The sequence below is a fragment of the Sulfitobacter marinus genome (assembly GCF_900116285.1).
GTDB lineage: Bacteria > Pseudomonadota > Alphaproteobacteria > Rhodobacterales > Rhodobacteraceae > Sulfitobacter > Sulfitobacter marinus.
In genome coordinates this window covers 115,343-166,777 of the sequence record NZ_FPAJ01000006.1, presented here as the reverse complement: position 1 = coordinate 166,777, position 51,435 = coordinate 115,343, and the positions used below count along the sequence as shown (strand labels likewise).

Below are 51,435 nucleotides of genomic sequence, written 5' to 3'. Positions count from 1 at the left end.
GGTGGTCATGCCATTCAGCACGCCGTTGAACGCGCTGGTGTTGACCCCGACCAAATCAGCGATTGCGTGTTTGGCGCAGCGTTGCAGCAGGGACATTCTGCCGGCAACATCGCCCGTCAGGTTGCCATGCGCGCCGGTTTGCCTGTTACCGTTGGTGGCATGTCCCTGGACCGTCAATGTGCGTCTGGCATGATGGCAATCGCCACAGCAGCCAAGCAGGTTGTGATGGATGGCATGGACATCGTGATCGGCGGCGGCGTTGAGAGTATTTCAATGGTGCAAACCCCGGAAATGCGCGTCAAAGCGGATCCTTACCTTAAGGAAAACATGCCTGACCTGTACGTTACCATGCTTGAGACAGCAGAAAACGTTGCATCGCGTTATGGCATCAGCCGCGAAGCGCAAGACGAATACGCCGCGCGCAGCCAAGAGCTGACCCACCAAGCGCAGCAGGCTGGCAAATTCGACGACGAGATCGTTGCCATGACCACCACAATGATGACCCAAGACCGAGAGACCAAAGAAATCTCGTCGCACGAGGTCACGTTGGCCAAGGACGAAGGCAACCGCCCCGGCACATCCAAGGAAAGCCTTGGTGGTTTGCAGCCCGTGTTCAAAGACGGCTTGGTCGTTAAAGAAGGTAAATTCATCACCGCCGGTAACGCATCGCAGCTGTCCGATGGCTCCTCTGCCTCGGTGATCATGGAAGCCAAGCTGGCCGAACAGCAGGGCCTGAACCCGCTGGGTCGTTATGTTGGTGTGATGGCCGCTGGCTGTGAACCTGACGAAATGGGCATTGGTCCGGTTTTCGCTGTGCCAAAGCTGCTTGAAGCACATGGCCTTAAGATGAGCGACATTGGCCTGTGGGAACTGAACGAAGCCTTCGCATCGCAGGTTCTGTATTGCCGTGACAAGCTGGGCATCCCTGACGAATTGCTGAACGTAAACGGCGGCGCGATTTCCATCGGCCACCCTTATGGCATGTCGGGCGCACGCATGGTTGGCCACGCGCTGATCGAAGGCAAGCGTCGCGGTGCCAAATACGTTGTCTGCACCATGTGTGTTGGCGGCGGCATGGGTGCTGCTGGCCTGTTCGAGGTTCTGTAAACCGGAATGGGAGAGTTTTTGGTCATCCGCCACGGACAGGCGTCATTCGGGGCTGACAACTATGACAAGTTGTCGGACCTCGGGCACCAGCAATCTGCGGCAGTTGGTCAGGCTCTTCGAGATATGGGCTGGGTGCCGGATCGGACGATTACCGGCACCCTGACCCGCCAGAAAGAAACCCTTGCCTCGATGGGTTTTGAGGCGGGCGAAGAACACGCAGGGTTCAATGAATATGATTTTCAGGACCTGCTGAGCGCGCGCTATAAAGGCGACGTACCGGATCTGGTCAAAGGCGACCGTAAAGTTCATTTTCGCACCCTGCGCGAAACTGTATTTCAATGGCAGGCCGATGAAATCGAGAATCCAGCCGAAAGCTGGGGCACATTTACCGGTCGAGTCGAATCAGCACGTCTTGCCGCCTGTGCCACCGGGGCCGATCGCGTGTTGGCTGTCAGCTCGGGCGGGGTGATCGGGCAGTTGACGGCGGCGTCACTGGGTGCGCCGGATAAGATGATGATGACGCTGAACCTACAGATCAAGAACACGTCGATCACCAAATTTGTTTTCACCAATTCCGCGTTTTTTCTGCATGAATTCAACGCGACACCGCATATGATGTCTGGCGAGGCCGCTGGCATGTTGACCTATAGTTAAGGAATGAACCAATGAGTACCGATACACAAACGCTCGATATTCCAAAGGTCACTGCCTATCTGGAAAAGCATCTTGAAGGCTTTGAAGGCCCGCTTGAGGTGTCAAAGTTTCAGGCTGGCCAGTCCAACCCGACGTTTCTTTTGAAAACACCCAGCCGCAACTTTGTGCTGCGTCGCAAGCCGCCCGGGGTTTTGCTGAAATCCGCACACGCGGTTGACCGCGAATTCCGTGTGCAAAAAGCATTGCAAGATACGGATGTACCGGTGTCGAAAATGCATCTGCTCTGCGAAGATGATGATGTGATCGGGTCGGCATTCTATATCATGGACCACGTCAACGGGCGCAATTTCATGGACCCGCGGATGCTGGACGAGACCAATGAAGTGCGCGCCGGGATCATGGACGAAATGAACCGCGTTCTGGCGGCGCTGCATGATGTCGACATCAATGCTGTCGGGCTGGCGGATTACGGCCCCCCCGGGAACTATTACGAGCGCCAGATCGCCCGATGGACCAAGCAATACCGCGCCTCGGAAACCGAAGATCAGCCCGCGATGAACGAGTTGATCGAACGTCTGACAGCCAACATTCCCGCAGATGACGGCCAGCGTACATTGGTGCACGGCGATTACCGCATCGACAATATGATGTTCGAGAAAGACGGCACCAAATGCCTAGCCGTTTTGGATTGGGAGCTTTCCACCATCGGCCACCCCTATGCCGATCTGGCCGCTGTGATCATGCAATGGCAGATGCCCGCAGGGACCGAAGGGCGCGGCTTTGGGGGTGCTGATCGCGGCGCGCTTGGCCTGCCAACGGATGAGGAATTTATCGCCAAATATTGCGAACGTCGGGGTTTGGACGGGATCGATAACTTTGGCTTTTACGTCGCCTTTTGCTTTTTCCGCATGGCCGGGATCATTCAGGGCGTGTTGAAACGAGCGCTGGATGGCAACGCGTCAAACCCGGAACGCGCAATGAAGGTCGGTGCCTATGTGCCGGTTTTTGCCGCTAATGGCTTGAAAGCGTTGGAAAGATAATAAGATGGCAAACCACGAGTTCGCAACCGATCCGTCGGAGGCAAAGGATAGAAATTTTGTCACGGCCCTGGCGCGTGGGCTCGATGTTTTGCGCTGCTTTCGCCAGAATGAATCCGCGCTGACGAACACCGACTTTTCCGAACGCACCGGATTGCCCAAGGCGACGGTTTCCAGATTGACCCACACCCTGTGCGAGCTTGATTATCTGGTCGCCGATCCGCGCACGGGCACCTACCGGTTGGGTGCTGGGGTGCTGCAACTGGGATTTGGCGTGCTGACCAGCATGGAGATCGGAGACCGTGCAGCCGAAGAAATGAAGGCGCTGCGAGACGGGCCAAACTCTTATATCACCGTCGCGATAGGCGAACCGTACCGCCTGGATGTGGTGTATGTCTGCACCAAACGATCCCGCGAAGACGTGGCGTTGCAGATCCGCGTCGGCTCACGCCTGCCGTTGTTCGATTCCGCGATTGGCCGCGCCATTATGGTGGGTATGGACGACACCATGCGCGAAAGGGCCTTTGAGATCGCGGCACAAACAGATGCTGCACTAGAGGCCCATGGACGCGAACGCTACGCGGCGGCGGTGACTGAATTTTCGGAGAAGGGCTTCTGCTCAAGCTATGGCGATTGGCGCCCTGATGTGAACGGGATCGCTGTGCCTGTCTTTTCGCCCAACGGGTCTTTGGTCTACGGCCTTAACATCGGCGGGCCTGCGTTCCATGTCAAAAAGAAGCAGCTTGAAACCGTCTATGCAAAACGCCTGATCAAGGCAGCAGAGGCGATCAGCATCCGGATTTAACCCGAGCTGAAAAGTAGGTTTCCCACCAGAATCAAGTGAAATTTCAGATGTGAATTCGCGTTCTCCGCGAAAATTATGCCCTGTTGCGAGTAAGATAGCGGTTTTGGCGGCGGTCAGTTAGCATCGGTTAAAAAAAGTGACGTAAGGGAAAAAAAATCGGCTTCATCGTCTGGCGGACGTTTGTCAGGAAGTCGTCCAATTTGTTGGCAACGCCCCAAATATTGAACGATCGGGAAACGATATAAATAACAATTGCTTAACGGCGTCACTGCTCGAATGATCAGCGGTTGGGGCAAATGTGATGAGATATTGTGCAAAAATTTGATGACGCAACATATGACATAACGTGCCCCGTATCACCGCAACTTTTGAACGGAGGCGCTTGACAATGTAAGTCATTGTGCAAGGCTTCGACCAAGGCTTGGCATTCTATAAAAAACGCATCAAAGCGCCGGGCCGTCCTTGGGAGGATTAAAATGAAAAATATCACTAAACTGGGCGCTGTTTCTGCGCTTTCTTTGGTTTTAGGCGCCAGCGCTGCCTTTGCCGAAAACATCAAAGTTGCATTCATTGACCCCCTGTCTGGTCCCTTTGCCAGCACAGGTACAAACGGCCTGCATCAGTTTGAATTCGCAGCCGACTATATGGTCAACGAAAAGGGCGGTTTGCTGGATGGCCAGATGATGGAAGTCATCGGTTTTGACAATAAAATCAGCCCCAAGGAATCGCTCATCCAGCTTCAGGTCGCCATCGACCAAGGTGTTCGTTTCATCGTTCAGGGTAACTCCTCGGGTGTTGCAAACGCGCTGACCGAAGCCGTTGACAAGCATAACCGCCGTAACCCCGACAGCCGCGTTCTGTTCTTGAACTACGCCGCTGTTGACCCTGCATTGACCAACGACAAGTGTAACTTCTGGCACTTCCGTTTTGACGCCAACGCCGACATCAAAATGGACGCGCTGACCGATGTGATCGCCGAAAACGACAGCATCAACAAAGTCTACATCATCGGCCAGGACTATTCCTTTGGTAAGTCGGTTTCCGCCGCCGCGAACAAAATGCTTGGCGAAAAACGCGCTGACATCGAGATAGTTGGTGACGAGCTGCACCCAATCGGCAAGGTAAAAGACTTTACCCCATATGCCCGCAAAATCGTTGCTTCGGGTGCGGATGCGGTCATCACCGGTAACTGGGGCGCAGACATGCTTGGCCTTGGTAAGTCCATCATCGAAAACGGCTTTACCGGCCCGATCTACACCTACTATGCGGCAGGTTCCGGTATCACAGCGGCATTTGGTGAATCCGGTAAGGGTATCATCCGTTTGGTGGGCGAAGGCCAAATCAACCCGCCAGCCAGCCAAGAAGCGTCTGACTACTACAACGCGTACAAAGCAAAATATCCGGACGGCAACATCGACCAGTCGCGTATCTCGAACACAATCGGGATGCTGGCCAAGGCGATTTCAGAAGCAGGCACTGCTGATGATGTAGTCGCAATTGCCAATGCGCTTGAGGGCATGGAATACGAAACCATGTGGGGCGGCAAAGTCTTTATGCGTCCGCAAGATCACCAAGCGATTCAGGATATGCACATCAACGCGCATACCAACGAAGGTGTGACATTCACCTATGATAACTCGGACTACGGTGTTGTCACCGAATCCACAGTTGTTATGGCGTCGATGGACAGCCCAACCACCTGCGAAATGAAGCGCCCATAATCAGCGTTTCTCCGGCCCGTCTGGTACATCCTGACGGGCCAATTTTCTCTCGTTTTTGCCACCACTCACCTGGAGGGGCCTAATGGACCTCATTCTCGTCAATCTGATCGACGGGCTGGTAACTGGATTGCTGTTGTTCATGCTATCCGCCGGTCTGACCCTAATTTTCTCGATGATGGGTGTTCTAAACTTTGCCCACGCCAGCTTTTACATGCTTGGTGCTTACTTCGCCTATCAAATCAGTATTGCCGTTGGCTTCTGGATGGGGCTTTTGATCGCGCCGCTGATTGTCGGTGTTTTGGGGGCAGGGGTCGAACGCTATGGCCTGCGCCGCGTTCACCAATACGGCCACGTGCCGGAACTGATCTTTACCTTTGGTTTGGCCCTGCTGATCGAAGAGCTGGTGCAATTCATCTGGGGCAAGAACCAGATGCCCTATTCGGTGCCAGAGGTGTTGAATTTCACTGCTTTCGCGATATCGGGCAACTCTATCCCCGCGTATAAGATCTTTATGATCTTTATCTCGATCGCGATCTTTATTGGCCTGCTTTATGTCCTGACCAAGACACGCGTTGGCATGATCATTCAGGCCGCCCTTAGCTATCCCCGCACGGTCGAGGCCTTGGGCCACAACGTGCCGTTGATCTTTATGGGTGTGTTTGGTGTCGGGACGGCACTTGCCGGTCTGGCAGGCGTTATCGCCGGCCCCGTTCTGGGTACCTTCCCGGGTATGGCATTCGTGCTTGGCTCTATCGTGTTTGTGACAATCGTCATCGGCGGGCTCGGGTCCCTTTGGGGGGCATTGGTCGCATCCTTGCTGATCGGTTGGATCACAACCTTTGCCAAATCATACAATATCGAAATGGAAGACTTGCTGAACGCGATAGGTATCTCAACGCCTGAAAATCTAAGCGATAGCGTCTTTCGCGACTTCTGGAGCCTGACAAGCCCGCAAATCGCTGACATTCTACCCTATATCCTGATGGTGCTGATCCTCATCTTCCGCCCAGCAGGTCTTTTCGGAAAGCGCCAGTCATGACAGTTTCAGACCCTAAACACGACGTTCCAGAAGGCGCGCGCGAGCAAGATCAAATTACGACTGATCCTGCAAAAGCGTCCGAGAGAATGCGCGCAGGTTCCATGACGCTGACGCTGGCCCCTTGGGTGATTGCGACTGTTGTTTTGGTTTTCTTGCCGATGTTTTTCACAAACAACTCGGCGCTGACGATCATGAACCAGATGTCGATCACCATCGTGTTCGCGCTGGCCTATAACATGCTGTTGGGGCAGGGGGGCATGCTGTCCTTTGGCCACGCGGTTTATGCGGGTGTGGGCGGGTTCGCCTGTATGCACATCATGAACATGTCGGATTTCTTTGAGACAATCCCGCTGGTTATCCTGCCTGTCTTTGGCGGATTGTTCGGCATGGGCCTTGCGATGATTGTCGGATCGTTTTCGACACGGTCGGCTGGCACTGTATTTGCCATGATCTCGCTCGGCGTGGGTGAATTGATCGCGGCGTGCTCTGTGATCATCGTGGCCTTTTTTGGCGGCGAAGAAGGGATCAGCGGCGACCGCACCTATGCGCAACCGTTCTTTGGTGTCGAATTCCTTCAGCAGATCGAGGTCTACTACCTGACGATTGCGTGGCTCGTGATTTCCGCAGCACTTATGTACCTGTGGAGCCGTACACCCGTTGGCCGCATGGCAAACGCGGTCCGCGACAACCCGGAACGCGCACAGTTCTTGGGATACTCGGCACGCTGGGTCCGCTACTACAGCTTTATCGCATCGGGCTTTTTCGCAGGCGTTGCGGGCGGTCTTTTCGCCATCAACTACGAAATCCTGACCGAAGAAAACCTCAATACCGCATCCTCAGGTGTGATCTTGCTGGTGACCTTCTTAGGCGGCGTTGGTTTCTTCTTTGGGCCGATCATCGGGGCGATTGCCTTTACCCTGCTGCAAACCGTTCTCAGCCTTTCGACAGAACTGTGGGCGTTTTACGCAGGTACGCTTTTTGTGGCGACGGTGATGTTCTTTCCGGGCGGTTTGGCCGGATTAATCATGATGCATGTGCCCGCGTTCAAACTGGGCAAGGCCAGCGGCCTTGTAATGCCCTATATCAAGACGTTGCTACCGGCGGCGATTGGGTTGTTGGGGCTGGCGGCATTGGTCGAAATGACATTCCATTTCCGCCACGCAGCCACAGGAGACGTCGAAATGACGCTGTTCTGGACGACCTTTAACAGCCATGAAATTCTCCCGTGGATCATCGCAGGGGCCGTGACGGTCATCGGGCTTGGCATCGCCAAAACCACAGCGCCGGCCCTGAAAGAAGCGTGGAACGAAGCAAACACAGCAGGAGGCGCATCATGAGCACACCAGCCCTTGAACTGACTGGCCTCAAGAAAAGCTTTGGCAAAGCCGAGATTATTCGCGGCATTGATCTAAGCATCGGAAAAGCCGAACGTCACGCGATCATCGGCCCGAACGGGGCCGGTAAATCGACACTGTTCAACCTGATTACCGCGCGGTTCGCACCGACGGCAGGCACGGTGAAACTGCATGGCGAAAATCTGGCGGGGCTAGAGCCGTTCCAGATCAACCGCAAAGGCCTAAGCCGGTCTTTTCAGATCACCAACATCTTTCCGGCGATGACCGTGTTTGAAAATGTACGCTGCGCTTTGCTTTGGGCGCAGGGATACAAGTACAGCTTTTGGCACTTGGTCAACAGCAAGCGTGACCTGACCGAAGGGGCCGAGGCCATTCTGGACCAGATCAACCTACTGGAACGGCGCAACCTGCCGGCTGGCACGTTGTCCTATGCCGAACAGCGCGCGCTTGAGATCGGGATTACCATCGCCGGTGGTGCCGATGTGATCATGCTTGATGAACCCACAGCGGGGATGAGCAACACGGAAACCGATTACATCACTGATCTGATCCTCAAGGTTACGGCAGGCAAAACACTGATCATGGTTGAACATGACATGAGCGTTGTCTTTGGCCTAGCTGACCGTATTTCGGTGCTGGTTTACGGCGAAATCATCGCCACCGGGGCACCCGCAGACGTGCGCGCAGACGCACGCGTTCAAGAAGCCTACTTAGGCGCCGCATTGGAGGCAGAACACTAATGATGCTCGAAGTCACCGATATGCATGCCTATTATGGCAAATCTCACATTCTTCAGGGTGTGAACCTAAATATAAAAGAGGGCGAGATTGTTGCCCTTTTGGGTCGCAACGGCGTTGGCCGTTCCACCACCTGCAAAGCCATCATGGGCGAGGTCGAACCCCACGGTTCGGTCAAGTTCCAAGGTCAGGAAATCTCTGGTAAAAAGGCGTTCCAGATCGCGAATATGGGCATCGGTTATGTGCCGGAAAACCGCGATATCTTTCCCGGTCTGACCACACGCCAAAACCTGACGCTGGGTCTGAAACCCGGCCAAAAGGACGGCGCAGGACGTTGGTCGATGCAGGCCATGTTCGAGATGTTTGAAAACCTTGACCGCCGCGCTGACGTCGAAGCGTCGGTTCTGTCAGGGGGCGAACAGCAGATGTTGACCATGTGTCGCACGCTGATGGGCGACCCTGATCTGGTGATGATTGACGAACCGACCGAGGGGCTTTCCCCGCAGATGGTTCAAAAGGTCGCCGAGGTGCTCAAAGAGATCGCAAACCGCGGTATTTCAACATTGCTGGTCGAACAAAAGCTTTCGATTGCCATGGATATCGCCGATCGTGTCTATGTTATGGGCCACGGTCAGGTCGTGTTCGAAGGCACGCCAGCGGATCTCAAAGCCCGCGATGATGTGCGTAAGGAATGGCTCGAGGTGTGATCCTCGGGGCCGTTCAGGCAGGTTAAAAACGTCGCTATTGGCGGCCTCATCCTCCTGAGGCGCTGATGCGTCACAGGAGGATTTTTTATGAGTTTTGACTGCAATAGATTAGACCGCATTGGCGGCTGGATGGACAGCTATGTCGCGCGGAACCGCTTTGCCGGGTGTTCCGTCCTGGTCGCGCAAGCGGGCAAGGAGGTCTATTTTAACGCGACAGGTCTGCGTGACGTAGAAACCGGCAAACCGTTTGAACGTGACACGGTTGCGCGGATCTATTCGATGACCAAACCGATCACGTCCGTCGCGATTATGATGCTGGCGGAACGCGGGCTGTTTCACCTAGATGCGCCGTTGTCGGAGTTTATCCCTGCCTTTGGTGATATGCGCTGCCTTGTGCAGGGGGCAACCAGTATCGATCAGACCGAAGCCTGTCAGGCGCCAACCCTGCATCATCTGCTGACTCATACATCAGGCCTAAGCTATCCGTTCAATCCCGGCGTGCTGCCCAAAGCGATGGAAGATCACGATATTCTGTTCCGTGCGGATCAAGGATCATTGGCCAAAATGACCGACCGCTTGGCCGCATTACCGCTAGCGTTTCAACCAGGCAGTCGCTGGGAATATTCGGTCAGCATCGATGTACTGGGTCGCGTGGTCGAGGTGGTATCGGGCAAGACGCTTGAACAGTTCTTCATCGACGAAATCCTAGGGCCATTGGGCATGGATGAGACCCGGTTTTCTGTGCCGGACGGCACGCAGGAACGTTTTGCCGCGCTCTACACACCGCTTGCGGGCAGTGCCTATGCGATGAACGAAGCGAAACCGGCAGAACCCACACTGCGCTGCGTTGACCGACCTGGAAAATCGCCCTTCCTAAATGCGCAAATGCATTCTGGTGGCGGCGGGCTGGTCGGAACAATCGACGATTACCTCAAGTTCACCGAAATGCTGCGCACCGGCGGGGCGGGGCTGATTTCGCCCAAAACCCTCGACTTTATGATGCGCAACCATTTGCCGGGTGACATCGCGTCGATGGGTCCAGCCAGCTTTGCCGAGCAGCCGATGGAAGGGATGGGCTTTGGCCTTGGCGGTGCCGTTGTCCTGAACCCCGGCCGTGTGCGCGTGCCCTCCAGCGTCGGTGATTTCAGCTGGGGCGGTATGGCTTCAACCTTCTTTTGGGTCGATCCGGTGCTGGATCTGTCGGTCGTTTTCTTCACGCAACTGGCACCGTCCAGTTCTTACCCCGCGCGCCCCGAGCTCAAGACGCTGATCCACGGAGCGATGACATGAACGAAATCCTGTGGAAGCCGGCACCTGACCGCTATGACGCATCAACCATGGCCGCGTTTGAGAGGTTCTTGAAAGATACCAAGGGGCTGACGTTCGAAGATTACAACGCCATGTGGCGGTGGAGCGTCGATGATCTGGAGGCGTTTTGGGGTGCTATCTGGGAATTCTTGGATGTTCAGGCCAGCGCGCCCTACAGCAAAGTGATGGCAAAACGTCAGATGCCGGGTGCGCAATGGTGCCCCGGCGCGATGCTGAACTTTACTGACCAAATCATGAAACATGTGGACAGCCAGCTAGATGGTGATGCGCTGATCGTGCAGTCGGAAACCTTTGGCCGCAAGGTGTTGTCATGGTCCGAGTTGCGCGCGCAGGTGGCTAGTGTGGCCGCACGTCTGCGCGGCATGGGCGTTGAGAAAGGCGACCGTGTTGTTGCCGTTCTCCCCAATACCGAAACCGCGATGATCGCCTTTCTGGCGACCGCCAGCATCGGGGCGATTTGGTCGCTGTGCGCGCCGGATATGGGCCACGTTGCCATTCTGGACCGTTTCAAGCAGATCGAACCCAAGGTGCTGATCGCGCAAGATGGCTATGTCCATGCCGGAAAAACCATCGACCGGCGCGAGATTTTGGCGGGGATCGAAACAGAGCTGCCCAGCCTGATCCAATGCGTCACAGTGCCATTTGTCGGCGACCTGCCAGCGGGGCATATCGAATGGGATGATTTACTGCATGACAAGGTCGATTATACCTCGACCCAAGTCCCGTTCGATCATCCGCTATGGATCGTTTATTCATCCGGCACCACGGGCAATCCCAAGCCTATCGTGCATGGGCATGGGGGCATCATTCTGGAATCGGCCAAACAATCGCTGCACCATGATTTCAAACGCGGCGGGCGCTACTGCTGGCTCACGTCCTCGGGCTGGATCATGTGGAATTCGCAGTTCACCGCCCTTGGCCAGGGCACGACTGTCGCAATGTTTGACGGGGCACCGAACCATCCTGATATGGGGGTGATCTGGCGGTTCGTCGCGGATGAGAGACTTGATTTCTTTGGTGCTGGTGCCGCGTTTTTCAGCGGTTGCATGAAGGCCGGGATTACCCCGCGGGAAGAGGTAGATTTAAGCGCGCTGAAATCACTGGGGGCTACGGGTTCGCCGCTCAGCTCTGACGCCTATGATTGGATATACAGGGACGTCAAACAGGATGTCTGGCTCGCACCTATTTCAGGCGGGACCGATCTGGCAGGCGCGTTCGTTCTGGGCCATCCGGGGATGCCCGTGCGGGCAGGTGAAATGCAATGTCGCGCCCTTGGCAATGCGGTGCGGGCCTATGACGAAGACGGCAATGAACTGACCGACGTCGTGGGCGAACTGGTATGCACCGAACCGTTACCATCCATGCCGCTGTTTTTCTGGGGCGACGACGATGGCAGCCGTCTGCACGATAGCTATTTTGATACCTACCCCGGGATTTGGCGCCACGGCGACTGGATCGAGATTAACGCCGAAGGCGGATCGGTGATCTATGGCCGGTCCGACGCCACCATCAACCGCAAAGGTTTGCGCCTTGGCAGCGCTGAGATTTATCAAGCGGTTGAAGGTCTGGACGAGGTGGTGGACAGCCTTGTCGTTGACCTCGAATTTCTGGGCCGCGAAAGCTTTATGCCGTTGTTCGTTGTACCTGCCCAAGGCGTGGCAGTCGATGATGCGCTTAAGAACAAGATCAACGCGGCCATTCGCAAGAACGTCTCGGCCCGTTTCATTCCGAACGAAATCATCGAGGTCGCGGAAATACCCCGTACCCTTTCGGGCAAAAAGCTTGAGGTTCCGGTGAAAAAACTGTTGCTTGGGCAAGATCCCGAAAAGGTTGTGAACCGCGATTCAATGGCCAATCCGGACAGCTTTGACTTCTACATCGCCTATGCCGCAAAACGGGCGACCCAAAAGGAATAACCCATGACAGACGTCGCCCGCCAACTGCTTGAACTGCTCGACATTGAACAGCTTGAGGTCGACCTGTTCCGTGGCATCGGGTCGGGCGGGGAAACCACCACGCGTATCTTTGGCGGGCATGTTATCGCGCAGGCATTGATGGCCGCCTATCGCACGGTGCCCGACAGGATGTGCCATTCGCTGCACGCCTATTTCATTCGCCCCGGTGATCCATCTATTCCTGTGATCTATCAGGTTGACCGCGCCCGCGACGGTGGGAGCTTTACCACCCGCAGGGTCGTTGCGATCCAGCACGGTAAACAGATTTTCAACCTGTCTGCCTCCTTTCATGTGGAAGAAGAGGGCTGGGATTACCAGCACGCCATGCCCGATGTGAAAGGCCCCGAACACTGGTTGGATAGGCCCGACCTGCGCGAGCCCTATATCCAGAAAATCCCCGAAAAACACCGCGATGATTTTCTGCGAGAGCGCCCGATCGAAATCCGCGAGGTCGATCCGCGTGACCTTTTCGAACCTGAAAAAACCTCGGATAAAAACTATCTTTGGTTCCGTATGGAAGCGGCCAAAGGCCAATCGCCGATCATGCAGCAATGCTTGCTGGCCTATGCGTCGGATATGAACCTGTTGGGATCATCGCTGCGCCCGCATGGGCTGACGTGGTTTCAGGGCAAGGTGATGACCGCCAGCCTTGACCACGCCATGTGGTTTCACGCCCCCATCGATTTTTCCGACTGGCATCTTTACGAACTGGACGCGCCGTTCACAGGTGGCGCGCGCGGGTTTAACCGCGGGTTGATTTACAACCAAAATGGCCAGCTGGCGGCCACCACAGCCCAAGAAGGTCTGATGCGCCCCTATAAAAAGAGAGACCCTTCCGCATGACCGAGACCGGTGGCCGCTATCCGGGATGGCGCCCCGGTATTGAACTGCGTGACGATTGGCTAGGCTTGGTGGATGAAGAGATCATCGACCCCACCCGCGAAATCGTCGATCCGCATCATCATCTTTGGCGACACGGCACAGCCGAAAACCCCGCAGTCTACGAGATGGACGCGCTGTGGCGTGACACGGGATCAGGGCACAACGTCGTTCAGACCATGTATATCGAGTGTCGATCCTACTGGGATTTGGACGCGCCCGCACATCTGCAATCTGTCGCCGAAACGCGTGAAGTCGTGCGGATGGCAGCGACCGCCAGCGCGGGACAGGCCAAGATTGCAGGCATCATCGGGCAGGCCGAACTCGTGCTCGACCCCGCGCTACTACACGAAGCACTGGATGCCCACACCGAAGCGGGACAGGGCCTATTCAAAGGCATTCGAAATTCCGGTGCGCGTGACCCTGAACCTGCAACCCTAGCCATTCCGGGGCGCGGTGTGCCGAACCAATATGGCGACCCTGATTTCAGACGCGGTGCGGCGATCTTGGGTGAACGCGGCCTTACGTTGGACAGCTGGCATTATCACCATCAGCATCAGGAATTCCTTGATCTGGCCCGTGCGGTTCCCGGCACGACGCTAATCCTTGACCATTTTGGCACGCCTTTGGGTGTTGGCCGGTTCAAGGGCAAACATGACGAGATTTTCGAGGTATGGAAGGATCACATGGCCGAGCTGGCCGAATGCCCCAACGTGATGGCCAAGCTGGGCGGGCTTTGCATGCCCGACAATGGGTATGGCTTTATGCACCGCGATCTGCCGCCATCCTCAGACGAGATCGCCGAGGTGCAGGGCAAGTGGTATGCGCATATGTTAGAGGTGTTCGGGCCAAGCCGTTGCATGTTCGAAAGCAACTTTCCCGTAGACCGTACTGCTGTCAGCTATCCGGTGATCTGGAATGCGTTCAAGAAGATGTCGGCCCATCTAACCGAAGCCGAGAAGACCGCGCTGTTTTCTGGAACTGCGCGCAGGGTCTATAATCTGCCGCCCGCGTGATGCGGACGGCAGTTGGTTCGCCTTACGCAAACTTGAAAAAGCAGATTTTATTGCCGTCATGGTCGCGGACATATGCACCGTAAAAACGGTCCGGCACCCGCTGTCCCGGAGGGCCGTCACAGGTTGCCCCCAGTTCAATCGCGCGCGCATAGATTTCGTCAACCTCGGGCTTGGTCTCTGCGGTAAAGGCGACCATCACACCGTTGCCGGGGCTAGGGGCCTCTTTGTTATATGGTTCACAAACGGCGATCATCGGTGTACCGCGACCGGTACCAACCATCGCGATGCGGCCGGCATCCACCAGCACCTTGGCACCCTTTCTCTCAAACAGATCGCAATAGAACTTTTTGGCGCGTTCCATGTCGGTTGTGCCGACGGTTGTATACCCAATCATGACGATGCTTTCTTGGGATTGCGGATGTCACCAAACTGACGGTTCAGTTTGCGCATGCCACCAATCCAGCGATCATAGTTGTCGGTTTTCTTGCGCATGTAATCCAACACCTGCGGGTGCGGCAGGACAAGGAACGTTTCATTCCTGATCGTCTCGACGCAGGCTTCTGCAACAGGTTCAGGCTCTAACATACCGTCCAGTGCCGCCACAGATTCCTCGTGACCGCGGGTCATTTCACTGCGTACGGCCTGTGGGCACAATACCGAAACCTTGATCCCGTCATCACCATGGGTCATCGCCAGCCATTCGGCCAAAGCAACAGCCGCGTGTTTGGTCACACCATATGGCGCGCAACCGACTTGGTTCAGCAGGCCCGCCGCCGACGCGGTGTTCAGCAGATAACCACCGCCCCGTTCGGTCATACGTGGCACCAGATGACGCGCGGCCCAGACATGGGACATCACGTTGATATCCCAAATACGCTGCCAATCATCGTTGGAAACTTCCATGCCGCCAGCCGTCAAAATGCCCGCGTTAGAGCAGAACAAATCAATCGGGCCGATATCAGCCTCGACGGCTTCGATCATGTCAACGATCTCTTGCTCGACGCCGACGTTGACGCCAAATGCCACGCCACCGATGCTGTCTGCCACCTCTTTCGCGCCGTCTTTGTTCAGATCAACGCAAACAACCTTTTTGGCACCTTCAGCGGCGAAACGAATGGCCATGGCCTTTCCGATACCACTTGCGGCACCGGTGACGACGACAATTTTATCCTTCAGTTCCATATCAGCCCCTCACGTCCACATGTTTGACCCGCCACACACGGTCAGCGCCTGACCGGTCATGTAGCGGCTGGCATCAGAGGCCAGGAAAACAGCAAGACCCGCGAAATCCTCGGCCTCGCCTAGGCGGCGCAGCGGGATCTCGTTTTTGATGCGGTTCTCGACCTCGGGGTTGTCCCACAGTTCGCGCGCGAATTCGGTTTTGATCAACCCGGGACAGATCGCATTAAAACGAATACCTTTGGGGCCAAATTCCGCTGCGAGGTTCCGCACAAGGCCAATCAACGCCAGTTTGGACATGCCATAGGTGCCCAACATCACAGACGGTTTGAACGCACCGATAGACGATGTGAACGCCATGGAGCCTGCGCCTTTTTCGATCATGTCGGGGGCGACCATCTGCGCTAACCACAGGTTCGACTGAACATTTGCGTTCATGGTTTTCTGGTAGGCATCATCAGGAATTTCCGACGTCGGACCGTAATACGGGTTCACCCCCGCATTGCCGATCACGATGTCGATTTTGCCAGCCAGCTCATGGGTTTTATCGACCAACGCTTGCAGCTGATCCTTGTAGCCGACGTTGCAGGCCACGCCATAGGCCTTGCCTTTGCCAAGCGCATTAATCTCGGCCGCAGCTGCATCAAGCTGATCCTGCTTGCGTGCGGAAATCACCACGGTCGCGCCATGTTCGGCAAGGGCCGTGGCCATCGCCAGCCCCATGCCTTTGGAGGCACCCGTTAACAGCGCCACCTTTCCGGTGAGATCAAACAGGGTCATACGCCACCCCGTGTCCGGCCAGTCGCGATTTCCTCGCGGGCGCGGGATGTGCGCAGGTTGGATTCCTGGTAATCCTTGACCTCGGCGCGGGCGATAACGTGGTGGTGCACCTCATCAGGGCCATCCGCATAGCGCAGGGTGCGCTGCGACGTGTACATGCCAGACAGCGGCGACCATTGCGAAATACCGGTGGCGCCATGCACTTGCATGGCTTGGTCGATGATGTTGCAGACTTTTTCTGGCACCATCGCCTTGATCATGCTGACCCAGATGCGGGCTTCTTTGTTACCTAGAACGTCCATCGCCTTGGCGGCCTTAAGAACCATCAAACGCATGGCTTCGATCTCGATCTTGGCACGTGAAATGGTTTCCATGTTCTTACCCAGGTCGATGATCTTTTTACCAAAAGCTTCACGGCTCAGACCGCGTTCGATCATCAGATCCAACGCCTTTTCCGCCGCCCCGATAGAGCGCATGCAGTGGTGAATACGGCCAGGTCCAAGACGGACTTGAGAGATTTCAAAACCTTTGCCCTCGCCCCACAGGATGTTGCTTTCTGGTACGCGCACGTTGGTGAATTTGATGTGCATGTGGCCGTGTGGCGCGTCGTCGTGACCAAACACGTGCATGGGGCCAATGATTTCGACACCGGGGGTGTCGATGGGCACCAGAATTTGCGACTGCTGACGGAATGGTTCAGCGTCGGGCGATGTTTTCACCATAGTAATCATGATCTTGCAACGTGGATCGCCGGCACCCGAGATATAATATTTCTCGCCGTTGATGACCCATTCGCCGTTTTCAAGCACTGCCGAGGTTGAGATGTTTTTCGCATCCGAGGACGCCATATCAGGTTCGGTCATCGCAAACGCCGACCGGATTTCACCGGCAAGTAGCGGCTTGAGCCACGTGTCTTTCTGTTCTTGCGTACCAATGCGTTCCAACACTTCCATGTTGCCGGTATCAGGCGCGGAGCAGTTCAGCGTTTCAGACGCCAGCGGGCTTTTGCCAAGCTCGGCCGCGATGTAAGCGTAATCAAGGTTCGACAGACCTTCGCCAGTTTCTGCATTGGGCAAAAAGAAGTTCCACAGCCCGTTTTCACGCGCTTTCTTTTTGGCCGTTTCCAACAGCTCCAACTGGCCCGGCGCATGGGACCAGCGATCGGCGCGACCTTCACCAAGGCGGAAATATTCATCTGTAATGGGATCGACGTTTTCGCGGATATGTTTGATCACGGCAGCCAAAAGTGGCTTGGCTTTCTCGGACATTTCCAGATTGTTCATTCCGGCCATTGCTTCGTTATGTGACATTCGGTGCCTCCCGGCTGTTAATTTCGGCTATTATTTATTGACCCAGTTGGGTTTGCGTTTCTCGACAAAGGCTTGCACACCTTCTTTAAAGTCTTCCGTTTGGGCCAGATCGCCCTGAACGACGCGGCTGTATTCCAGGCTTTCGGGCAGGCCTTCGGCCACATTCATGCTGTTCAGAATACGCTTGGTCGCTTTGACGGACGACGGCGAGACAGAGCATAGCTGCTCCGCCAGCTCCATCGCGCGGGTCATCAGCTGATCTGCTGGGAGCACTTCGTTGCAGCAACCAAGTTTGAGCGCTTCGGCGGCATCAATCGTGCGGCCCGTCAGCATCAGTTCCTGCGCGGCAAGGCGCCCGATATAGCGCGACAAACGCTGCACGCCCGAGGCCGAGGCGAAAAAGCCAACTTTAACTTCGGGCAGGGCGAATTTCGCGGTATCAGCGGCTAGGATAATGTCGCAGGACAGCGCAGTTTCAAAACCACCGCCCATGGCGAACCCGTTTACAGCCGCGATGATCGGCTTTTCCAGATCAAAGCGCGAGGACAGGCCGGCAAACCCAGTAGGGGCCAAAGTCTTTTTGGACCCGCCCGATGCCGTCGCCTTGAGGTCATTGCCCGCAGTGAACGCTTTGTCGCCCGCACCTGTCAGCACGGCGACCCAAAGATCTTGATCGGCGGCGAATGCATCCCAGCAATCGCTCATTTCCTGATGCATTTCAGCGTGAACGGCGTTGTACACTTCGGGCCGGTTCATGGTGACGATCAGGATATGACCCTTTTTCTCGGTCTTGATGAATTCATAGCTCATGTTTTCAGCCCTCCGGTATCAATCTCGGTAAATTTTCCGCCGTTTTTCGCCAGATCACGCAGCAGTTGCGCGGGGGCAAAGGCCGGGTCTTCTGCGCCCAAACGTTCCATCACGTCCAGCACGGCCTGCGCGCCAACCATGTCGCCATAGAACATCGGGCCGCCCTTGTCTGCGGGCCAGCCATAGCCGTTCAGCCAGACCACATCGATGTCCGACGGGCGCTGCGCCTTGTTTTCCTCGAGGATTTTGACGGCCTCGTTGATCATCGGATAAATGCAGATTTCGATGATTTCATCCGCGGACATCGAAGATGCCTCGGCACCGGTGATGTCTTTGATTACGTCTGCAACCACATCCGATGGGATCGGGCGGCGAGCTTCGTCATAGTCATAAAAACCGGCTTTGGTTTTCTGGCCACGACGGTCCATCTCGCACAGCGCATCCCGGATCGGGTTTTCGGTTTTGGCCCCTTTGGACCAACCGATATCCAAACCGGCAAGGTCGGACATCTGGAACGGACCCATTTTGAATCCGAACGCATTCAGCGCAGCATCGACATCCCAAGGCATCAGCCCCTTGGCCAGCAGTTTGTTCGCCTGAATTTGGCGAGCAAACAGGATGCGGTTGCCAACGAAGCCGGGGCAGACGCCAACCAGTGCCGCTATCTTGTTGATCTTCTTCGCAAGGTCCATCGATGTCGCGACAACGTCATCAGCGGTATGTTTCGCACGGACGATTTCCAGCAGCTTCATCACGTTGGCGGGAGAGAAGAAGTGCAGACCGATCACGTCTTCGGGGCGTTTGGTCATTGCGGCGATTTCGTCGATGTTCAGCGCCGATGTGTTGGTCGCCAGAATGGCACCCGGCTTCATCACGCGGTCAAGCTCGGTGAAAATCTTGCGTTTCAGCTCCATGTTTTCGAACACCGCTTCGATCACCAGATCGCAATCAGCAAGGGCAGAAATCTCAAGCTGACCGTTAAAACGACCCATCCGCGCTTCGACTTCGTCTTGGGGGAAACGCCCCTTGTCACTGCTGCGCTGATAATTGCCGCGCACGACCTTGAGCCCGCGATCCAGCGCCTCTTGGGTTGTTTCAACGATGGTCACAGGAATGCCAGCTGTGGCAAAGTTCATCGCGATGCCGCCCCCCATCGTGCCAGCGCCAATGATACCGACGGATTTAATCTCGCGCAGTTTGGTGCCCGCAGATAGGTCCGGAACCTCCCATGCGGCTTTACCGGCAGCGCCGATATAGGCACCGATTTCTTCGTCTGTGGGGTGGTTCATCTGTCTTCCTTTCAGCAAAGGCCCTAGGGTCCTAAAGTTCCAGACACGCGGCGCGGATCGCACGGCGGTCAATTTTGTCGGTGGCACCACGGGTTAACGGCCCGTCTTGGCACCACAATTGTTCGGGGATTTTGAATTTCGCAATATGGCCATCCAAATGTGCGGCCATCTCAGCGGGGGTAAAAGCCTTACCGCTGCGGGTCTGTACTGCGGCACCTACAACTTCGCCCAGACGTTCATCTGGTATGGAAAAGGCGCAGGCTTCGATCACGTCGGGATGCGTGTGCAGCGCCCCTTCTACATCCAGACAAGCAATGTTTTCGCCGCCGCGAATGATGATGTTCTTCTTGCGATCCAGAATGGTGATGAACCCATCTTCGTCGATCACGCCCAGATCACCGGTGCGCAGCCAACCGTCTTGCATTGTCTCGGCGGTCGCTTCGGGCTTGTTCAGATAACACCGCATGTTGGCAGGGCTTTTGACGGTAATTTCGCCCAATTGGCCTATGGGCACGTCATTGCCGTTATCGTCCAAAAACCGCACGTCTTGCAGCGGGGGATGCAGCTTGCCGGCAGCATTGGGACGATTGTTATACTCCTCACCGACCATGCCGATGCCTAGCGCGTTGGTTTCGGTCATCCCCCAGCCGGTGGCAATCTCGGCCGCAGGGAATTGGCCCTGCAACTGCGCGACTTGCGCGGCGGGGCGTTTTGCGCCACCTGCACCCAGCCATGTCAGCGTGGGCAAGGTTTCCCCCATCCGTTTCGCAGCCTCAAGCAGATCAGCGGATTGGGTCGGAACCCCCAGAAACCGCGTGACTTTTTCGCGGTTGATCACGCGCACCGCCTCCTCGGCATCCCATTTATGCAGAAGCGATATTTTGGCCCCCGCAGGTAAGCTAAGCAGGAACAAGGGATGCGTCGCAGTGACGTGAAACAGCGGTGTGACCACCAACCCCGAAGGGCGCGGCGGTTCAGGATCGCCGGGCTGTGGTGGATTAACCAATGGGGCCGCGACCGCCTGAATAAGCCAGCTGAACACCGCGCTCACGGCACCGCGATGGGTCTGCACGACACCCTTGGGTTTACCGGTACTGCCCGAGGAATACATGACCGCAAAGTCATCATCGGTATCAAGTGTAATACCTTCGACTGGCGCGTCGGGCATATCAGCCGCAAGAGCGGCCAGCGCGTGGTCGGTCATCCCCTCGCCATCCCGCACGCCGATCAGACGCAGGCCAAGACGGTCTTGCAGTGGCAGCATACGCTCAAATCGTGGGCCATCGGCAAAGATCGTTTTCGCGCCGCTGTCTTGCAGGGCATAATCCAGCTCTTCGGTGGTCCACCACGCGTTGACGAACACCACCACCGCGCCCGCGGATGCGGCGGCCAGCGTTAGCATCAAAAGCTCGGGGTAATTGCGCATGGCAATGCCAACACGGTCGCCTTTTTGAATGCCTAGTTTGTCGCGCATTGCGTGGGATATGCGGTGCACCTGCGCGCAGAATTCATCATAGGTCCAGCGTTCATCCTGATAGACCAGAAATTCGGCGGCACCATTGTCGTGTTGTGCGCGGCTGGCGGGGATCAGTGCCGCAACAGTGCCCGGAATATTCTTGAAGGTGCGATATGTGACACCCCCCACATCTGCCTCTGCAACCTCAAAAGTAGGGTTGGTGGCAACGACATGGCGAATGGCTTCTTCCATCGTCATGCCCGTCATAAACGGCCACCCCGCATTGGCAGTCCTTCCGATCTCTCGGCCATATATTCCCCTCCCTGAACAAGCCTTGCGCACACTCCTCCACGATTGTGCGCGACTCTGATTTGCGTAGCCTAAGCCTTAAAATCCAATCTGCCAATACCGCATAACGGAACGAAGTTCCGCAAACTGACATTTGACAGGGTTTGACGTGTCTTCCCCTGTGCCACGGCTTGATCTGCGCAATACTTGCGAAAACTGAACATGCCTGCCCCCAGAAAGAAAGTCCTTCATTACGTCACGAGGGGAATTTCACCTTGCACTGTTAATCAATGGCACACAGCGATATTTACACCAGCCGGTTTAGCCGGGCATCATTGCCCTCAAGCAGGGCGCGACAGTGTATATATCAGGCACCCGCATCAGCCTTGCAAAAAATCATTGGTTGAGACTACTGTTCGGTGTCAGAACATAATGGGGCACATAATGACCAAACCAGCGCAGACGCCGACAGGCACGGCTCAAGACGGCCCTGTCTCCAGCCCCATCAGTAACAGTGCGCTGCCTGATTTTACCGGCTATCTGATCAAACGCAGCTGGGTCACCATCCAACGGGATCTGCGCGACGTACTGCTGGGATTCGACCTAAGCCAGCGCAGCATGTCGGTGCTGTCCGTGGTCATTGGCAACCCCGACATAAACCAAAGTGATGTGGCCGCCGCCCTATCGATCGAACGGTCTGGAATGGTGGTTATCGTGGACGAATTGGAAGGGCTTGATTTGATCCGCCGCACGCGTGCGGCAACAGATCGCCGGGCCTATGCATTGCGCGCGACCTTGAAAGGGCATCAGTTGCATGAACGGGTGCGCGCGGCAATTATAGCCCATGAAGACCGCATATTCGCCAATATCAGCCCGGCTGAACGCGCAAGTCTACATACGATATTGTTAAAACTGGTCGAAGGCTGATCCGCATTCTGCCAGTCTGCTAGCGAAACTTAGGGGCCCGCTTTTCCAAGAACGCGCGCAAGCCTTCGTCAGCGTCGGGACCTGACTGCGATACCGCCGCGCTCAGGCTTTCGACATACAGCCCATCTGCCTTTGACATATCGTCGATCCGGCTGATCGAGTTGATCATCATGTAATTAGACATCGGCGCATTGCGCGCGATTTTGCCAGCCAATTCCATGGCCAGCGCCAATGCTCCACCTTCGCCCACTGCGTAATGTGCCAGCCCCAGCTGCACGCCCTCTTCGGCGTTGAACTTGCGGCCGGTTAGCATCATTTCGGTCATCCGGTCGGAACCAAGGATACGGCCCACACGAACGGTGGCACCACCCCCCACAAATATCCCGCGACGCCCTTCGGGAAGCTGAAAGATCGTAGACGGCTCGGCGATGCGCACATGGGTGGATGTCGCAAGTTCCAGCCCGCCGCCAATGGCCGCGCCAAAGATCGCCGACACCACCGGCAAACCGCCAAACTGGATCATGTCCATCACCGCATGCCAGCTTCGCGAATGATACAGCGTTTCCTCGGTGGATCGTTTGACATGTTCGCTAAGGTCCAGCCCGGAACAATAATGCCCGGCGGTTCCGGTCAGCACGACGGCGCGGGCATCCTTAGGCGGATCCATGAAAAAGGCCTTGAGCGCGCCAAGCAAGTCATCGTTCATCGCATTGCGCTTGTCCGGGCGCGTCATGGTCAGCACCGCGATATTACCTTGCATGTCAACATTCAGAACATCGGGATTGGCAGCGGCTTTGGTCATGGGGGCATTATCCTTGGGACATTCAATTTAGGTGAATAGAACAATTGTTCTATTGAATAGCAATATATTTTGTACCAAAGTTGCGCAAAGCCTAAGCAGGGAGCGACCTTAATGATCGACTTTGACAAAATTCGTGCCATCGATTTTCACACGCACGCCGAAGAACCCTGTGGTTGTCACTCTGACGATGGCTATGACGATTTGCAGTCAACCATGGCCAGTTACTTCGGTGCCCCTTGGAAGCATCCGCCCACGGTTCAGGAAACCGCTGCCCATTACCGCGAACAAAACATCGCGGCAGTGATCTTTCCCGTCGATGCAGAGCGTGAAACCGGATACCGCCGCTATAAGAACGAAGAGGTCGCAGCGATTGCCGCTGAAAACGACGATGTCCTGATCCCCTTTGCGTCGATCGACCCATGGAAGGGCAAGATGGGCGTCCGCGAGGCACGGCGCCTGATCAAAGAGTTCGGCATCAAAGGATTCAAATTTCACCCCACGATGCAGGGGTTTTTCCCCAATGACCGCATCGCATACCCATTGTACGAGGCCATCGCCGAAGAGGGTGGCATCGCGCTGTTTCACACCGGACAAACCGGCGTCGGATCAGGCATGCCGGGCGGTAACGGTATGCGGCTGAAATATTCCAACCCGATGTATATGGACGATGTTGCGGTTGATTTCCCCGACCTGAAAATCATTCTCGCGCATCCCAGCTTTCCTTGGCAGGAAGAGGCGCTGTCGGTCGCGCAGCACAAACCCAACGTTTATATCGACATGTCCGGTTGGTCGCCGAAATATTTCCCCGACATTCTGGTGCGCTATGCCAATTCGATCCTCAAGAAAAAGATGCTGTTCGGGTCGGACTGGCCGATGATCTCCCCCGAACGCTGGCTGAATGATTTCGAGAAAATCGCAATCAAGGACGAGGTACGCCCGCTGATCCTTAAGGAAAATGCGATGCGGTTGTTGGGGGCCAGCTAAGGGCGGTTAGGCCCCAACGGCTCCTTTCACCAACTCGGGCAAACGGGTTGCCGGCGGGGTGTTCCGGCTGCGCATGCTGCGCACGACACCGTCAATCACGGTCATCCCGACGCCTGGCAGGTTTCCCAATTGCACCGATTCCAGCAGGTTCTTACCCGGCGCGTGCTGCGCCTGATCCATCACGACGAAATCCGCGCATTTGCCAACCTCGATCAAGCCGGTATCTAATTTCCGTTGCCGCGCCGTGTTGCCACTGCCAAAGCAGAACGCAATTTCAGCAGGCACGTCGCCCAGTGACGACAGCAACGCAACCATCCGCATGATGCCAAGCGGCTGCACGCCAGAGCCTGCAGGACCGTCCGTGCCTAATATCAGCTGATCCAGCTTGCCCAATTCGCGCGCCGTATTCAGCGTCAGCAATGCCGCACGTTCGTTACCGTTATGCACAATCTCAAGCGCGGCTTGGCAGCCTTCGCAGATGCAAATGATCTGGTCATCGGGCAGGGCGGTATGTCCGCCATTGATATGGCCCACCACATCGGTCCCGGTTTCCAGCACCATATCCGCATCGATCAAACCCGAACCGGGGATCGACGGACCGCCCGTGTGTATCGTGCTTTGCATCCCGTATTTGCGTGCCCAGCCGACCATTTCATTGGCCGTCTTGCCATCTTTGACCGTACCTAGGCCAACCTCTCCGATCAGCGTCACACCCGCTTCGCCCATTTGTTTGAAATGCTGCTCCTCTAACCCTTGTTGCAACAAGGGTGCCCCAGCGTGCACCTTGACGCCGGACGGGCGGAAATTTTCGTACCAGCGCTGCGCGGCAATCGCCATCGCGACGGTGCCAACAGGATCGTTGGGCCGCCCGGGCATGTGGACTTCGCCCGCCGAAATCAGCGTCGTCACACCACCGTGCAAGGTCGAATCAATCCATCCAAGCTGTTGCTGACGCGGGGTATAATCGCCGACAACCGGATGCACATGGCTGTCGATCAAGCCGGGGGCAAGCGTGGCACCATGAGCGTCGACCTCGGTCGTGGCCCCCTCGCAATCCAAATCCTTTTCCTTGCCACACGCGGTGATTTTGCCATCAATCGCGATCAGACAATCGCCGTCCAAAATAGGCTCCTCCATCTTGCCAGACAGGATCATGCCGATGTTGCGGATCACAAGCTTTGCGGGGGTGTCTGACATGGGATCGCCTTTCAAGCAGCTACGTTTCATTTGAACGCTAACAGAAAAATCAGACCGATCAAGACGAAAGGCTTGACAGATATTTATATGTATACAAACAATATGAGGAAAGGTGACAAGGATGACCCGATGGAGATTTCAGCAACACTCGACACCCCGTTCCCGATACCTGCGGGTGTCTATGCCCAGACCGTAACACAGGTGGAACATTATACAGACAGCCTGTTCCGTTTTCGTATTACGCGCCCGGATAGCTTTCGTTTTCGGTCGGGTGAGTTTGTGATGATCGGCCTGCCCAATGCGGAAAAGCCGGTATTCAGGGCCTATTCCATCGCATCCCCCTCGTGGGACGACGAGGTCGAGTTTTATTCAATCAAGGTACCCGACGGCCCGCTGACCGAACACCTGCAGAAACTACAGGTGGGCGATACGGTTCTAATGCGGCGCAAGCCTACGGGAACATTGGTGAACGACGCGCTCTTGCCAGGCAAGCGGCTGTGGATGTTCGCCACGGGCACAGGGGTCGCGCCTTTCGCATCGATCATTCGCGATCCGGAAACATACGAAAAATTCGATGACCTGATTTTGTGCCACACCTGCCGGACCGCGGGCGAGTTAACCTATTCGCGCGAACTGGTCGAAAGCCTTAAGGCGAACCCGTTAATTGGCGAGTTTGCCCAACAGCTGACCCTATACGACACGCTGACGCGTGAGGATTGGCCGCGTATGGGACGGCAGACTGATCTGATGGCCTCGGGCAAAATTTTCACCGACTTGGGCGTGCCACCCATCAACCCCGAAACTGACCGCGGGATGATCTGCGGGTCGATGGAAATGCTTGCCGATACAAAGCCTGCGCTCGAAGGGTTCGGCCTTGAAGAGGGCGCAAACAACCGCCCCGCCACTTTTGTGGTCGAAAAGGCATTTGTGAGCTGACGCGCAGGCGAATTAATTTGACAGAATCCGCTGCATCGAATTCTTATTAGTACACCAACAAGTTTTTTGGCAGATAGGAGCACGCCCCCATGAGCTATATCACCGCAACCACGCTTGAGGATGCGCTGACGGCTTTGGCGGCAGGGCCTGCGTCGGTGATTGCGGGCGGCACTGATTGGTTCCCTTCCCAAGGTGACCGCCCCTTTGATGGTACGCTCATTGACATCTCTCGGCTGGTCGATCTGCACGGCGTGACCCAAACAGATCGCGGTTGGCGCATCGGCGCAGCAACCACATGGACCGATATCATTAATGCCAATTTGCCCCCTGCCTTTGACGGGCTGAAACTGGCCGCGCGCGAGGTTGGATCAATCCAGATCCAAAACACCGGCACAATTGCGGGCAATCTGTGCAACGCGTCCCCCGCTGCCGATGGTGTGCCGCCCTTGCTGACATTGAACGCCTCGGTCGAGCTGACCTCGGGCCAAGGCGTGCGCGAGATTGCGTTATGTGATTTCCTGCAAGGGGTACGCAAAACCGACCGTGCCGCAGATGAAATCCTGACGGCCATTCATATTCCCGACCTGCCAGACGGGTCAAAGGGCGCTTTTGTCAAACTGGGTGCGCGCAAATATCTGGTCATCTCGATCTGCATGGTGGCCGTGCTGCTGCAGGTTAAGGATGATACCCTCACTGACATCCGCATCGCCATCGGCGCAGCGTCCCCCGTGGCGCAACGATTGACCGCGCTGGAAACTGCATTGCGAGGCCTGCCAACTAAGGGACTGACCAATGCGATCACCGATGATTTGATCACTGGCCTTGCGCCGATTTCCGACGTGCGCGCCACTGCTGAGTATCGGCAAACAGCGGCAACACAGGTCATTCAACGCGCTGTTACCCTCGCCTTAGAGGGGGATGCATAATGGATAAGTCCGCAGCCACGATGGCCACGTCATTCACATTGAACGGTGAAATCGTCCAAGTTGATCCGACCGCCGGCGAACGGCTTTCCCATTCGTTACGCGAACGGCTGGACCGCAAAGATGTCAAGATCGGGTGCAATGCGGGCGATTGCGGGGCCTGCACGGTATTGGTAGATGGCGCACCGGTTTGCGCCTGCTTGATGGCCACACAACAGGCGACGGGGCGCAAAGTCGAAACCCTTGCCGGGCTGGTCAAAGCCGATCCAGATGCTCAAGCGTTAATCGAAAGCTTTCAACACCACCAAGCCGCCCAATGCGGGATTTGCACGCCGGGCATGATGGTGTCTGCCGTAGCTTTGCTTCGCAACGCGCCGCGCCCCGATGCAGCCCAGGTCCAAGATGCGCTTGGCGGTGTCTTGTGTCGCTGCACGGGCTATCGCAAGATTATTGATGCCGTCGTGGGGGCCCATGCCGCCGATCAGCTGGTTCTAGCGCCCATCGAGCTTGGTCATAATGCGCGCCGTTTTGATGGGCTGGCCAAGGTGACCGGCACCGAGCGTTTCGGCGATGATGTTGCCCCCGCTGGTGCGCTGCTCGCCCGTGTGATCCGATCGCCCTATCCTTCGGCCAGCTTTACCCTTGGCGATATTGCGGGATGGCAGGCCAATCACCCTGGTATAGAGGCTATTCTTACCGCAAAAGACGTGCCCGGCCTGAACGCTTTTGGCGTTATTCCCGGATTTATCGATCAACCCGTCTTTGCCGTGAACCACGTTCGTTTCCGCGGCGAGGCGATTGCATGTGTTGTGGGTGATGCGGATGCGATGGCGACGCTGGACTTGGGGGGCTTTCCGGTCGAATGGACCCCGCAAACCACACTGTCCGACATTGAGGACGCCATCGCCCCCGATGCCCCGCTGCTATTTGAGGACCGCAAAGGCAACATCATGTGCGGCGGTTTCGTGCAATGCGGCGATGCGGATTCGGCGCTCGGGGCGGCGGATGTCACCATCGAAGCGTCCTATAAAACCAGCTTTGTCGAACATGGCTATATCGAACCCGAGGCAGGGTTTGCAGAGATGGTTGATGGCCGCCTGCATGTCCACGCCTGCACCCAAGCACCGGGGATGGACCGTGATACGCTGGCCGCGGTACTGGACATGCCGATGGCCGATATCCGTATCGTTCCTACAGCGGTTGGGGGCGGGTTCGGTTCCAAGATTGACGTGTCCTTGCAGCCCTTTATCGCCTTGGCCACGCTGAAAACCGGCAGGCCCGTGCGCATGACCTATTCCCGGAACGAGACGATGCAATCGACCACCAAACGCCACCCCGCAGAGATTAATATCACGCTTGGTGCCAAGGCCGATGGTACCTTGTCCGGCATGCGGTTTGATGGCGATTTCAACACCGGTGCCTATGCTAGTTGGGGTCCGACCGTCGCGAACCGTGTGCCGGTTCATGCATCTGGCCCGTACCACATTGCCGATTACCGCGCGCGCAGCCGGGCTGTGCACACCCACTGCCCACCGTCCGGCGCGTTTCGCGGGTTTGGCGTCCCGCAATCGGCGATTGCACAGGAAACCGCCTTTGATCTGCTCGCTGAAAAGCTGGGGATGGATCCGCTGGACTTCCGCCTGAAAAATGCGCTGGAGGACAATATACCAACGGTCTGCGGACAAGTGTTCGATCAGGGTGTGGGTATCAAACCCTGCCTTGAGGCGCTACGTCCCGCATGGGAACTGGCCAAAGCGGAGTGTGCTGAATTCAATGCGACGCAAAGCGCGTTTAAACGCGGCGTCGGCATTGCCTGCGCGTGGTACGGATGCGGGAATACGTCGCTTCCGAACCCCTCGACGATTAAGGCTGGTGTGCGGGCTGACGGCACGGTCGTCCTGCACCAAGGCGCGATGGACATTGGCCAAGGGTCCAACACAGTGATCCCGCAGATATTTGCCAAGGCGCTTGGCGTTTCGATTGACGGGGTGACGGTGCTGGGTGCCGATACTGATATTACCCCTGACGCGGGCAAAACCTCCGCATCGCGGCAAACCTTTGTATCAGGCAACGCCGCCCTGAAAGCGGGCGAGGCTTTGCGGCGCGCGATATTGCAGCAAGCCAATGTGGGACCTGATGCAGAAATCACTCTTGAAGGCGGCAAAGTGACTGTGACCGATACGGGTCAGGCGCAAACCCTTGATCTGTCACGGCTTGAACCGAACGCAGATGGCTATGTGTTGATGGCACAGGAAACCTATGATCCGCCCATTAAACCGCTGGATGAAAACGGGCAGGGCATCCCCTATGCGCAATTTGGCTATGCCGCGCATCTGGTGGTGGTCGAAGTCGATATCGCCCTTGGCTTGTGCAAACCGTTACACTTTATTGCCGCTCATGATGTGGGCCGCGCGATCAACCCCCTGCTGGTCGAAGGACAGGTGCACGGTGGCATCGCCCAAGGTCTGGGCATGGCGCTGATGGAGGAATATATCCCCGGCCGTACCGAGAACCTGCACGATTATCTTATCCCCACAATTGGCGATATTCCCCCGATTGAGACCCTGGTATTGGAAATCGCAGACGCACACGGCCCTTATGGTGCCAAAGGCTTGGGCGAACATGTCTTGATCCCCACGGCCCCTGCGATATTCAACGCCATCTACCACGCGACGGGCGCAAAAGTGACCCACGCACCCGCGACCCCCACGCGCCTGCGTGCTGCCCTACAGGAGGCCGGACATGCCTGATGATCTGCGCGACGCGAAACCCGCCAAAATTCGCTGCGACGCCTGTCCGGTGATGTGTTTCATCGCCGACGGAAAATCCGGTGCCTGTGACCGCTATGCCAATCATGCGGGCGAATTGGTGCGTCTTGATCCGCTGACGGTGATCCAATCGGGGGCCAAGGCCGTCGCGTTTCTGGATCAGGGCAACAACGCGCAAGACTGGGATGGCGATGTTATCCAAGGTGGGCGCGATTTTGTGACCGCCGTCGGCGCGGGCACGACCTATCCCGATTATAAACCAGCCCCCTTTATTGTCAGCCAAGAGGTCGAAGGCGTGGATATGGTCACCGTTGTGACCGAGGGGATATTTTCCTATTGCGGGGTCAAGGTAAAGATCGACACCGACCGCCACATTGGCGACGAACGCGCCGTGGTGCGGGTCGATGGTGAGGCTATCGGCCACGTCATGACCTCTGAATACGGGTCGAAAATGCTGTCCTTGGGCGGTGTCGAACACCTGACCGGCGGATCCAAGAAAGAAGGCCGCGTGACCTGCGATGCGTTGCTGCGTCTGTGCAATCGTGACGCGGTTGAGATGACGATTGATGGTGGCGTGACCATGGTGGTCGAGGCAGGCAAACCCCCGATCATCAACGGCACACCCGAAAAACTGATGCGCGTTGGCTGTGGATCAGCGACCATAGGGATGTTCGCAAAGCAGTGGCATGGCCACGTGGACGAAGTCGTTGTTGTCGACGACCACATCACCGGCGTGCTCAGCGAGCATGAGGCGGGCAAGGGCCTGGATATGACCCCCTCGGGCATCCGCATTAACGGGCGCCGATCCACACCGGGGCGCTATTTTCAGGTCGCTGATCCGGGCACGGGCTGGGGCGGTACAGATGTCGAAGACCCCCTTACAATTCTGCGCCCCGCTGATCCCAAGCGCGCATGGCCCGGGCTGCGGCTCCTCATGATCTCGACCACGGGGGAGCAATGGGCTTATTTCATACTCGACGATGGTCTTGAGCCGCAACCGGCAGACATTACGCCTGAACTGCTTACCATTGCGGAACGGATCGCTGAGAACTGCGAACCGTCGCTGTGTTCGGTGCTGTTTATGGGCGGTGCCGGCGGCAGTCTGCGCGCGGGCGTCACGGAAAACCCGGTGCGGTTGACACGGTCCGTCAAGGAATCGCTGACCCATGTATCTTGCGGTGGGGCCGGTGCCTATGTCTGGCCCGGCGGGGGGATCACCGTCATGGTAGATGTGATGGATATGCCCACGAATTCATTTGGTTATGTGCCCACACCCGCATTGGTCGCCCCCATTGAATTCACCCTGCGCCGCGAGGATTACGGCACGCTTGGCGGGCATATGGAACATATCCAACCCGTCGGCGATGTTGTCACCACGGATGTGCGCCGCGTGGCGCAGCAGGCGCTGCAATCCGATCCGAATGCCCGCGAAAACTATGGCTGGGCAAAGGACGACAGATGAACGCCCAAGCCGCCATTTTGCCCGGAGACAGATTGCATCTGTCACATGGCCCAATTGATCTGATCATCGGTGCAGATGGCGCGCGCGACGCTGCCTATCGCGCGGCTTACACGCGGTTCGAAACTGTTCTGACAGAGCTGATGGCAGAACTTCCCCTGTTGCGCCAACCCGTCAGCACCAAACCAAAAGGCAAAATCGCACGCCGTATGTACCGCGCAGCGCTAGCGCACGCGGATGGGCTGACCACGCCAATGATCTGTGTTGCTGGTGCCGTGGCCGAGGAAATACTGGCAGCCATGGTCGACGCAACTGACCTGACCCGCGCCTATATCAACAACGGCGGCGACATCGCCCTGCACCTGACGGATGGTGCCACGTTTAAGGTCGCAGTTGCGTCGCCTGACGGGCAAAACCTTGGCGCGGTTGCGATCACCAGCACCGATCCTATTCGCGGGATCGCCACAAGTGGGCAACGCGGGCGCAGCCTTAGCCTCGGGATAGCCGATGCGGTCACTGTGCTTGCTCGATCCGCCAGCATGGCCGATGCAGCGGCGACCCGTCTGGGCAATGCCGTTGACCTGCCCGATCACCCCGCCATCAAACGCGGCCCCGCAAACAGCCTCCGCGACGATACCGATTTAGGTGCCGCCTCCGTTGTTACCCATGTTGGCACGCTTTCCCAAACAGATGTTGCGAGGGCGCTTGAACGGGGTGAAACTGCGGCCAGCGGGATGAGCGCAGCACGTCTGATCCACGGTGCTGCACTGTTCCTACAAGGCCAAAGCCGGACGGTTGGCCTGCCCGAGAGAATGAAACACCTAACGAAAGACCCGCACCCATGCCCGACGTCATAATCCGCAAGATGGTCACCAGTATCGAGGAAATCTTTCACGAAGGTGGGCCGCGCGCCAACACCCCGCTGAAACGTGGCTATGTGATGGCTGTGATCCAAAACCCCTATGCAGGGTCTTATGTTGAGGACATCCAACCCTTTATGGAAGACCTTAAGCCGCTGGGTGTCGAGATGGCACAAAAGCTGCTCGCCTCACTTGGGGTCGAGGCACAACAGGTCGAAGGCTATGGCAAAGGGTCCATCGTCGGCACTGGCGGAGAGTTAGAGCATGGCGCGCTGTGGCACGCGCCCGGCGGCTATGCGATGCGCGATGTATTGGGCGGGGCCAAAGCAATTGTACCGTCCACCAAAAAAGTCGGCGCGGCTGGCGTGCGGCTGGATGTACCCGTCACCCATGTCGACGCGTCTTATGTCCGCAGCCATTTCGATTCCATCGAAGTTGGCTTGAACGACAGCCCGCGCGCGAACGAGATGGCCGTGATCCTGGTCATGACCACAGGGGCACGGGTGCATAACCGGGCAGGGGGCCTGGACGCCCAAGACATCAAAGGGGAGGATGGATTAAGATGAGCGCCGAAATTCGCAAAATCGCCGTTTGGGTCGAAGAAACACATCGCGAGATCGGGCAGGTCATTTCGCCCGCAACCCGCAAGGCCATGGCCGTCGCAGTGATCAAAAACCCCTTTGCAGGCTCCTATACCGAAGACCTGACCCCCTTGATGGATATCGGTACCGAATTGGGCGGGTTGCTGGGCGACAAATGCGTGGCCGCCCTTGGGATCGAGCCAGCACAGGCCGAAAGCTATGGCAAAGCCGCCATGGTCGGCGAGGGCGGAGAGCTGGAGCATGCCGCTGCCATTCTGCATCCCAAATTAGGCGCGCCCTTGCGGGTGGCCGTCGAAAAAGGGGCGGCCCTTGTGCCGTCATCGAAAAAGATGGGCGGGCCGGGGCAGGTGCTGGACGTGCCACTAGGCCACAAAGATGCAGCGTATGTGCGCAGTCATTTCGACGGGATCGAGGTGCGTTTGAACGATGCGCCCCGCGCCGATGAGATCATGGTCGCCGTCGCCGTGACGGACAGTGGGCGGCCTTTGCCGCGTGTCGGCGGGCTGACCCATACCGACGCCGAAGGCAAAGATGGCCTGCGATAGGGTCTAAAGTTTGTCCAACAACGTCAGCAACCGCTCAACCTCGCGCGGGGTCAGGTTGCCAACAGTTTCAGCCGAGATATCAAGCGCGGTCTCAACCGCATCGGTCGCAAAGGCGACACCCGCATCGGTCAATGAAATCTCAAGCCGGCGCATATCGGTCGCAGAGGGGCTGCTTTGCACCAGTCCCTTTTTGCGCAGGCGGTCCACTACACCTTTGGTCGTGGCGGCATCCATACCCACAAGGCGACCCAGCTGGTTCTGGCTGATCTTGACCTCGTCGCGCAGCTTGGCCAGCACCGCAAATTGGGTCGGCGTGATGTCCGGCATACGGCGATTGAAAATCTCAAGATGGCGCTGGTTGGCCAACCGCAGCTTGAAACCCACTTGATCCTCAAGCTGGTAGGGGGCCGTTTGGGTTTGTAGTTCCGCCAGGTTGGTCAATGTATCGTCCAGTATTTTACTGCAATCGCGTATTTGTTGTGCATTATCATCCCATGGTTTTTATCTGGGGTCCACAACAGAACCGATCATAAATATTGTTTGACAGCTAACAAGTTTTTGGTCCTTCATGAAGACAGTTAATACAAGGAGTCGCATGTGTCCTTTGTCAGAAACGCCTGGTATGTCGCCGGATGGTCCTCGGATTTTGACCACGATCTTGTGCCGCTGACACTGCTTGCGCAGAACCTTGTGATGTTTCGGTGCAGCGACGGAAACCTTGCCGCTTTAGAGGACCGCTGCCCGCATCGCTTGTTGCCGCTGTCTAAGGGTAAACGTATCGGCGACACCATTCAATGCGGCTATCACGGGATGACATTCGGGGCGGATGGCAAATGCGTGCGCGTGCCGGGGCAGTCGAATTTGCCTGCATCCGCCTATGTCGACAGTTACCCCGTGCTCGAGCGTCACGGCATTGTTTTTGTCTGGATGGGCGATAGCGACAAAGCAGACCCCGCGCTGGCCTTTGATATGCCGGAGCTGTCGCAAGACGGCTGGCATCTTCACCACGGGGACAAGCTGCATATCAAAGCGAATTACCTGAACGTCGCTGAAAATCTGGTGGACCCCGCGCATGTCAGCTTTGTTCACCCGACGACCTTGGGGAATGCCGCCTCGGAAAACGTGCCGGTGCATGTGAAAACCGCGGATGAGGTCATCGTCGCGTGGCGCTGGATCAGGGATGCTGAACCCATTGGTTTTTTTAAGGAATTCGGCGGTTTTGACGGCAACGTAGACCGCTGGCATTATTACTATCTGCACATGCCATCGACTGCTGTGATTGACTTTGGATCCGCCGATGCTGCGCTTGAACTTCCCGAGGAACAACGCAACAAGGGCGTGCGCATTTTTGCGCTGCATTTCGTCACCCCCGTGACCGAGGATTATACGATCGACCACTGGATGCATCTGCGCAATACCGCCATTGGTGATGATGCCGCGTCTGACAAGATGGATGCGATGTTCCGGATTGCCTTTGCCGAAGACAAAGCGATCCTCGAGGCCGTACACGAGGAAGAACAGCGCCCGCAAAAGCGCAAACCGATCCGCATCGCCATCGACAAAGCGCCGAATGTGTATCGCAAGCGCATTCGCGACCGGGTCGAAGCCGAAGCGACGGATGATCTGGGCGATCCCGTCTCGCCGGTCTTTGTCCAACACGATTAATAAAATAAAAATGCCGCAAAAGACGGCACCCACACACCAGAGAGGACACCAAATGAAGAGAAGTACATTCCTAAAAACCCTCGTCGGGGCCGCGGCCCTTAGCATGACGGGCATTGCCGCTTTGGCCCAATCGGGCGAACCGATCAAGGTTGGCGAAATCAACCACTACAAGCGTCTGGCCGCCTTTGCTGAACCTTATAAAAAGGGGATCGAACTGGGCCTTGAAGAGATCAACGCCGCAGGCGGTGTGCTGGATCGCCCGCTTGAGTTTATCTTTCGCGACGACCAAGGCGACCCCGGCGAGGCAATCAAAATCGCCGAGGAACTGATGACCAGCGAAGGGGCCGTGATGCTGACTGGCACGATCCTGTCGAATGTGGGCCTGGCCATTTCATCTGTCGCCGCTGAAAAGCAGTGGGTGTATCTCGCCGCTGAACCGCTTGCTGACGCGCTGACTTGGTCACAAGGCAACCCGTGGACATTCCGTCTGCGCACCTCGACCTATATGCAGGCCGCGATGCTGGCCGAACAGGCCGCAAAAACCGATGCGATGAAATACGCAACCATCGCGCCAAACTATGCCTACGGCAAAGATGCTGTTGCCGCGTTCAAAGAGGTGCTGACCGAACTGAAGCCCGGTGTTGAATTCGTGGGTGAACAATGGCCCGCCTTGTTCAAGATCGACGCAGGCGCCGAAGTGCAAGCGCTGGAACGGTCCAAGCCGGATGCGATTTATAACGTGACCTTTGGCCCCGATCTGGCCAAGTTCGTGCGCGAAGGAACGACACGTGGTCTGTTTGACGGCCGTACGGTTTATGGTCTGCTGTCGGGCGAACCGGAATACATGGAACCACTGGCCGATGAGGCACCCGAAGGCTGGATTGTCACCGGGTATCCTTGGTACGATTTCACCGAAGAAGATGGCGCGAACAAAATCTTTGTGGATGCCTATCAGGCGCGTTTCAATGAGACGCCCAAGCTGGGGTCGCTTGTCGGCTACATGACAGCGGCAACCGTTGCGGCGGCAATTCAGAAAGCCGGATCAACCGATGGTGACGCGATCCGTATGGCGTTTGAAGGGCTGGATGTGGCAACACCCGTGGGCGACATCACCTTCCGCGAGATCGACAATCAGGCGACCATGGGTGCCTTTGTTGGGACAACCGCATTGAAGGACGGGGCAGGGGTCATGACCGACTGGACCTATCTGAATGGCGCGGACTATCTGCCGTCCGACGAAGAAGTCGCAAAACTGCGCCCTGCAGAATAACGGCTGGCACCGCTCCGGAAAGGCTTCCCTTTCCGGAGCGACCAACCCTATTCCCCAAAATGATCGAGGTGGCTGATGGGCCTTTTTATCGCACAGATTCTGACTGGGCTCGCAAATGCTGGCGCGCTTTTTATGGTTGCCTCGGGTCTATCGCTGATTTTTGGCGTGACCCGCGTTGTGAACTTTGCCCACGGGTCGTTCTATATGTTGGGGGCCTATGTCGGCTATTCGCTGATGCAGGTGCTGCCCGGAATGGTCGGTTTTTGGGGAGCTATATTGCTGGCCGGCATCATCGTCGGCCTGATCGGTGTGATCGTCGAAATCTGCGTATTGCGCCCTGTCTACAGCGCGCCTGAATTGTTCCAGCTGGTTGCCACCTTTGGTGTGATCCTTGTTATTCAAGACCTCGCGCTAATGATCTGGGGCCCGCAGGATTTGCTGGGACCGCGCGCGCCGGGCCTCAAGGGTGTGATCCGCATCATGGGCGAACCGGTGCCGCAATATGACATTGCACTAATCGTGATCACCCCGTTTGTGGCAATTGCCCTGTGGTATCTGATCACAAAAACCCGCGTCGGCACATTGGTGCGCGCCGCCACCCAAGACCGCGAAATGGTCAGCGCCCTTGGCGTGAACCAAGCGTGGCTGTTCACCGGTGTATTCTTTCTGGGCTGTGCGCTGGCCGGTCTAGGCGGCGCGCTGCAACTGCCCAAAGGCGGCGCTGACCTGCTAATGGATTTCACCATTCTGGGATCCGTCTTTGTGGTTGTGGTTATTGGCGGCATGGGGTCGCTGCCCGGGGCCTATCTGGCGGCGGTGATCATTTCCGTGTTGAACGTCTTTGGTGTCACCTATGCACCGCAATCCACTCTGGTTCTTATGTTCGTCGTGATGGTCATCGTGTTGATGTTCCGCCCCTTTGGCCTGCTGGGAAAAGAGGAAATTGCGGGCGAACACGGCCAAGTGGGCGAACCCGAGCGCCCCATCAAACCCGCGGGCAACCGTATGCGTTTGCTGGTGGCGGCCGGGTTGCTGATCCTCGGGCTGTTGCCGTTCTACAGCGGCAACTTTGCCGTCGTTCTGGTGACAGACATCATGATCTTCTGCCTCTTCGCCGCATCTCTGCATTTCATGTTGGGTCAAGGCGGGCTGGTCAGCTTTGGTCATGCCGCGTTTTTCGGCGGCGGAGCCTATGCGGCAGCGTTATTCGTGACCTACGCCGACACCCCGATGGAACTGGCGCTGGTGCTGGCCCCCATTTGCGCGGGTCTGGCCGCCATCGTAATCGGCTGGGTCTGCCTGCGATCAACCGGTGTGTATTTCGCCATGCTCACCCTCGCCTTTGGTCAACTGCTCTGGAGCCTTGCGTTCCAATGGGGGGATGTGACCGGTGGCGATGATGGCTTGGTTAACATCTGGCCGTCTGACTGGGCATCCGACAATGACGTCTATTATTACATCGCATTCGTACTGTGTATCGGGGGCATTTTGTTGTTACGTCAGGCCGCCCATGCGCCCTTTGGCTATGCCATGCGCGCCGCACGCGACAGCGCCCGCCAGGCCGAGGCGATGGGCATCAACACCAAGCGCATTCAATGGGTTGCCTTTACCTTTGCAGGTATTATGGCGGGCCTTGCGGGCGGGTTGTTTGTCTTTTCCAAGGGCAGCATTTTCCCCAATGAGCTGGAAACCGCACGCAGTTTCGACGCCTTGATCGTGGTGTTTCTAGGTGGAGTGAAAACCCTGTCCGGTGGCTGGGTCGGTGCCGCGTTCTTTGAAGGGATCAAGGATTACCTGACGCGGTTCGAATATTGGCGCCTCGCCCTGGGCCTGTCGATCATCTTCGTTGTAATCCTTGGCCCCGAGGGCATCGTCGGATCGCTGCGCAAGGCCGGTGAGCGCTTTGGCATTCTCAAGGTACCGGAGGACGCGACATGAGCCCGATCCTGTCTGTTCGCAACCTGTCACGCAATTTTGGGGCCATCAAAGCGGTCGATAATGTCAGCTTCGATCTGGCCAAAGGTGAATTGCTGGCCCTGATCGGCCCCAATGGCGCGGGCAAAAGTACCTGTTTCAATATGCTGATGGGGCAGCTCAAACCATCCTCAGGCACCGTGCAGCTATTGGGCAAGAACATCGCAGGCCTGCAGCCGCGTAAAATCTGGCGCATGGGAGTGGGGCGTACGTTCCAGATCACCGCGACCTATGCGTCGATGACCGTGGTCGAAAACGTGCAAATGGCGCTGATCTCGCATCACAGGCGGCTCTATTCACTGACCAGCTTCGCCCATAAACTCTACCGAGAAGAGGCGCTGGCCCTGCTTGATACCGTCGGCATGGTCGATCAGGCCGAACGCCATTGCGCCGTGCTGGCGTATGGCGACTTGAAACGGTTGGAACTGGCCGTGGCGCTGGCCCATGATCCGATCCTGCTGCTGATGGACGAACCCACCGCCGGTATGGCACCGCAAGAGCGCATCGCATTAATGCAGCTGACGGCGGATATTCTGGACGCCAGAGGCATCAGTGTGCTGTTCACAGAACATGATATGGACGTGGTTTTTGCCCATGCCCACCGGATCATGGTGTTGAACCGCGGCGAGTTGATTGCAAATGGTACAGTCGATGAAATCCGCAATAACCCGCAGGTCCAAGAAGTATACCTTGGCGGCGGCACCCTGTTCAAAGCGCAGGAGGACGCCCATGCTTGAAGTCAAAGACGTCAATTCATTCTATGGCAAAGCCCATGTGCTGAATGACCTGAACTTTCGCGTGGATGCAGGCACTGTTGTTGCCCTGCTAGGGCGCAATGGGGCGGGTAAAACCACCACCATGAAATCAATCATGCAACTGGTGAAGCCGCGCAGCGGGACCGTCACCTACAAGGGTCAGAACATCACCGGATGGCCCAGCCACAAGGTCGCCCGCGACGGGTTGGGCTATGTCCCCGAAGAACGCCGGATTTTCACGCAACTGACGGTTCTTGAAAACCTCGAGGTCGGCCGGCAACCGCCCCGCGACGGCAGCACCACGTGGACAGAAACCATGGTGTTTGATCTGTTTCCCAACCTTGCTGAACGGCGCAACAACCTTGGCAAGGCGCTCTCGGGCGGCGAGCAGCAAATGCTGACGATTGCACGTACCTTGATGGGCAACCCAGCGTTTATCCTCCTGGATGAGCCCTCCGAAGGCATCGCACCCGTGATTGTTGAACAGATGGCCCGCGTCATCCTTCAGCTGAAAAGCGAAGGTCTGACTGTGTTGCTGTCCGAACAGAATCTGCATTTTGCCCAAGCTGTGGCAGATGGGGTGGTGATCATCGAACATGGCACGCAGAAATTCGTGGGCAGCCTGTCAGAGCTTCAGGCCCATCCCGAGATCCGCGATCAATACCTGTCTGTCTAACTCGGCAAGCCTCAGGAAACCCGGCGCAAAAACGCTTTGGTACGGGGGTCTTGCGGGGCCTCAAGCAGTTGCTTTGGCGGCCCTTGTTCGACGATCTTGCCACCGTCCATAAAGATAATCCGGTCCGCAATCTCGCGCGCGAATTGGATTTCATGGGTGACGATCAACATGGTTTGCCGTTTCTCGGCCACCTGCCGCATCAAATCAAGAACCTCACCCACCCATTCAGGATCAAGGGCAGAGGTCGGTTCGTCAAAAAGCATCAGATCCGCATCCAGCGCCATCGCACGCCCGATCCCCACACGTTGCTGCTGCCCCCCGGAAAGCGCGGCCGGATAGGCATCGGCCTTATCCGCCAATCCAGTCTCGCGCAGGGTCGCATCCGCGCGTGCAATCGCATCGGCCTTGGGTTGGCCTTTGACGGTGATCAACGCTTGGGTGATGTTTTCGCGGGCGGTTTTATTGGCAAACAGGGCGTAGTTCTGAAAAACAAACGACGTTTTACGCCGAAGCGCAAGAATATCCGCACGCGAGGCCTTATCCGCATCAACGCTCAGATCACCAATGCGAATAGTGCCGCTGTCAGGATGATCGAGATAGTTCAAACACCGCAGGAGTGTCGATTTACCGGTGCCGGACGGGCCAATCACAACGACCCGTTCACCCTCAGCGATGTCCAGGTTGATATCCTCAAGAACGCGGGTCGCACCAAAGGATTTGCTGAGACCTTTGATAGAAATAGCGGCTGGTTTAGTCATCTTGCGTGTGCCTTGTTCAAATAGATCTCGAGATAGCGCTGCAAGAAGGCCAATGCCTCAACCATGATCCAATAGATTGCCGCGACAACGAGGAATGCCTCGAAATACAGGAAACTGCCTGCGGCTTCTTTCTGGGTGGCCCCCATTACCTCCGTCACGCCAAGGGTAAAGGCCAGCGAGGTCCCTTTGATCATGTCGATGAAGTAGTTAACGAGCGTGGGCGCGGCGACGCGGGCCGCTTGAGGCAGAATAATGTGATACATCATCTGGCCCTGCGTCATGCCAACCGCCTGTGCCGCTTCCCATTGACTACGGTCCACCCCAAGGATCGCGGCGCGAATGCTTTCGGCCATATAGGCGGAAAAATGCAGCGTCAGCCCCATGATCGTGGCGGTCACACCATCGATATTCGTCAAAAACGACAAGACCTGCGGCACGCCGTAGTAAAACAGAAACAGCTGCACCAAGAGGGGCGTCCCGCGAAAAAAGCTGATAAACAGCCGTACAAAACTATCCAACACAGGGATCTTGAAAACCCGTTCCACCGCCAGAATGGAAGCCAGAATAAGCGCAAAGAACATGCCGATGATGGCCATGAATAATGTCAGCGGCACATAGCCCAAGAGCACGGGCACCAGATCCAGCATGTATTCGAAATCCAGTGCCCGCATCAGTTTTACTCCGCTACTGTAATGTCAGTTCCGAACCATTTTTCCGAGATGTCAGCCAATGTGCCATTCTCGCGTAACGTCACAATCGCAGCATCGAATCTGTCGCGCAGCGCTTGGCCTTCTGCATCATCCCGAAACGGCAAAGCGTTGCGAATTTCGCTAAATGGCTTGCCAGCCAAAGCCAATGGCAGCGGGCTTTCGGAGATCAATTGCGCGGATGACACACGGTCCATCACAAACGCATCGACGCGCCCCAATGCCGTGTCCTGTGCGATGTTGCTTTCATAGGTGCGAATGTCGATTTCGTCCGCATTTGGCAATTCGCCAAGCAGTTCTTCGAAATTCGACCCAAGGTTCACAGCGACGGTTTTACCGCTCAAGTCCTCGACGCTGGCGATGGTTGCCTCGTTTCCGGCTTTAACCACGACCTGCGCCCCATCGAATACATAGGGCTGCGAAAAAGCAAATTTCGCCTCGCGGTCGGGCGTGATCGTGATCTGGTTGGCAATCGTATCAATGCGTCCGGCTTCCAGCGCCCCGATCAGGCCCGAAAATGACATGGTGATAAAATTCACCTCATCGCCGGTCTCGGCGGCAATGGCATTGATGAAATCAACCTCGAACCCCTGCAACTGGTCCAGCTTGACAAAAGTGAAGGGAAAATAACCACCAGACATCCCCACATCCAGCGTTTCGGACTGCGCTGAACCGACTGAGGCTGCAAAGGCAAATGTGGTCGCTACAAGTATGTTTTTCATGGTCTGCTCCGTTTGTTCACTGAGCAAATAGTCTAACCACAGCCGCCTTCAATAGAGGCGTTTACGACAAGTCCGCTGTGATCGGATTACAGGCCCTGTCAGAACATTTTTCTGATTCAGGGCTATATTCGGGGACAATTTGAAAAGCATAGAGCCCCATTTGCGCAAATTTCGCGAGCTTGTTCTGTTGAGTGCTTACACAAACCTTTACCCTAAGAGCCGCGCGAGAGAATCGATTTCAGATAAAGATATTACATAATTATGATTATGTGTACTTTCGGTTGAGTTTGGGCACATTCTAAACTGGGTTGCGACAAATCCCCCATCTTGCTGGAAAGCAAGGAGAATGAAGATGGCCCACACAGAGCTAGATTTGCGTGAGAGACGCGCGATTGAAGACATGTTGAATGCGAAAGTGCCTGTGAGCAAGGTCGCCACTGAGATTGGCAGGCGCCGCTCAACTGTGTTTCGCGAGATCAAACGGAACAAATTTGTTGATCAGGAACTGCCAAATCTGAACGGCTACTATGGAATGAACGCGCAGAGATATGCTGTGCATCGCCGCGCCCGACGACGTAAACTTGTTTGGCTTGTTGATCTGCGGCAGCACGTGATCGCGCAGCTGAAGATTGGCTGGTCACCTGAACAGATTGCAGGCCGGTTGCAGTTTGATGGCCAGCCGTTGCGCGTCAGTCACGAGACGATCTACGCCTATGTTTACAGTCCAGATGGACAGTCTGACGAGCTAGCGCGCCACTTGCCACACCGGCGTAAGAAATGTCAGCTAAGATGAAGGCGTACACTGCGCGGCCTTGTGTTTCCGCCTGATCGGTCAATCCATGAGCGGCCAGACTACGTTAAGACACGTGAGACGTTCGGTGAATGGGAAGGCGATTTGATGATCTTTGAACGTGCGCAAGGCAAGGCAAACGTCGCTTCTCTGGTTGAGCGAAAAACGCGGTTCGCCGTCCTGTTCCGCAACAATGATCGCAGCACGACGCATCTTATGAACCGGCTGATGGGCGTGATGGAGCCTCTACCCCAACCGGCCCGAAAATCGATAACCGTGCTGTCTAACGTCAGTACCAATGGGCCCAAATAGCGTTATTTGATAAGAGAGTGTTCTTGGCTCATCGTAACCACTGAGGAGTGGACGATGAGTAAGACAACGAAGAGCCCTGGCGAGAAGATCGTCAAAGATATCAAGGGAGCGGCCCGCAAACACTATTCATCTGAAGAGAAGATCATGCAATCTGCTTTTGAATATGAAGAGATCGTTGCGTAAACTGCGGCGGCTTCCCCATAACGGCCTCCTTGCCACAAAATTAGGGTAGAAAGCGTCTAAAATACTAAGGGCTATTCATCCACCAGCGCATTAAGCGCCTCGGTCAGGGCCGCGATATTTTCGGGCGGATTCGAACACGTCCGTGGACCGCGGCCCGTCGCCCAAACCGTTAGCCGCCGTCACGAAAATGGGGGCTTGGATCAAGCGTCGGGTTTGTGGTACTGCTTTGCGCAGAGCCAGGTTGAGCCAACCCTTGGCAAACGGATTACATGAAGCAATGCCCCCACCCGACGCAATCATTGGACATACCGGTTTCGTGGGCTCGATCCTTTGTCACCAGCGAGCATTCCAGCGGCAGTTCAATTCGAAGAACATCGACCAGATACGCTATGAAACTTTTGGCACCGTCGTCTGCGCCGCCGCCCCTGGGTCAATGGTGACCGCCAATCGCGATCCGGATCGTGACGAGGCGGCGATTGCCGCCCTCATTGAACACCTGAAAAAAATGCAGGCCGAGTGCTTGGTGCTGATCTCTTCGATCGCGGTTTTGGCCGATTTCGCTTCTGGCTCCGACGAGGATGCGGACGACTTTCAGACCACGCTCGCGTACGGCCGCCATCGCCGAATGCTTGAAGAGTTTTGCGAGAGTCATTTCGAGCGCAGTCTCATCGTGCGTCTCCCGGCACTCTTCGGTCCCGGGCTGCGAAAGAATTTCATCTTTGACCTGATCAACCCGGTGCCCAGCATGCTGACAGAGGCGCGGTTTAAGGAGCTCTTTGACCGGCTTTCGGTAGAGCAGGCCAAAAGTCTCAGGGCATATTATCACCCCAACGCCGCTACAGGCATGGTGGTGTTGGACCGCGCGGCGTTCGACAATGATCCGAGGTGCCATGAGCTTGGGGCGGCGGTCGACGCGCTTGAAATGTCCTCTAAGCAGTTCCACAATCCTAAGGCGGAGTATCAGTACTACGATCTCGCGCGGCTTTGGTCAGATATCGAGGTGGCATCAAAAGCGGAGTTGAGCAACGTGCATCTGGCGGTCGCTCCGTTGAGGGCGGACGCTATTCACCAATGTCTTCTGGGCAAGCCTATGCCGCAGACCGGCGCGCGGCTCCACAAAGAGGACATGCGGACTAAACATGCCGCACTTTGGGGTAAAGACGGGCCGTACCTCGAGGAGGCCGAGGTTGTGTTGGACAAACTGACTGACTTCTATGCGCACGAGACAAACGCCCCATGATACCATCGGTGTCGAATATCGCTTGGAGCGTAGAGGACCGGCTGAACTCATACGCTGTCCTTGAAAACGCGGGGGTAGAGGGGCTCGAGATCGCGCCCGGGCTGTTTTTCTCAGCATCCAAGGACCCCTTCAATCCCGACGCCTCCACGGCGCGCACCGCTCTTGGTGAGATAACTGCGCACGGATTATCACTGGTTTCCATGCAGTCTTTGCTGTTCGGCGTGCCCGGGGCCTCTCTGCTGGGCTCGTCTGACGAGCGGGCCGCGCTCGAGCGTGGGATGATCCGGGCAATTGAGCTTGGCGGACGCTTCGGTATCCCCAACCTTGTTTTCGGATCGCCCGCACAGCGGCGTATTCCCGACGGCATGTGCGAAGAACAGTCTTGGTCGGAAGCGGCGGACACATTTCGTCGACTAGGTGATAAGGCCGTGCGGGAGGGATGCGTCATCGCCATCGAGTCAAATCCGGAGATTTATGGGACGAACTTCCTGACGACGCTTGAGCAGGCCGAGGCGTTTGTGACCATGGTCGATCATCCTGGGATCACTCTGATCCTAGATCTGGGTGCAATGCACATCAATGGCACGATCGACACGGTTGCTGGCCGCGTGAACAACTTTGCGCGGAAGCTCAGTCATGTGCATGTCAGCGAACCGCAGCTCGCCCCAGCGCCCAAAGATGTCTCCACACTCGGCCCGATCTTATCGGCACTGGTCTCATCTGGATACTCGCGTGCAGTTTCTATCGAGATGAAGCAGCATGAAGGTGGGCTGGAAATTCTTCGTTCGTGCGTAGATGCGCTCCTGTCGGGGATGCCGGCGAGGGAGGGGGCATGACGATTCGATGCGCTCCATTGACCCCGCCCGTTGTGCGCGATGATGTGCTTGTGTCCGTATGCTTTGGCAGCCTTCACCCGGAGCCTACCACGTTTAAAGCCGTCAGCAGGCTCGCGCAGGAGCTGGATCAGCGCTTTCGCTTCCGAGAGATAATCGTGGTGGCAGATGATGCTCATAGGGATGCGTTTCTTCCCCTTGTCCATCAGGTGGAGAATATTCGCCTGATCGTCGTTCCGGAAAGGACCGCCTTCTACCAGCGTCGGGCGATCGCCGCAGACGAGGCCATCGGCGACGTCCTGCTTCTGACAAATTCGGTCGAGATTGCCCACCTGGACGTAGTAGCGATCCTCGAGCGCACCGCAGATAACCAGTGTGCCGTACTGCCCATTCGCAAGGACGCAAGGATGAGCCGCACCCTCGTTGCGCCATTGGTTGCCATCGGACGTATTGCGGGGTTCAATATTGGCACGGGCGGGTTGCAGACCTTAGCCTTGCCGCGAACATTGCTGAACCGCCTTCTGTCCCATCCCGATCGCGACATCGTCCTGCGCTTCTTGCCGCGCGACGTAAGCATTCCGATCTGCCATTTCGAAGTGGCGTCCGGCATGCCGTCGGTGCGCGAGGCGGGGCAGTGGAAACGGCGTCTTGCCCTCATGCAGCGTCTGTTAGCCTACCTGGCTCCGACTTTGCTCATGATCGTGACGCTGAATTCTGCCCTGTTGACAATACTAGGTATTGTTTACGCGATTTATGTCTTGGGCGCGTGGGTTGTGGTGGATGACCTTGCAGCTGGCTGGCTGACGCTGTCGGCCATGCTAAGCCTGACCGCCCTTTTTCTGGGCATTTCGATCACTGGCCTCAGTCTTGGCTTACAGCAACTGCTGGCCCGCCGAGGGCGAGATGAGTTTGATAGCGTGGCGACCGAGATCAACCGCATTGATCTCTTTGGCCAAGTCTCGTCCGAACTGAATGTCGATCTAGAAAGCGGCCAGACCCAGCCGACCGACCAGGCTCGGCCATGAGCAAGCAGGTCAAGGCAGACTACCTGATCATCGGCGGCGGATTTTACGGTTGTTGTCTTGCACTTTACCTGCGGTCAATTTCGGATCGAGTGATTCTGGTCGAGGCCGGAGACACACTTCTTGATCGTGCTTCGCGCGTGAACCAAGCGCGCGTTCACACCGGGTTCCATTATCCGCGGTCTCCGTTGACGGCGGTGAAATCTATGCTGCTCCACCAGCGTTTCGTGGCCGATTTCCCCGAGGCGGTGGTAGGCGACTTCCAGATGCTGTATGCGATCGCCCGACGGCGATCTAAGGTTTCGTCCAAGCGATTCTATCGGATGTTTCGCGATATGGGCGCGCCGATCCGCCCTGCGCTGCGCGGACAAGCCGCCCTGTTTAACCCGGAAATGGTGGAAGGGGTTTTTGCCGCGACAGAAGCCGCCTTCGACTATTCGGTGCTGCGCCGGCAATTGGCCCAACGCCTGCACGAAGTCGGAGTCGACGTGCGAAATTCCACGGAGCTTACTGGCTTGGACGACCACCGAAACGGTGTCGAAGCGGCTTTGTCGGATGGAACGACCGTAACCGCGCGATATGCGTTCAATGTCACTTACGCGCAGATCAACGATGTTTTGCAGCGGGCTAACCTGCCGCAGGCTCAAGTCAAACACGAACTCGCGGAAATCGCCTTGGTGGAGCCGCCCGAGGAACTGGTCGGGCTGGGCGTCACGGTTATGGACGGGCCCTTTTTCTCCTGCATGCCTTACCCGGCCGACGGACTCTATTCGCTAACGCATGTCCGCTACACGCCCCATGATAGCTGGACCGATCGGCCTGGCGCGCCGTCGGCCTATCAGCGGTTTGCATCAGCCACTCCGGAAAGCCGGGCCCAATTCATGATCCGGGATGGCCAACGCTACCTGCCGTGCCTTGAACGCGCCGTGCCGCACCGCTCGCTCTTCGATGTGAAAACAGTTCTGACCAAGAACGAACGCGATGACGGTCGTCCAATCCTCTATCAGCAGAAACCCACCGGGAGCCACGTCATCTCCATACTTGGCGGCAAGATCGACAACATCTACGATCTGTTTGACCTGGTTCGTGAGACGAACTTGGAGTTCGCCACGGCGGACATGCGACTTTTGCTTGGCAATCCGGCTTGATGGAAGCGGCGCGATTTTTTGCCGTTGCCCTGGCGGGCCTCATGCTGGATCTGGCGCTGGCCTGGGTCGCATCGCGGGTGTTTGGCCTGCCACTTTGGATGGCAGCTTTGCTGGGTTTGGTGACTGCGGCGGGAGCAAATTACATCGCCCATGAGCTCTGGACGTTCCAAAATGCGTCCCGGAAGCTCTCGATTAAACGCGCTTTCCGCTACGGGCTCGGGCTCACAGCGACGGTGGGCACACGTGTGGGCACGGTCGCGATATTGGCTATACTCTTTGGCGAGGAGCACGCATTGGCCGTCCTAGTAGCCGGAGCGTGCGTGTCATATTTGGTGAATTTCCTCATCAGCAAGTATTTCGTTTTTCGCAAGATCCCAGATGAATAGGAGGCAGGCACGTGACTTCAAGTGTCGGAAACGAAACGTCCATAACGAATCTCAAATTCTCAGACGACTGGGACGTGCCGAGCTTCGAATTGGCTAAATATGACGACCGGCGCCACGCCCATGCACTCGTGATCCCAGTCATCAATGAGGGCGAGCGAATCCGCGCGCAACTGATGCGTATCCGGGACGCCAATCTCGACGTCGACGTTATCGTTGCCGATGGTGGGTCGTCGGATGGATCGCTTGAGGCCGATTTCGTGTCGGGTGCCGGCGTGCGCGCCGTTCTAGTGAAAACCGGCCAGGGCAAACTAAGCGCGCAGCTTCGCATGGCCTATGCGTGGTGCCTTCGGGAGGGGTATGAGGGCATCGTTACGATCGACGGCAATGGCAAGGACGGTGTCGATTCCGTTTCAGACATGGTTGGGAAGCTGTTGGCGGGCTGCGACTATGTGCAGGGATCGCGGTACCTGCCGAGCGGGGTGGCTGAGAACACACCCTTAGAGCGAACCATCGCGAACCGGTTCATTCACGCGCCAGTTCTGAGCCTCGCAGGCAGGCATTGGTATACCGACACCACAAACGGGTTCCGTGCCTATTCGGCACGCTACCTGATGGATCCGCGTGTGCGCCCGTTCCGGCAAGTCTTCGAAAGTTACGAGCTTCTGTTCTACTTGACCGTCCGCGCTGGCCAGATCGGGATGAAAATCTGCCACGTGCCGGTGCAGCGCATCTATCCTGAAAACGCAGCCACGCCGACCAAGATCACGGGCCTAAAGGGCAAGTGGGACGTTCTGAAGCAGACCTTCGCTGTCGCACTCGGCGCATACAAACCTTGACAGGGAACGGCGTGCGTTGCCGTTTCACAACCGTTCCAGCATCGCCACATTGCCTAGGGACACCAACGCGCATGCGCTTGGATTGGCGATGTCTATCCTGATCTCTGCGATGGCGGGCAACGACCGCCATCGCAGAGTCGTGTCGAGCGGTACGAGGTTCTTGCGATTACTCGCTTCGAAATTGACCATGTTGCGCTCGGAAAACGGGGTGTCGGGGCTTCTCCAGTAGACGCTCACGATCGGATGCACATCAGATCCGACGCATTCGGCGTCAAGGGAAAGTATGTCACTGCCCTCGGAGGGTATCAGCGGTTCCGGCGGGGCGTAAATCCACATTGGATCACTGTTTGTTACCCGAAAGACATCCGTTGTGCCTGGTTCCGCGACAGTGCCGTAAAATGCCGGATCAGTGAGTTGCTGCAAACCGCCAATTTGGTCCGAAAGGTTCAAGACCGAGCGCCCCCAAGACGATGGAATGCGCCAGAGATACTGCTGATGAAGCACATTGGCCCAGATGAGTTCGGCCGGAAACGTGCGATTTTGTACCGTGAAGATGGGCGGTGTCGGATCATCGGTGAAGTGAGCGGGAAGGGGCGGGGCCACGCGTATGCTGGCACCTTCCACGCGGGTCACCTCACGGTTCACACCATCGGAAAACGCGAGCCTGTCACCCGCCTCCAATAATCCTGTCATGCTTGGCTGCACCGCAAAGGACCACACCGCCGCGTTTTCGCCAACGGCCACGCCATTGTGCCAGTTTGCGTCGGTATAGCTGCCTGTGCGGAAGGTTTGTGCATCGCCCAGGACCGGGGCCTCGCGGTTGCCCTGCCCTGTCAGCCGTTCTGTCAGATCGGTTCTGATACCGTAAACGTTGCCGTTGACCACGAACGGGACATAGTGCGTCTCGACGAATTCGAAGATGTGGTGGCTTCTGAGCGGCAGACTGATGCCGTCGTGCTCAATATTGTTCACGGCCAGAATGGCGAGGGCCGGAAGGCTTAATTCGCTGGCTTCTGTGAACTGCCGTTGAAAGTCTCCGGGTGCAGCGTTGTAGGTGCTGGCGATGGGCACCGGATTCGCACGGTCGAAGTAAAAATAGAAGGCATTCCTGTTGGTGAGATTCAAGAATGTTTCGCCAGGTTCCAGAACAGCGTTCACGACACCGTTGACATCACGTAGCATCGCCAGATGCGCGCCATGTGCCGCGCCCCACCCGAGCGTTGGCATATCCTCCGCTATCTCGCCGCGGAGTTCAAGGTGCACCGGTGGAAGGGACAGCCGCTCGAAACTGGTTCGCTGATTGGCCATGATGCCAATGAGCAGGACGCTCAGCAAACTGGCCACCAAGGGTGGGTTGCGCCTCTTGAAAAACGAAGACAGCCAAACAGTCGCAAACACCATTAGCGCGACAGTCGTGATCATGCCCCGGTCTCCAAAATCGAGGCGGCCGGTGGCATAGGGGTTCATTATGATGGCCAGTGCCGTTGTCGGCACGATCACCAAGAGAGACTTCAGCCAGAAGGGCAGCGCCTCGCTGTCGCGCCATTGCTTGCTACCCACAATGGCCGCTACTGCCAGAGTCAGGACCGGCGCGAAGACATAGAGGAAGTTGTCGAAGTGATGCTCGATCACAGAAAAACTGCCATTCCCGTAGATCGTGAGGTTGGCGGCAGAAGACACGGTGAGGAACGCTAAATACCCAAGGAGCTGCTCATGGAAAAGTACGAGGATCACTACACCCGATGCGATGCTACCTGCGCAAAAGGCTATGAAATCCCAGCGGCCCCGCCTTCCGTGAAGAATGACGCCGGAAAGTGCTATGACGATGGCTGCCGCGGCTCCGAGCCCGCCGTTGAAAAGCGCGCCGAAGACAGCCACCGCCACGCCGCCTGCGCCCGCAACGGAGGGACGGCGCAGGCTCACAATCGCCAAACCTAGGACGAGGTTAAGCGTGAGATAGATGACATGGGGGATTTCGGGAATAACGAGCGCAAAAAGGAGCGCCGGAAGCGGCCCGAGGCGACACAGCAGAAGTACTACCAGCGTCCCCCAGGCGTAAAGCAGAAGAATCCTTTCCCCCACCAAGATGCCGCTCGCCGTCGGATCGCCGAGCAACCAGGCCGCGAAACCGCCCGTTGCGTTGGACAGGCCATGAGGTGAGAAAAATTCGGTGAACCATCCGGCCCCCGAATAAAACGCTTGTGCCGCTAGCAATTTTTCTCCGAAATGATAGTCATCTAACGGAATAACTGGGTGGATCATAGCTGGCCCTGTCAGAACCACAATGGCTAATGCCGTGGAAATGCGGGGGAGCACCCCAGTGAACGAGCCGCCTTCACGCCTTGCGCGAAACACCCACACGGCCTCGATGATCAACACTATAGCGAGAAGTGCGTGCAATCCGTCAAGGATGGACAGGTGCGCCCCCTCCAGCCCGACCCAACGAATAGGTGCCGACGCTGCAGATACTCCTGCCATGATCAGCGCACTTATTGATCCTGCCCAGCGGAGCGCATCTGGCCCCGAAACATGCATCAAGAAAATGGTGGCTGGAAGTGCAACAGCAATGACCCCTACAGCGCTCAACTCAGCCATCTCCTGCGCAACAACACTGGCTGAGACGGCGACAAGAAACCCGATGCCGTACAATTGGGACCAGTTTTCTCTGTCCGACGTAAATGCGATACCACCACTCGCAAGCA

At 56.8% G+C, this 51,435-nt stretch carries 48 protein-coding genes and 1 pseudogene (1 of these 49 running past the window's edge); 35 read left to right on the top strand and 14 right to left on the bottom strand.

Annotated features, from left to right (window positions below; translation table 11 throughout):
- The 13 genes from BM347_RS15830 to BM347_RS15770 all read left to right on the top strand — a co-directional run.
- Positions 1-1,107 (top strand): acetyl-CoA C-acyltransferase (locus BM347_RS15830; RefSeq protein WP_093917467.1); only part of this gene is annotated, 1,107 nt, incomplete at its 5' end.
- Positions 1,108-1,113: 6 nt separating this feature from the next.
- Positions 1,114-1,761 (top strand): histidine phosphatase family protein, encoded by a 648-nt coding sequence (locus BM347_RS15825; protein ID WP_093917466.1) that lies wholly within the window; start codon positions 1,114-1,116, stop codon positions 1,759-1,761.
- Positions 1,762-1,772: 11 nt separating this feature from the next.
- Positions 1,773-2,801 carry a phosphotransferase family protein gene (locus BM347_RS15820; RefSeq protein ID WP_093917465.1) on the top strand — a complete coding sequence of 343 codons (1,029 nt, stop codon included), beginning with the start codon at positions 1,773-1,775 and terminating at the stop codon, positions 2,799-2,801.
- A gap of 4 nt (positions 2,802-2,805) precedes the next feature.
- On the top strand, positions 2,806-3,603 hold the full coding sequence (locus BM347_RS15815) for an IclR family transcriptional regulator (protein ID WP_093917464.1): 798 nt from the start codon (positions 2,806-2,808) through the stop codon (positions 3,601-3,603).
- Positions 3,604-4,079: 476 nt separating this feature from the next.
- Positions 4,080-5,324 carry a branched-chain amino acid ABC transporter substrate-binding protein gene (locus tag BM347_RS15810; protein WP_093917463.1) on the top strand — a complete coding sequence of 415 codons (1,245 nt, stop codon included), beginning with the start codon at positions 4,080-4,082 and terminating at the stop codon, positions 5,322-5,324.
- 82 nt (positions 5,325-5,406) lie between these two features.
- The gene (locus tag BM347_RS15805) at positions 5,407-6,363 is read left to right on the top strand and encodes a branched-chain amino acid ABC transporter permease (RefSeq protein ID WP_093917462.1); all 957 of its coding nucleotides are present in this window, start codon (positions 5,407-5,409) and stop codon (positions 6,361-6,363) included.
- Positions 6,360-7,700: a branched-chain amino acid ABC transporter permease gene (locus BM347_RS15800; RefSeq protein WP_093917461.1), complete on the top strand. Its 1,341-nt coding sequence runs from the start codon at positions 6,360-6,362 to the stop codon at positions 7,698-7,700. The genes BM347_RS15805 and BM347_RS15800 overlap by 4 nt, the downstream gene beginning before the upstream one ends.
- A complete protein-coding gene (locus BM347_RS15795) occupies positions 7,697-8,458 on the top strand; it encodes an ABC transporter ATP-binding protein (protein WP_093917460.1) in 762 nt (253 codons plus the stop codon). The genes BM347_RS15800 and BM347_RS15795 overlap by 4 nt, the downstream gene beginning before the upstream one ends.
- On the top strand, positions 8,458-9,162 hold the full coding sequence (locus tag BM347_RS15790; protein ID WP_093917459.1) for an ABC transporter ATP-binding protein: 705 nt from the start codon (positions 8,458-8,460) through the stop codon (positions 9,160-9,162). The genes BM347_RS15795 and BM347_RS15790 overlap by 1 nt, the downstream gene beginning before the upstream one ends.
- A gap of 87 nt (positions 9,163-9,249) precedes the next feature.
- Positions 9,250-10,452: a serine hydrolase domain-containing protein gene (locus BM347_RS15785; RefSeq protein WP_093917458.1), complete on the top strand. Its 1,203-nt coding sequence runs from the start codon at positions 9,250-9,252 to the stop codon at positions 10,450-10,452.
- The gene (locus BM347_RS15780) at positions 10,449-12,407 is read left to right on the top strand and encodes an acetoacetate--CoA ligase (protein ID WP_093917457.1); all 1,959 of its coding nucleotides are present in this window, start codon (positions 10,449-10,451) and stop codon (positions 12,405-12,407) included. Before BM347_RS15785 ends, BM347_RS15780 begins: the two co-directional genes overlap by 4 nt.
- Before the next feature lie 3 nt (positions 12,408-12,410).
- A complete protein-coding gene (locus BM347_RS15775) occupies positions 12,411-13,289 on the top strand; it encodes an acyl-CoA thioesterase (RefSeq protein ID WP_093917456.1) in 879 nt (292 codons plus the stop codon).
- Positions 13,286-14,341: an amidohydrolase family protein gene (locus BM347_RS15770; RefSeq protein WP_093917455.1), complete on the top strand. Its 1,056-nt coding sequence runs from the start codon at positions 13,286-13,288 to the stop codon at positions 14,339-14,341. The genes BM347_RS15775 and BM347_RS15770 overlap by 4 nt, the downstream gene beginning before the upstream one ends.
- A 22-nt stretch (positions 14,342-14,363) precedes the next feature.
- Here BM347_RS15770 and BM347_RS15765 read toward each other — a convergent pair whose 3' ends face one another.
- From BM347_RS15765 to BM347_RS15735, 7 genes are read right to left on the bottom strand one after another with little or no spacing between them, the layout of a single operon-like run.
- On the bottom strand, positions 14,364-14,735 hold the full coding sequence (locus BM347_RS15765) for a VOC family protein (protein WP_093917454.1): 372 nt from the start codon (positions 14,733-14,735) through the stop codon (positions 14,364-14,366).
- On the bottom strand, positions 14,732-15,523 hold the full coding sequence (locus BM347_RS15760; protein WP_093917453.1) for an SDR family oxidoreductase: 792 nt from the start codon (positions 15,521-15,523) through the stop codon (positions 14,732-14,734). The genes BM347_RS15765 and BM347_RS15760 overlap by 4 nt, the downstream gene beginning before the upstream one ends.
- 9 nt (positions 15,524-15,532) lie before the next feature.
- Complete coding sequence (locus tag BM347_RS15755; protein ID WP_093917452.1) at positions 15,533-16,300, bottom strand: SDR family NAD(P)-dependent oxidoreductase; 768 nt, start codon at positions 16,298-16,300, stop codon at positions 15,533-15,535.
- Positions 16,297-17,583 carry an acyl-CoA dehydrogenase family protein gene (locus BM347_RS15750; protein WP_093917486.1) on the bottom strand — a complete coding sequence of 429 codons (1,287 nt, stop codon included), beginning with the start codon at positions 17,581-17,583 and terminating at the stop codon, positions 16,297-16,299. Before BM347_RS15750 ends, BM347_RS15755 begins: the two co-directional genes overlap by 4 nt.
- Before the next feature lie 57 nt (positions 17,584-17,640).
- Positions 17,641-18,420, bottom strand: coding sequence for an enoyl-CoA hydratase-related protein (locus tag BM347_RS15745; protein ID WP_093917451.1), 780 nt, complete (start codon positions 18,418-18,420; stop codon positions 17,641-17,643).
- On the bottom strand, positions 18,417-19,709 hold the full coding sequence (locus BM347_RS15740; RefSeq protein WP_093917450.1) for a 3-hydroxyacyl-CoA dehydrogenase: 1,293 nt from the start codon (positions 19,707-19,709) through the stop codon (positions 18,417-18,419). The genes BM347_RS15745 and BM347_RS15740 overlap by 4 nt, the downstream gene beginning before the upstream one ends.
- Positions 19,710-19,740: 31 nt before the next feature.
- On the bottom strand, positions 19,741-21,432 hold the full coding sequence (locus tag BM347_RS15735) for a class I adenylate-forming enzyme family protein (protein ID WP_093917449.1): 1,692 nt from the start codon (positions 21,430-21,432) through the stop codon (positions 19,741-19,743).
- Positions 21,433-21,897: 465 nt separating this feature from the next.
- Between BM347_RS15735 and BM347_RS15730 the strand changes: the two genes are divergently transcribed.
- Positions 21,898-22,380: a MarR family winged helix-turn-helix transcriptional regulator gene (locus BM347_RS15730; protein ID WP_175498604.1), complete on the top strand. Its 483-nt coding sequence runs from the start codon at positions 21,898-21,900 to the stop codon at positions 22,378-22,380.
- 19 nt (positions 22,381-22,399) lie between these two features.
- Here the strand turns inward: BM347_RS15730 and BM347_RS15725 are convergent, their stop codons facing one another.
- Positions 22,400-23,182 carry a crotonase/enoyl-CoA hydratase family protein gene (locus BM347_RS15725; RefSeq protein ID WP_093917447.1) on the bottom strand — a complete coding sequence of 261 codons (783 nt, stop codon included), beginning with the start codon at positions 23,180-23,182 and terminating at the stop codon, positions 22,400-22,402.
- 111 nt (positions 23,183-23,293) lie between these two features.
- Here BM347_RS15725 and BM347_RS15720 point away from each other — a divergent pair, with 111 nt between their 5' ends.
- Positions 23,294-24,166: an amidohydrolase family protein gene (locus tag BM347_RS15720; protein ID WP_093917446.1), complete on the top strand. Its 873-nt coding sequence runs from the start codon at positions 23,294-23,296 to the stop codon at positions 24,164-24,166.
- Between the two features lie 6 nt (positions 24,167-24,172).
- On the opposite strand, the gene BM347_RS15715 is transcribed toward BM347_RS15720, so the two are convergent.
- A complete protein-coding gene (locus BM347_RS15715) occupies positions 24,173-25,363 on the bottom strand; it encodes an amidohydrolase family protein (protein ID WP_093917485.1) in 1,191 nt (396 codons plus the stop codon).
- Positions 25,364-25,492: 129 nt separating this feature from the next.
- Here BM347_RS15715 and BM347_RS15710 point away from each other — a divergent pair, with 129 nt between their 5' ends.
- The 7 genes from BM347_RS15710 to BM347_RS15680 all read left to right on the top strand — a co-directional run bounded on the left by BM347_RS15710 (position 25,493) and on the right by BM347_RS15680 (position 33,456).
- Positions 25,493-26,299, top strand: a complete 807-nt coding sequence (locus tag BM347_RS15710) for a ferredoxin--NADP reductase (RefSeq protein ID WP_093917484.1) — start codon at positions 25,493-25,495, stop codon at positions 26,297-26,299.
- Positions 26,300-26,388: 89 nt separating this feature from the next.
- Positions 26,389-27,225, top strand: coding sequence for an FAD binding domain-containing protein (locus BM347_RS15705; RefSeq protein ID WP_093917445.1), 837 nt, complete (start codon positions 26,389-26,391; stop codon positions 27,223-27,225).
- Entirely contained in the window at positions 27,225-29,972 is a 2,748-nt protein-coding gene (locus BM347_RS15700) for a molybdopterin-dependent oxidoreductase (RefSeq protein WP_093917444.1), read from the top strand. Before BM347_RS15705 ends, BM347_RS15700 begins: the two co-directional genes overlap by 1 nt.
- Positions 29,965-31,452, top strand: a complete 1,488-nt coding sequence (locus BM347_RS15695) for a 6-hydroxynicotinate reductase (protein ID WP_093917443.1) — start codon at positions 29,965-29,967, stop codon at positions 31,450-31,452. The genes BM347_RS15700 and BM347_RS15695 overlap by 8 nt, the downstream gene beginning before the upstream one ends.
- Complete coding sequence (locus tag BM347_RS15690; RefSeq protein WP_093917442.1) at positions 31,449-32,306, top strand: UPF0280 family protein; 858 nt, start codon at positions 31,449-31,451, stop codon at positions 32,304-32,306. The genes BM347_RS15695 and BM347_RS15690 overlap by 4 nt, the downstream gene beginning before the upstream one ends.
- A complete protein-coding gene (locus BM347_RS15685) occupies positions 32,291-32,875 on the top strand; it encodes an amino acid synthesis family protein (RefSeq protein ID WP_093917441.1) in 585 nt (194 codons plus the stop codon). The genes BM347_RS15690 and BM347_RS15685 overlap by 16 nt, the downstream gene beginning before the upstream one ends.
- On the top strand, positions 32,872-33,456 hold the full coding sequence (locus tag BM347_RS15680; protein ID WP_093917440.1) for an amino acid synthesis family protein: 585 nt from the start codon (positions 32,872-32,874) through the stop codon (positions 33,454-33,456). Before BM347_RS15685 ends, BM347_RS15680 begins: the two co-directional genes overlap by 4 nt.
- A 3-nt stretch (positions 33,457-33,459) precedes the next feature.
- Here BM347_RS15680 and BM347_RS15675 read toward each other — a convergent pair whose 3' ends face one another.
- Positions 33,460-33,897, bottom strand: a complete 438-nt coding sequence (locus tag BM347_RS15675; protein ID WP_093917439.1) for a MarR family winged helix-turn-helix transcriptional regulator — start codon at positions 33,895-33,897, stop codon at positions 33,460-33,462.
- 156 nt (positions 33,898-34,053) lie between these two features.
- Between BM347_RS15675 and BM347_RS15670 the strand changes: the two genes are divergently transcribed.
- The 5 genes from BM347_RS15670 to BM347_RS15650 all read left to right on the top strand — a co-directional run bounded on the left by BM347_RS15670 (position 34,054) and on the right by BM347_RS15650 (position 39,796).
- Positions 34,054-35,121, top strand: a complete 1,068-nt coding sequence (locus tag BM347_RS15670) for an aromatic ring-hydroxylating dioxygenase subunit alpha (protein WP_093917438.1) — start codon at positions 34,054-34,056, stop codon at positions 35,119-35,121.
- A 52-nt stretch (positions 35,122-35,173) separates the two neighbouring features.
- Positions 35,174-36,391 carry an ABC transporter substrate-binding protein gene (locus tag BM347_RS15665; RefSeq protein ID WP_093917483.1) on the top strand — a complete coding sequence of 406 codons (1,218 nt, stop codon included), beginning with the start codon at positions 35,174-35,176 and terminating at the stop codon, positions 36,389-36,391.
- Positions 36,392-36,466: 75 nt separating this feature from the next.
- On the top strand, positions 36,467-38,329 hold the full coding sequence (locus BM347_RS15660) for an ABC transporter permease (RefSeq protein ID WP_093917437.1): 1,863 nt from the start codon (positions 36,467-36,469) through the stop codon (positions 38,327-38,329).
- Positions 38,326-39,102 (top strand): ABC transporter ATP-binding protein, encoded by a 777-nt coding sequence (locus BM347_RS15655; protein WP_093917436.1) that lies wholly within the window; start codon positions 38,326-38,328, stop codon positions 39,100-39,102. Before BM347_RS15660 ends, BM347_RS15655 begins: the two co-directional genes overlap by 4 nt.
- Positions 39,095-39,796, top strand: coding sequence for an ABC transporter ATP-binding protein (locus BM347_RS15650; protein WP_093917435.1), 702 nt, complete (start codon positions 39,095-39,097; stop codon positions 39,794-39,796). The genes BM347_RS15655 and BM347_RS15650 overlap by 8 nt, the downstream gene beginning before the upstream one ends.
- A gap of 11 nt (positions 39,797-39,807) precedes the next feature.
- On the opposite strand, the gene BM347_RS15645 is transcribed toward BM347_RS15650, so the two are convergent.
- Genes BM347_RS15645 through BM347_RS15635 form a run of 3 tightly spaced genes read right to left on the bottom strand, consistent with a single transcriptional unit; the run spans position 39,808 to position 41,983 of the window.
- The gene (locus BM347_RS15645; RefSeq protein WP_093917434.1) at positions 39,808-40,554 is read right to left on the bottom strand and encodes an amino acid ABC transporter ATP-binding protein; all 747 of its coding nucleotides are present in this window, start codon (positions 40,552-40,554) and stop codon (positions 39,808-39,810) included.
- Entirely contained in the window at positions 40,551-41,225 is a 675-nt protein-coding gene (locus BM347_RS15640; protein ID WP_093917433.1) for an amino acid ABC transporter permease, read from the bottom strand. Before BM347_RS15640 ends, BM347_RS15645 begins: the two co-directional genes overlap by 4 nt.
- A 5-nt stretch (positions 41,226-41,230) precedes the next feature.
- Positions 41,231-41,983 (bottom strand): amino acid ABC transporter substrate-binding protein, encoded by a 753-nt coding sequence (locus tag BM347_RS15635; protein ID WP_093917432.1) that lies wholly within the window; start codon positions 41,981-41,983, stop codon positions 41,231-41,233.
- Positions 41,984-42,335: 352 nt separating this feature from the next.
- On the opposite strand from BM347_RS15635, the pseudogene BM347_RS17820 reads away from it, so the two are divergent.
- The 8 genes and pseudogenes from BM347_RS17820 to BM347_RS15600 form a co-directional block, all read left to right on the top strand.
- A pseudogene (locus BM347_RS17820) lies at positions 42,336-43,049 on the top strand (IS30 family transposase); the annotation flags it as partial.
- A 90-nt stretch (positions 43,050-43,139) separates the two neighbouring features.
- Complete coding sequence (locus tag BM347_RS17785) at positions 43,140-43,268, top strand: hypothetical protein (protein WP_281247868.1); 129 nt, start codon at positions 43,140-43,142, stop codon at positions 43,266-43,268.
- A 277-nt stretch (positions 43,269-43,545) separates the two neighbouring features.
- Positions 43,546-44,508 carry an NAD-dependent epimerase/dehydratase family protein gene (locus BM347_RS15625; protein ID WP_093917431.1) on the top strand — a complete coding sequence of 321 codons (963 nt, stop codon included), beginning with the start codon at positions 43,546-43,548 and terminating at the stop codon, positions 44,506-44,508.
- Positions 44,505-45,344 (top strand): sugar phosphate isomerase/epimerase family protein, encoded by an 840-nt coding sequence (locus BM347_RS15620; protein WP_093917430.1) that lies wholly within the window; start codon positions 44,505-44,507, stop codon positions 45,342-45,344. The genes BM347_RS15625 and BM347_RS15620 overlap by 4 nt, the downstream gene beginning before the upstream one ends.
- Positions 45,341-46,366 carry a hypothetical protein gene (locus BM347_RS15615; protein WP_093917429.1) on the top strand — a complete coding sequence of 342 codons (1,026 nt, stop codon included), beginning with the start codon at positions 45,341-45,343 and terminating at the stop codon, positions 46,364-46,366. Before BM347_RS15620 ends, BM347_RS15615 begins: the two co-directional genes overlap by 4 nt.
- Positions 46,363-47,511, top strand: coding sequence for an NAD(P)/FAD-dependent oxidoreductase (locus BM347_RS15610; protein ID WP_093917428.1), 1,149 nt, complete (start codon positions 46,363-46,365; stop codon positions 47,509-47,511). Before BM347_RS15615 ends, BM347_RS15610 begins: the two co-directional genes overlap by 4 nt.
- Positions 47,511-47,897 carry a GtrA family protein gene (locus BM347_RS15605; protein ID WP_093917427.1) on the top strand — a complete coding sequence of 129 codons (387 nt, stop codon included), beginning with the start codon at positions 47,511-47,513 and terminating at the stop codon, positions 47,895-47,897. The genes BM347_RS15610 and BM347_RS15605 overlap by 1 nt, the downstream gene beginning before the upstream one ends.
- A gap of 74 nt (positions 47,898-47,971) precedes the next feature.
- Complete coding sequence (locus BM347_RS15600) at positions 47,972-48,733, top strand: glycosyltransferase family 2 protein (RefSeq protein ID WP_217644030.1); 762 nt, start codon at positions 47,972-47,974, stop codon at positions 48,731-48,733.
- Between the two features lie 24 nt (positions 48,734-48,757).
- Here the strand turns inward: BM347_RS15600 and BM347_RS15595 are convergent, their stop codons facing one another.
- Positions 48,758-51,435, bottom strand: the 3' portion of a protein-coding gene (locus tag BM347_RS15595; RefSeq protein WP_093917426.1) for a DUF2339 domain-containing protein. Its footprint extends 385 nt past the window's final position; the window shows 2,678 of its 3,063 coding nt (coding positions 386-3,063); the start codon falls outside the window, past its right edge; the stop codon is at positions 48,758-48,760.

Excerpts from the sequence above, each read along its gene's own strand:
- BM347_RS15775 (WP_093917456.1), top strand. The coding sequence starts at position 12,411 with ATGACAGACGTCGCCCGCCAACTGCTTGAACTGCTCGACATTGAACAG.
- BM347_RS15795 (WP_093917460.1), top strand. The coding sequence starts at position 7,697 with ATGAGCACACCAGCCCTTGAACTGACTGGCCTCAAGAAAAGCTTTGGC.
- BM347_RS15605 (WP_093917427.1), top strand. The coding sequence starts at position 47,511 with ATGGAAGCGGCGCGATTTTTTGCCGTTGCCCTGGCGGGCCTCATGCTG.
- BM347_RS15780 (WP_093917457.1), top strand. The coding sequence starts at position 10,449 with ATGAACGAAATCCTGTGGAAGCCGGCACCTGACCGCTATGACGCATCA.
- BM347_RS15725 (WP_093917447.1), bottom strand. The coding sequence starts at position 23,182 with ATGACCAAAGCCGCTGCCAATCCCGATGTTCTGAATGTTGACATGCAA.
- BM347_RS15755 (WP_093917452.1), bottom strand. The coding sequence starts at position 16,300 with ATGACCCTGTTTGATCTCACCGGAAAGGTGGCGCTGTTAACGGGTGCC.
- BM347_RS15650 (WP_093917435.1), top strand. The coding sequence starts at position 39,095 with ATGCTTGAAGTCAAAGACGTCAATTCATTCTATGGCAAAGCCCATGTG.
- BM347_RS15715 (WP_093917485.1), bottom strand. The coding sequence starts at position 25,363 with ATGTCAGACACCCCCGCAAAGCTTGTGATCCGCAACATCGGCATGATC.
- BM347_RS15690 (WP_093917442.1), top strand. The coding sequence starts at position 31,449 with ATGAACGCCCAAGCCGCCATTTTGCCCGGAGACAGATTGCATCTGTCA.
- BM347_RS15770 (WP_093917455.1), top strand. The coding sequence starts at position 13,286 with ATGACCGAGACCGGTGGCCGCTATCCGGGATGGCGCCCCGGTATTGAA.
- BM347_RS17785 (WP_281247868.1), top strand. The coding sequence starts at position 43,140 with ATGAGTAAGACAACGAAGAGCCCTGGCGAGAAGATCGTCAAAGATATC.
- BM347_RS15610 (WP_093917428.1), top strand. The coding sequence starts at position 46,363 with ATGAGCAAGCAGGTCAAGGCAGACTACCTGATCATCGGCGGCGGATTT.
- BM347_RS15760 (WP_093917453.1), bottom strand. The coding sequence starts at position 15,523 with ATGGAACTGAAGGATAAAATTGTCGTCGTCACCGGTGCCGCAAGTGGT.
- BM347_RS15620 (WP_093917430.1), top strand. The coding sequence starts at position 44,505 with ATGATACCATCGGTGTCGAATATCGCTTGGAGCGTAGAGGACCGGCTG.
- BM347_RS15805 (WP_093917462.1), top strand. The coding sequence starts at position 5,407 with ATGGACCTCATTCTCGTCAATCTGATCGACGGGCTGGTAACTGGATTG.
- BM347_RS15705 (WP_093917445.1), top strand. The coding sequence starts at position 26,389 with ATGAGCTATATCACCGCAACCACGCTTGAGGATGCGCTGACGGCTTTG.
- BM347_RS15820 (WP_093917465.1), top strand. The coding sequence starts at position 1,773 with ATGAGTACCGATACACAAACGCTCGATATTCCAAAGGTCACTGCCTAT.
- BM347_RS15695 (WP_093917443.1), top strand. The coding sequence starts at position 29,965 with ATGCCTGATGATCTGCGCGACGCGAAACCCGCCAAAATTCGCTGCGAC.
- BM347_RS15655 (WP_093917436.1), top strand. The coding sequence starts at position 38,326 with ATGAGCCCGATCCTGTCTGTTCGCAACCTGTCACGCAATTTTGGGGCC.
- BM347_RS15720 (WP_093917446.1), top strand. The coding sequence starts at position 23,294 with ATGATCGACTTTGACAAAATTCGTGCCATCGATTTTCACACGCACGCC.
- BM347_RS15825 (WP_093917466.1), top strand. The coding sequence starts at position 1,114 with ATGGGAGAGTTTTTGGTCATCCGCCACGGACAGGCGTCATTCGGGGCT.
- BM347_RS15785 (WP_093917458.1), top strand. The coding sequence starts at position 9,250 with ATGAGTTTTGACTGCAATAGATTAGACCGCATTGGCGGCTGGATGGAC.
- BM347_RS15700 (WP_093917444.1), top strand. The coding sequence starts at position 27,225 with ATGGATAAGTCCGCAGCCACGATGGCCACGTCATTCACATTGAACGGT.
- BM347_RS15660 (WP_093917437.1), top strand. The coding sequence starts at position 36,467 with ATGGGCCTTTTTATCGCACAGATTCTGACTGGGCTCGCAAATGCTGGC.
- BM347_RS15810 (WP_093917463.1), top strand. The coding sequence starts at position 4,080 with ATGAAAAATATCACTAAACTGGGCGCTGTTTCTGCGCTTTCTTTGGTT.
- BM347_RS15640 (WP_093917433.1), bottom strand. The coding sequence starts at position 41,225 with ATGCGGGCACTGGATTTCGAATACATGCTGGATCTGGTGCCCGTGCTC.
- BM347_RS15745 (WP_093917451.1), bottom strand. The coding sequence starts at position 18,420 with ATGAGCTATGAATTCATCAAGACCGAGAAAAAGGGTCATATCCTGATC.
- BM347_RS15765 (WP_093917454.1), bottom strand. The coding sequence starts at position 14,735 with ATGATTGGGTATACAACCGTCGGCACAACCGACATGGAACGCGCCAAA.
- BM347_RS15645 (WP_093917434.1), bottom strand. The coding sequence starts at position 40,554 with ATGACTAAACCAGCCGCTATTTCTATCAAAGGTCTCAGCAAATCCTTT.
- BM347_RS15680 (WP_093917440.1), top strand. The coding sequence starts at position 32,872 with ATGAGCGCCGAAATTCGCAAAATCGCCGTTTGGGTCGAAGAAACACAT.
- BM347_RS15735 (WP_093917449.1), bottom strand. The coding sequence starts at position 21,432 with ATGACGGGCATGACGATGGAAGAAGCCATTCGCCATGTCGTTGCCACC.
- BM347_RS15635 (WP_093917432.1), bottom strand. The coding sequence starts at position 41,983 with ATGAAAAACATACTTGTAGCGACCACATTTGCCTTTGCAGCCTCAGTC.
- BM347_RS15740 (WP_093917450.1), bottom strand. The coding sequence starts at position 19,709 with ATGAACCACCCCACAGACGAAGAAATCGGTGCCTATATCGGCGCTGCC.
- BM347_RS15615 (WP_093917429.1), top strand. The coding sequence starts at position 45,341 with ATGACGATTCGATGCGCTCCATTGACCCCGCCCGTTGTGCGCGATGAT.
- BM347_RS15815 (WP_093917464.1), top strand. The coding sequence starts at position 2,806 with ATGGCAAACCACGAGTTCGCAACCGATCCGTCGGAGGCAAAGGATAGA.
- BM347_RS15730 (WP_175498604.1), top strand. The coding sequence starts at position 21,898 with ATGACCAAACCAGCGCAGACGCCGACAGGCACGGCTCAAGACGGCCCT.
- BM347_RS15710 (WP_093917484.1), top strand. The coding sequence starts at position 25,493 with ATGGAGATTTCAGCAACACTCGACACCCCGTTCCCGATACCTGCGGGT.
- BM347_RS15790 (WP_093917459.1), top strand. The coding sequence starts at position 8,458 with ATGATGCTCGAAGTCACCGATATGCATGCCTATTATGGCAAATCTCAC.
- BM347_RS15625 (WP_093917431.1), top strand. The coding sequence starts at position 43,546 with ATGCCCCCACCCGACGCAATCATTGGACATACCGGTTTCGTGGGCTCG.
- BM347_RS15750 (WP_093917486.1), bottom strand. The coding sequence starts at position 17,583 with ATGAACAATCTGGAAATGTCCGAGAAAGCCAAGCCACTTTTGGCTGCC.
- BM347_RS15665 (WP_093917483.1), top strand. The coding sequence starts at position 35,174 with ATGAAGAGAAGTACATTCCTAAAAACCCTCGTCGGGGCCGCGGCCCTT.
- BM347_RS15800 (WP_093917461.1), top strand. The coding sequence starts at position 6,360 with ATGACAGTTTCAGACCCTAAACACGACGTTCCAGAAGGCGCGCGCGAG.
- BM347_RS15685 (WP_093917441.1), top strand. The coding sequence starts at position 32,291 with ATGCCCGACGTCATAATCCGCAAGATGGTCACCAGTATCGAGGAAATC.